Source organism: Planococcus donghaensis MPA1U2 (assembly GCF_000189395.1).
Taxonomy (GTDB): domain Bacteria; phylum Bacillota; class Bacilli; order Bacillales_A; family Planococcaceae; genus Planococcus; species Planococcus donghaensis_B.
Map to the genome: position 1 here is coordinate 115,025 of NZ_AEPB01000038.1, position 51,739 is coordinate 166,763.

The following is a 51,739-nucleotide window of genomic DNA, read 5'->3' on the forward strand; positions in this document are numbered from 1 at the left end:
CGGAATTTCAGCCTCCTTTTCTTATTAGAAAAGAGGAAATAAAATGGTAAAGGGATTGTATATCCACATTCCATTCTGTCACCAAATTTGTTTTTACTGTGATTTCAATAAAGTTTATTTTAAAGATCAACCTGTCGATGCGTATATCGACTCATTAGGCAAAGAGCTAGCACTTTGGAAACAACAAGGCGCACTGGATAAGCCGCTAGAAACGATTTTTTTAGGAGGCGGAACGCCGACATCGCTGACGCCGGCTCAATTAGAAAAGTTACTTGCCTATATTCATCGCTACGTGCCTATGGCCGAGAACTTGGAGTGGACATCTGAAGCCAATCCGGACGAACTAACCAAAGACAAAATGCAAGTTTTGTTTGATGGTGGAGTAAATCGGTTAAGTATGGGTGTTCAGTCTTTTGATGAAGACTTACTAAAACGACTCGGTCGAACGCATAGCAATTCAGATGTGAAACGAGCGGTAGATTCGGCGCGACAAGTCGGTTTTGAAAACTTGAGTTTTGACTTGATGTACGGCTTACCCGGTCAATCAATGCAGCAATGGGACGATACACTAGAGAGAGCATTTGCTTTTGATATGCCCCATTTCTCGGCATATTCATTGATCATTGAACCGAAAACGGTGTTTTATAATTTAATGACAAAAGGCAAGTTAAATACCGTGACAGAAGATTTAGAGGCAGATATGTATGAAAAGTTAATGAATGAGATGGATAAACGTGGGTTAAAGCAATACGAAATTTCTAATTTTGCACGTCCGGGACACGAATCTCATCACAATCTTTTGTATTGGGACAATGTTGAATATATTGGTGTTGGTGCCGGAGCACATGGTTATGTGGATGGCGTACGCTATTCAAATGCGGGACCGTTAAAAAAATACATGTCTCCATTAGATGAAGGAGAACGTCCGATTTTAAGCACACACATAGTGCCGCCACATGAAAAAATGGAAGAAGAAATGTTTTTAGGTCTTCGAAAAACGGCAGGTGTTTCTTTACATCACTTTCAAACTAAATTTCAAAAACCGATGCAAGATGTTTATGGCACAATTTTAGACAAAGAAATTGCGCAAGGAAATTTAGAGATTGCAAATGGGTTTCTTAAGTTAACAAGAAAAGGACGATTTGTAGGCAATGAGGTTTTTCAACAATTTTTATTAGCTTAAAGCTCTTGCGTTGACATTGTTGTTTTTATTTGTTAATTTAAATGTAGTCTTAGCACTCGAACACATAGAGTGCTAACAGAGGTGATGATCATGTTAACAGAACGGCAACTGCTCATTTTAAAAGTGACAGTAGATGATTATATTCAATCAGCTCAGCCGGTAGGATCGAACCAACTCTCCAAAAAGCTTGAAACTCCTTTTAGCCCCGCAACAATTCGTAACGAATTAGCGGAGTTAGAAAGACTGGGCTTTTTGGAAAAAACACATACGTCTTCCGGACGCATTCCTTCTGAAAAAGGATACCGTTATTACGTCGATCATTTGCTGACGCCAAGACCGTTGCCGAAAGAGGACATTGTGCAATTGCGCTCGATTTTCGAAGAAAAATTAACGGAAACGGAAGAAATCATCAAGCGATCTGCGATGATTCTTTCAGAACTGACCAATTACACGTCCATCTTACTCGGCCCTGATGTGCGCAGACATATCGTTAAGAATTTATCAATTGTTCCGTTAAGCCAAGATACAGCAGTAGCAATTATCGTTACCAATACCGGACATGTAGAAAATCGTGTCTTTTCAATTCCGCCAGGATTAAACCCATCGGACATTGAAAAAATGACGAATATTCTTAATGAACGGCTAGTAGGTGTGGCGCTAAACAACCTGCATCTGCGGTTGGAACAAGAAACGTTATCGATATTAAAGCAGCATGTTGAGCGTTACGGCGAGCTGTTCCATACGTTTAGACAAGCGGTTTTATTGCCTCATGAAGATGAAAACATCTATTATGGAGGAAAATTGAACATCTTGAAACAACCTGATTTTCACGATCTTCACAAAATCAGAAATTTGATGGATGTTATGGAAGAAGCTAAGCATATTCCGATGATTTTGCCGGTTGGAAGCCAAGGCCTCCACATACGCATTGGGTCGGAAAACACGCTTACAGCAATGGAAGATTGCAGTGTCATTACGGTATCGTATGATACTGGAAAAGAACAGACGGGTTCAATTGCAATAGTCGGCCCGAAACGAATGGATTATAAACGTATCGTTTCAATCTTAGATTTACTAAGTGGCGACTTATCGAAAGAACTAAACCGAATGTTTAAAGGAACGTGAACAAAGGAGGAACAAAATTGCCGAAAAAAAATGAGTCATTAAAAACAGAAGAACAGGTAACGGCTGAAGACGTCGATGTAAAAGCGACTGAAACAGAAGAACAGTCAGAAGTGGTGGACACAGAAACGCCAGAAACTGACCTTCCTGTTGAAGAAGAGGCAGAAACAGTAGACGAAGTTGAAGAGCTTCGGAAGCAACTAGAAGCAGAGCAAAACAAATATTTGCGCCTGTTAGCCGATTATGATAATTTCAAAAGGCGCACTCAAAAAGATAAAGAACTTGCCAATAAATTCCGTTCACAATCGTTGCTAGCAGACCTTTTACCGGTCTTAGACAACTTTGAACGTGCAATGTCAGCCACAACGAAAAGTGAAGAATCTGCTTCGTTGCTAAAAGGCATTGAAATGGTGCAAAAATCTTTACTTGAAGCGGTAAACCGTGAAGGCTTAGAAGAAATTAAATCGGTCGGCGAACAATTCGACCCGAATTTTCATCAAGCTGTTATGCAAGAAAAAGATGATTCTGCAGAGCCGGGAGTGGTTTTACAGGAATTGCAAAAAGGCTATATCCTGAAAGATCGAGTTCTACGTCCTGCAATGGTAAAAGTAAACGAATAAAATTAATGGAGGAATTCAAAAATGAGCAAAATTATCGGTATTGACTTAGGTACAACAAACTCAGCAGTCGCAGTATTAGAAGGCGGCGAACCAAAAATTATTCCAAATCCAGAAGGTAACCGTACAACTCCTTCTGTTGTAGCTTTCAAAAATGGCGAACGTCAAGTCGGCGAAGTAGCAAAACGCCAATCAATCACAAACCCAAACACAATTCAATCAATTAAACGTTTAATGGGTACACAAGAAAAAGTAACTGCAGAAGGCAAAGAGTATACAGCTCAAGAAGTTTCTGCAATGATCTTACAATACATTAAAGGTTACGCTGAAGAATATTTAGGCGAAAAAGTATCAAGAGCTGTTATTACGGTTCCTGCTTACTTTAACGATGCAGAACGTCAAGCAACAAAAGACGCTGGACGTATTGCAGGTCTTGAAGTAGAACGTATTATTAACGAGCCAACTGCAGCAGCTTTAGCTTATGGTCTTGATAAAACAGATACAGACGAAACAATTCTTGTTTATGACCTAGGTGGCGGTACGTTTGACGTATCAATCCTTGAACTTGGCGATGGCGTATTTGAAGTAAAATCAACTGCCGGCGATAACCGTCTTGGTGGCGATGACTTTGATAAAATCATCATCGATTATTTAGTACAAGAATTCAAAAAAGAAAATGGCGTAGACTTGTCTAAAGACAAAATGGCTACTCAGCGCTTGAAAGATGCTGCTGAAAAAGCGAAAAAAGACTTGTCAGGCGTTTCTTCAACACAAATTTCATTGCCATTTATCACAGCTGGAGCAGAAGGACCGCTTCACTTGGAAATTACAATGAGCCGTGCGAAATTTGACGAATTAACTTCTTCATTAGTAGAACGTACTATGGGACCTACTCGTCAAGCATTAAAAGATGCTGGAATTTCAGCTTCTGAACTTGACCGCGTAATCTTGGTTGGTGGATCTACTCGTATTCCAGCTGTACAAGAAGCCGTTAAAAAAGAAACTGGTAAAGATCCGCATAAAGGCGTTAACCCGGATGAAGTTGTAGCAATGGGTGCAGCTGTACAAGGTGGCGTTTTAACTGGAGACGTTAAAGACGTTGTTTTATTAGACGTAACTCCATTATCTCTTGGTATTGAAACAATGGGCGGTGTGTTTACGAAACTAATCGAGCGCAACACAACAATCCCAACTTCAAAATCACAAACATTCTCAACTGCTGCTGATAACCAGCCAGCTGTAGATATTCATGTATTACAAGGTGAGCGTCCGATGGCAGCAGCTAACAAAACGCTTGGTCGTTTCCAATTAGCTGATATTCCACCAGCACCACGTGGCGTTCCACAAATTGAAGTAAGCTTTGATATCGATAAAAACGGTATTGTAAGTGTTAAAGCGAAAGATCTTGGAACACAAAAAGAACAAACGATCACAATTCAATCAAATACATCATTATCTGATGATGAAATTGAACGCATGATCAAAGAAGCGGAAGAAAATGCTGAAGCAGATGCGAAAGTGAAAGAAGAAGTAGAACTTCGCAACGAAGCAGATCAAGCTGTCTTCCAAACTGATAAAACAATCACAGATCTTGGTGAAGTGGTTACTGAAGAAGAGAAAAAACAAGCGGAAGATGCACGCGATGAACTAAAAGCGGCATTAGAGTCGGATAACACTGAAGACATCCGTGAGAAAAAAGACAAATTACAAGAAATCTTGCAAGGTCTTTCTATGAAAGCTTACGAGCAAGCAGCAGCAGCTCAACAAGCTGGACAAGATGAAAATGCATCATCTGATAACGACGACGTTGTCGATGCAGAGTTTGAAGAAGTAAACGACGACAATAAGTAATACCTTGAAAAGTCAAAGCAAAGCAACATGCTTTGGCTTTTTCAATGTCTTTGCAACGAGGATTTAAACCGTGTACAATTACTAATGATTGCTAAGGGAGAGTGACTTATGAACAAGCGAGATTATTATGAAGTGCTGGGTGTATCCAAGTCTGCTTCCAAAGAAGAGATTAAAAAAGCATACCGGACTTTATCGAAAAAATTCCACCCAGATATTAATAAAGATGCAAATGCATCTGAGAAATTTCAAGAAGTAAAAGATGCCTATGAAGTATTAAGTGACGATCAAAAACGTGCACAATACGATCAATTTGGTCATCAAGATCCAAACCAAGGCTTTGGTGGCGGAGCAGAAGGGTTTGGTTTCGACGATATTTTCAGTACGTTCTTTGGTGGCGGTGCAAGACGTCGTGACCCGAATGCGCCTCGTAAAGGGGACGATTTGCAGTATTCGATGACGATTGATTTCATGGACGCTGTATTTGGTAAAGAAACTGAAGTTGAAATTCCTAAAGATGAAACATGTGGCACATGTGATGGTTCTGGAGCTAAACCGGGGACGAAGAAAAAGACGTGTCCATATTGCGAAGGTTCGGGTCAGATGAATGTCACACAAGATACACCTTTTGGTCGCATGGTCAATCGTCGTACTTGTCAGCATTGTGAAGGTTCAGGCCAAATTATCGAAGAGAAATGTACAACTTGCCGCGGCCAAGGAAAAGTCCGCAAAGTTAACAAAATCAAAGTCACGATTCCAGCGGGCGTTGACGATGGTCAACAACTACGTGTGACAGGTCAAGGTGGTCCAGGTGTTAACGGAGGACCGGCAGGAGACCTATATGTTGTCTTCCGCGTAAAACCGCATAAGGACTTCCAACGTGAAGGCGATGACATCTATTTAGAAATATCGGTCACGTATCCACAAGCAGCATTAGGTGATGAGATTGAAGTTCCTACAATTTCAGGGAAAGTAAAACTGAAAATTCCAGCCGGTACACAAAGTGGAGCACGTTTCCGTTTGAAGGGCAAAGGAGTTAAAAATGTCCACGGATATGGAACAGGGGATCAACATATTATTGTTCGCATAAAAACACAAACAAAACTTAGCGAGAAGCAAAAACAGCTATTACGTGAATTTGCTGAAATTAGCGGAGATATTCCGGAAGAACACAGCAGTTCTCTTTTTGCAAAAATCAAACGTACAATAAAAGGCGACTGATAAGAGCTGGATATGACAAAAGCTCTATTAATCATCGGCAGCTAAAGCAATTCAATTTTACAGACAGAAGACTCTTGCATTATGTGAGAGTCTTACTGACTGTAAAAGCGGAAAAGGAGCTGGGCACTATTGAAATGGTCAGAACTGTCGATTCATACGACAAATGAAGCAATTGAAGCAGTTTCCAATATCATGCACGAAGCAGGCGCAAGCGGTGTAGTCATCGAAGATTCGGATGATTTAACAAAAGAACGAGAAGATCGCTTTGGTGAAATTTATTCACTAGATCCTGAAGACTTCCCGGTAGATGGCGTTATTTTAAAAGCGTATCTTCCTGTTAATAGCTTTTTAGGAGAAACGGTAGAAGCGATTAAACTAGCGATAAATAATTTAGTGGCATTCGATATTAACTTGGGTAAAAACGAAGTAACCATTAGTGAAGTAAACGAAGAAGAATGGGCAACAGCGTGGAAGAAATATTATCACCCTGTGAAAATTTCTAAACGTTTTACAATTGTTCCAACATGGGAAACGTATAACCCGGTTTCAAGCGACGAGTTAATCATTGAATTAGATCCTGGAATGGCTTTTGGTACAGGAACTCACCCAACAACGGTGATGAGTCTCCAAGCATTAGAGAAAATGGTCAAACCAAATGATCGCGTTATTGATATCGGTACCGGTTCTGGAGTATTGGCAATTGGAGCAGCTTTATTATCCGCTAAAGAAGTGTATGCACTGGATTTAGATGAAGTTGCAGTGAGATCTGCGAACATCAACGTTAAACTCAATAAAGTTCAACATGTTGTGACGGTAGAAGAAGGCAATTTAACAGATAAAATAGACCAACCAGGTGACGTCGTAGTAGCCAATATTTTGGCTGAAGTTATTATGTCATTTACAGATGATGCATTTAAAATTGTGAAACCAGGCGGAGTTTATATTACGTCAGGTATTATTTCTGCGAAAAAGAATGATGTAAAAGCGGCTCTTGAAGCATCTGGCTTTGTGATTGAAGATGTTATGATGATGGAAGACTGGGTGACGATCATTTCAAAAAAACCGGAATAACGGGGTGCCACGATGCAACGATATTTTATAGAGGGTAAAGTTCCTGACAATCGAATAGTGGCAATAACTGGCGATGATGCAAAGCACATCGCCAAAGTTATGCGCCAAACTGTTGGGGATAACTTAATTGCTGTAATCGAAGAGCAAGCATACGATGCAGAAATTTTATCAACAGATTTTGATGTAGAAATTAAAATCGGAAACAAGATAGAAACGCTAGTAGAGCTTCCGAAAAAAGTGACAATTGCATGTGGATTACCTAAAGGTGACAAACTGGATTTGATTACTCAAAAGGCGACGGAACTGGGTATGTATGCGCTTTTACCGTTTTCTGCAGAACGTTCTATTGTTAAGTGGGACAATGCAAAAAGCGATAAAAAAATCGGCCGTCTACAAAAAATTGCGAAAGAAGCAGCTGAGCAATCGCATAGAACACACATACCTGAAGTTCATAACATCCATAGCTTCAAGCAATTAATAAGCAAAGCGGAAGCGTATGACGTAGTTATTGTGGCATATGAAGAAGAGGCGAGACAAGGCGACAGAACACGGTTTGCTGAAATTATAAAATCATTGTATGATAAAGATTCAGTGTTACTTGTTTTTGGTCCTGAAGGTGGGATTTCGGATGCCGAAGTACAGGCGTTAAAAAACTTTGGCGCCATTTTTACTTCTCTTGGGCCACGGATTCTGCGGACCGAAACAGCGCCTTTATATGCACTGTCAGCTATTTCCTACGAGTTCGAATAAGTTTCCAGTAGGAAATGAGTTGGGAAAACAAACGACTTCTATATAGAATGGGGATTTTTTAAAAATGACGAACATTGCATCTTATATCGACCATACGTTATTAAAGCCTGAATCAACTGAAAGCCAAGTAGTGCAGTTATGCAAAGAAGCAGCAGAATACAATTTCGCTTCTGTTTGTGTAAATCCAACTTGGGTCGAAAAAGCAGCTGCAGAATTAACAAATAGTGAAGTGAAAGTTTGTACAGTTATTGGGTTCCCGCTAGGAGCTTCAACACCTGAGACAAAAGCTTTTGAAACAACGGACGCTATTACTAAAGGCGCTGGAGAAATTGATATGGTGTTAAACATTGGCGCATTAAAAAGCGGCAATACAGATCACGTGAAAAAAGATATTGAAGCAGTTGTCAATGCAGCTAAAGGCAAAGCAATTGTCAAAGTAATTCTTGAGACGTGCTTGTTAACGGATGAAGAAAAAGTAACCGCTTCCCAATTATCTAAAGAAGCTGGAGCAGATTTTGTTAAAACTTCTACCGGCTTTTCAACAGGTGGAGCTACAGTAGATGATGTGAAACTAATGCGTCAAACAGTTGGTTCTGAAATGGGTGTTAAAGCTTCTGGTGGCGTACGTAGCTTAGAAGATGTAGAAGCAATGATTGAAGCTGGAGCTACGCGCATTGGCGCAAGTTCAGGCGTAAAAATCATGCAAGGACTTACTTCAGATTCTGATTATTAACTGTTGACCTTTCATTCAGAATACGATATAATTTTTGAGTATATAACACTTGTTGTTCTTCGCTTCAACGTGTGTTCGGAGGGAGGGAAAAAGAGATGACAAAAACTACAGTTCGTAAAAACGAATCGATTGAAGATGCTCTTCGCCGCTTCAAACGCACTGTTTCTAAATCTGGAACAATGCAAGAGGTAAGAAAGCGCGAGTACTATGATAAGCCGAGCGTGAAACGTAAACTAAAATCAGAAGCTGCGCGTAAACGTAAATTTTAATTGACTTTAAGAAGCATATAGACTTTTAAAAAATATGAACGACCAGCGAAAACCGCCAACACAAAATTGTGTTGGCGGTTTTTCTAATTGTCACATAAGTAAGCGCATTCTTTCGTTATTGCAGAAGATTTCCTCTATAATAGAAGTACAGTAAATTGAAACTTCTTCCCAGTTCAACCGTATATATGGTGCAGAAGAAATTTGAAATGCGAAAGGAGAGATCCTGTTGAGCAAAGTCAAAGTCTTTATGGGTTTTGGACTTTTGCTATTATCGTTTCTACTTGTGCTCCCAGCCATCCAGGCGGATACTTCGACGGTGTACGTTATCCCAATCGAAGATGAAGTTGAAAGAGGATTGCAAGCTTTTATCGAACGGGGGATTGAAGAAGCGGAAGATGCTGGAGCCGAAGCCATCATATTTGAAATAGATACACCGGGTGGATTTGTAAATGCAGCAGATGGTATTGCGCGTCTGTTAAACAAAACAGATATAGAAAAACTGGCTTTTATCAATCAAGACGCTTTGTCTGCTGGTGCGTTTCTTGCTTTGCATAATGACGAAATATACATGCATCCTAATGGGCGCATGGGAGCAGCACAAGTCATTGACCAAGCTGGCAATGCAGCAACGGATAAAGCCAATAGCGCTTGGTTGTCTTCTATGAAAAGCGCGGCACAAACAGCTGGTCGAGATCCACAGTATGCTTTAGCCATGGCCGATGCATCAATCGATCTTCCAGAAGTCGGCGCAGCTAAAGGGAAATTACTAACTTTAGATGCGAAAGAAGCAGAGCAAGTAGGATATTCAGAAGGAACCGTCAGTTCTTTAAGTGAACTTCTTGCATTAAAAGGTTTTGAGGACGCAACGATCGTGACAATTGACGAAACGTTTTCCGAAAGTCTAGCTCGCTTTTTAACAAATCCGTTTGTTGTACCAATTCTTTTATCATTTGCAGGACTCGGCTTGCTACTTGAGCTATTTACGCCAGGAGTCGGAGTTCCAGGGTTTATCGGAATGGTATTTTTACTGTTGTTTTTTTATGGTCACTTAGTGGCCGGCTTGGCAGGTTACGAATCCATCATTTTATTGGTAATTGGTTTCGGGCTTTTAGTAGCTGAGTTTATCATACCGGGTGGTGTAGCTGGATTTCTCGGGGTTGCGGCTATTCTCGGTAGTATTTTATTGGCGGGAGGAGACTTGAAGACCACCGCCATAGCAGTACTTATAGCAATGATAGTAGCAACAGTAGGGATGGTGATCGTAGTGAAGTTTTTTGGTAAGCGGCTAAGTTTGTTCAAACGCATAATTTTGACGGACGCCACCGATACAGCAAGTGGCTATGTATCGACAACTAATCGTCCAGAACTTGTCGGTAAAATTGCACGAACACTGACGGCACTTCGTCCATCGGGTACAATTCAGCTAGAGGACGAGCGAATTGATGCTGTCTCTGAAGGAAGATTTATAGACAGTGGTAAAAATGTTAAGATTATCAAGGTAGAAGGTTCACGTATTGTAGTTCGTGAGCTGGATAAACAAGAGGAGGAATAAGAGAATGGGACTTGAAACAATTGGACTAGGCGCAGCAATCATTGGTATCATTGTTATTTTGGCAATATTCTTTACATTTGTGCCGATTACGTTATGGATTTCGGCATTAGCTGCAGGCGTAAAAATCAGTATCTTTACATTAATCGGGATGAGATTACGTCGAGTTATTCCGTCGCGGATTGTTAACCCGTTGATTAAAGCTTCAAAAGCGGGATTAACCGTGACCATTAACCAATTAGAAAGCCATTACTTAGCTGGTGGTAACGTCGATCGTGTTGTTAACGCATTAATCGCGGCTCACCGTGCCAATATCGAATTGCCTTTTGAACGCGCAGCAGCGATTGACCTAGCAGGTCGTGACGTACTAGAAGCTGTTCAAATGTCGGTAAACCCGAAAGTAATTGAAACACCATTTATCGCTGGTGTGGCAATGGACGGGATTGAAGTAAAAGCAAAAGCACGTATTACTGTTCGTGCAAATATCGACCGTTTAGTCGGTGGTGCTGGTGAAGAAACAATTGTTGCCCGTGTTGGTGAAGGGATTGTTTCGACACTTGGTTCAAGCACAAGTCATAAAAAAGTTCTTGAAAACCCAGATCTAATTTCTCAAACAGTTTTATCAAAAGGTCTTGATTCAGGGACGGCGTTTGAAATTCTGTCCATCGATATTGCAGACGTTGATATCGGTAAAAACATTGGAGCAGAACTACAAACAGAACAAGCTGAAGCAGATAAGAAAATTGCGCAAGCAAAAGCTGAAGAGCGACGTGCAATGGCTGTTGCAAGCGAACAAGAAATGAAAGCAAAAGTTGTTGAAATGAGAGCGAAAGTTGTAGAAGCAGAAGCAGAAGTACCACTTGCAATGTCTGAAGCTCTTCGCAACGGGAATATTGGCGTAATGGATTACGTAAACTATAAAAATATCCAAGCTGATACAAGTATGCGTGATTCGATTTCAAAAACTAGCACGGATAAATCCGACAACAAATAATGGGCGTTAGCTATAAGGGAGGTTTGTCGTGTGGAAGCTCTCATATTTGGACTTGTCATCATGGCGGTAAGTGCTTTTTTTAATAAAAACAAAAAAGATGCTACTAAAAGAGACGCACCGGTAAAACCCTTTTCGACCACTACATCAACTACGAGAGAAAGTCGTTCTGGGCAAACCCGGTTTAAACGAGTAGAAGATTATGCAAAGGAACTTTATGGTGAACTGCAAAATCAAAAAACTCAAGGATCTGATCGTTTAGAAGAGGCAAAGCAAAAAGCGGCAGAAGTTGTGGATCGTACGCCTCTTCGCGAAGCGCGTCAAGAAGTAGAGCGTCGCATTACATCTAGTCATACACAAAGCCGTGCATCACTAAGCGAATCCAGATCAATCCGCAATCAACCCGTAGTTCCTAAAGTAGAGAAAGCTTCTGATGAGTTATTGCCACTAAGCAATGAGGATGTTAGAAGAGGGATTATTATGGCGGAAATTTTAATGCCGCCAAAGTCAAAACGTTAACGAGAAATCAGTCAGTGAAAACTGGCTGATTTTTGTTATCCATATTTTTATTATGTAAACTCAAAGGTTCTAAAGTTTTTTCTAACTATTAAAATTAGAATTATTAGGATGTTTCGATAAAAGGTAAAAATTTCACCTTAAAGGTGTGCAGAACAAATATTTTACAAGTGATTATCTTTAATGATAGAGTGAAATTAGCAGTAAATACTCGATCCTAAGGAGCGTCCACATGACAGAAAATAACTTACTAGAATTACATGTGAAAGACCCAAATGAAGCGGTACAGCTGCTCGGGATATCGGATAGCCATTTAACGCTAATCGAAGAAGCTTTTAACATTCAAATTATTACCCGTGGAGAAGTGATTAAATTAGCTGGTGCTGAGGAAGACAAACTAACGGGGAAATTATTAATAGAACAATTGTTGCGGGTTATTCGCAAAAACATCAATATTGATCAACGCGATATTGTCTCAGCAATTGAGATGGCCAAAAATGGCACAATTGAATATTTCGCAGACCTTTATGATGAAGAAGTTGCACGTAATGCCAATGGTAAAACGATTCGGGCAAAAACCATCGGACAAAGACATTATATTCATGCGATCCGCAATAAGGATTTAGTTTTTGGAATTGGTCCTGCGGGTACCGGTAAAACTTATCTTGCCGTGGTTTTAGCTGTCCAAGCACTTAAAAACGGTCATGTGAAGAAAATCATCTTAACAAGGCCGGCTGTTGAAGCGGGTGAAAGTCTTGGGTTTTTACCAGGAGATTTAAAAGAGAAAGTTGACCCTTATTTACGCCCGCTATATGATGCGTTGCATGATGTGTTAGGACTTGAACAAACCAATCGTTTTATCGAGCGTGGGACCATCGAAATTGCACCTCTAGCGTATATGAGAGGACGCACATTAGATGAAGCTTTTGTTATTCTAGATGAGGCGCAAAACACGACAAAAGCGCAGATGAAAATGTTTTTAACACGTCTTGGTTTTGGATCTAAAATGGTGATAACAGGTGATAAAACTCAAATTGACTTGCCGCGTGGTGCTGAATCTGGATTAATTGCCGCTGAAACAATTTTATCAAGTGTGCGAAACATCCACTTTCAATACCTTGAAAGTGGAGATGTGGTCCGTCACCCCCTTGTGGCAAAAATTATTGATGCTTATGAAAATCAACCAACTTAAAGCGTATAAAGTAAGGTGCAGGGAAAGTAACCCCTGCACCTTTTTCTATTATAAAAATGCGAGAAATATTTTTCTGCTCGTATATAGGGACATAATTTCAAATTATTAGAAAAAAACACGGTGAAATCTGTTTCTTTAGTTGTTATGATGGAACTAGGAAATGTGGGGTGGAGTAAGATGCGGCAAAAAGCGCGAGATCTTTTTGAGAAACTAGGTTATCGAAAAATTATGATGGCTGGCATGTTGTTAACGGGCATCATCTTATACGGCTTTTTAATGGACTCTGTTCAAAGTGATACATACGATATACAATTGTTCCAATTATCATCCGAAACAATACGTTCTGAAAAAACCGTTGAAGATCCAGTAAAAACTGAATTGGAAAGGCAGCGGCTTACTGAAGAAGTGGCACCAAGCTACCAGTTTATGAGTGAAATAGTAGACAATCAAACGGCTTTGGTCGCATCGATATTTGGTTATATTATGGACGTTAAAGCGCCTCCAGAACAACAAGAAGACCGTTTAACTCAAGAAGAAATGATTGCGAAGTTGAGAGAAGATTTAAGACTGTTAGAAACAAGCGATAACGGATTGCGTTTAACAGACGATATGTTACGTTCGTTAGTGTCTCTTTCAGAAGCTCGGTTACTTAGCGTACAAAAAGAATTAAACAACTTATTGCAGTCGTCTTTGAACGAATCGATTCGTGTAGAAGAAGTGGCGCGTTATCGCACGGAGATCGAACAAGAAATTCGTCGCAATGAAACAATTCCGAACGATATTATTCAAGCGGCAGTAACCATCGGGCGTTTTGGTATAATTGCAAACGAGGTAGTCAACGAAGAATTAACAGCAAAGCAAGTAGAACAAATTCGAAATAGTGTTGAACCAACACGCATTTTACAAGGGCAAGTTCTTGTTCAAGAAGGCCAAGTGATTGACCGGGAAGTGTACCGTCAGTTAGAGCTAGCTGGAATGACTGAAGAGCGGCTGAATTATAAACCGTTACTTGGCTTGTTCATATTTGTCATTATTGCAGTAGGGCTACTATTCATCGTTATTTCTCGGTCAAAAAAAGACGATAAAAACAAAGTTACCGAGATGCTGGTGGTTATGGTAACAGCTTCTATTTCATTAATATTGATGAAGTTACTTTCTGTTATTAGCGGCAATTTTGATTTGGTTATTTCATTTTTCTTCCCCACAGCATTAGCAGGTATGCTGGTGTGCTTGCTTGTCAATGAACGGGCAGCTGTATATGTCACCATTTTCGTCAGTGCAGCAGCAGGTTTAATGTTGCCAAGTGGCTATTCAGCTACGTTACAGGTAGACGTTGCTTTTTATATTCTTTTCGGGGGATTAACCGCGATTTATTTGATCGATCGAGTAGGCGGACGTGGGCGTTTACTCCATATCAGTTTAGCAGTAGCGTTAGCTAACGCATTGTTTGTTGCTTTTTATTTATTGCTTGGCCAAACACAATATAATTGGTCAGAAGTCGGCTTTTATTTTTCAGCTGCGATAGTCTCGGGTCTATTATCTGGCGCGTTAGCAATTGGATTTTTGCCATTTTTTGAATCGGCATTTGGTATGCTATCAACAATGCGCTTACTCGAATTATCAAATCCGAATCATCCGCTACTGAAGAAAATTTTAATGGAAACACCAGGTACTTATCACCACAGTTTAATGGTGGCCAATTTAGCTGATGCTTCTTGTGAAGCGATTGGAGCAAATGGACTATTAGCGCGAGTTGGGTGTTATTATCATGATATTGGCAAAACAAAATACCCGCAGTTTTTTATCGAGAACCAAGTGAATATTGAAAACCCGCATGATCGTTTGCCACCTGAGAAAAGTCGGGATATTATTTTGGCTCATGGCATACAAGGTGCGCAGTTGTTGAAAAAGCATAAAATGCCAAAAGAAATTATTGATGTAGCTGCGCAACATCACGGGACGAGTCTTTTGAAGTTTTTCTATTACAAAGCAAAAGAAACCAATCCAGATGTTGATGAAAACACATATCGCTACCAAGGTCCAAAGCCGCAAACAAAGGAAATTGCGGTTATATCCATAGCGGATAGCCTAGAAGCAGCAGTTCGGTCCATGAAAGAGCCAACATCAGAAAAGATAAAAAAATTGGTAGATTCAATTGTAGAAGATAAACTAAAAGATGGGCAGTTTGAAGAATGCGATATTTCTTTAAAAGAACTAAAAAAAGTTAAAGAAGTAATGTGTGATACATTGAATGGAATATTCCATTCGCGTATTGAGTATCCGAAAGAAACCAATTGACAGGAGGAACTGTTATGATAGCTATTGATTTTATGGATGAAACAGAAAGTTTAGATCAAAAAGAGCTAGATTTTGTCAAAAAAATATTAGAGCATGCTGCAAAGCAAGAAAAAGTCACGGATTCTGAAGTATCCGTGACTTTTGTCACCAATGAAATGATTCGTGATATTAACCGGGAATACCGTGGGAAAGACCAGCCGACGGATGTCATCTCGTTTGCTATGGAAGAACTGGGAGAAGGAGAAACAGCAATTATCGGCTCACAGGAACCGCGCATGTTGGGTGACATCATTATTTCTTTGGACCGGACAAAAGAGCAGGCTGAAGATTTTGGTCATTCTTTTGAAAGAGAACTAGGCTTTCTAGCGATTCATGGCTTTTTGCATCTGTTAGGCTATGATCACATGACAGAAGAAGATGAAAAAAAGATGTTTTCTCGCCAAGAGGAGATTTTAGTCTCTCTCGGCATCACGCGTGATAATCATGACGGCGCGTAGGTTTTTCCGTTCTTTTTGGTTTGCAACTCAAGGAATTGGAACTGCTTTAAAACGTGAACAAAATATCCGGTTTCACCTTTTAGCTGCGATTATTGTAGTAATTGCAGGGTGGTTCACGGTTTTGTCTTACACAGAATGGCTCGTGGTCATTTTATTAATTGCGGGCATGATCGCATTAGAGATGGTCAATTCAGCTATTGAACGGGTCGTCGACTTGGTGACGGCTGAACTTCATCCGCTTGCTAAACAAGCAAAAGATATGGCGGCAGGTGCGGTTTTGGTATTTGCAGCGGCAAGTGCTATAATTGGATTAATAATATTTTTACCCAAATGGTTTTAAATTCGTAGAGGTGATTAAAAATGGAAAAAGAACAATTGATGAAGCAATCGATAGAAGCACGAAACAATGCGTATGTGCCCTATTCAAAATTCCCTGTTGGGGCAGCATTACTGACAGCTGATGGAAAAGTCTACTTAGGCTGTAACATTGAAAACGCAGGTTACTCACTAACAAATTGTGCAGAGCGCACAGCGGTATTTAAAGCGGTGTCAGAAGGCGATAACAAATTCGTGGCTTTGGCTGTATCAGCAGACACAGCAGGTCCTGTATCTCCTTGTGGTGCATGCAGACAAGTGTTAGCAGAGTTTTGCCCACCCAATATGCCTGTTTACTTAACAAACTTAAAAGGTGACGTTCAGGAAACGACAATCAGTGAATTGCTTCCTGGCGCATTTTCAACGGAGGATTTAAAATATGCAGCTAGAGAATAACGGATTTAAATCAGGTTTCATTTCAATCATTGGTCGTCCGAACGTCGGCAAATCGACGTTTCTTAATCGTGTCGTGGGCCAAAAAATTGCCATTATGAGTGACAAGCCCCAAACAACACGAAACAAAGTGCAAGGCGTTGTGACAACAAATGATAGCCAAATGATTTTTATCGATACACCAGGCATTAATGAACCCCGTCATAAATTAGGCGACTTTATGTTAAAAGTTGCAAAAAATACGTTCCGCGAAGTTGATGTCTTGTTATTCGTAGCAAGTGGAGTGGACCGCGTAGGGAAAGAAGATCGTTATGTGCTAGAAATGCTTAAAGGAATTGACGTACCGGTATTTTTAGTAATCAATAAAATCGATCAAGTTCACCCAGATAATTTACCGAAAATTATTGAGTCGTACCGTAATGAATTTGATTTTGCAGAAGCAATTCCGATTTCAGCGTTAGAAGGGAATAACGTTGAAACTTTACTAGCAAAAATTAATGAGCGTCTTCCTGAAGGACCTCAATACTATCCAGCTGATCAAATTACTGATCACCCAGAACGATTCATCATTTCTGAATTGATTCGTGAAAAAGCATTGCATTTGACGCGCGAAGAAATTCCGCATTCGATTGCTGTTGTTATTGAAAAAATTGCGCCAGATTCCGAGAACAAAGACATGATTCGAGTTCAAGCAACAATTATGGTCGAGCGTGATTCTCAAAAAGGTATTGTGATCGGCAAAAAAGGCGTGTTGCTTAAACAAATCGGTACACGCGCCCGTAAAGACATTGAAAACTTGCTTGGATCAAAAGTGTATTTAGAATTATGGGTGAAAGTTCAAAAGGATTGGCGCAATAAAGCGATGCATTTACGCGATTTCGGCTTCAGAGAAGACGAATACTAAGGAGTCCTTTCCATGCAAAATCAAGTAGAAGGTATTGTCATTCGCACAATGCCTTATGGCGAAACCAATAAAATCGTCACCTTGTTTACGAAAGAAGCGGGGAAAATCACTTGTATGGCAAGAGGTGCGAAAAAACCGGCTAGTCGTTTGGCGGCCATTACCCAAGTGTTTACTCATGGAAGTTTTTCTATCTATAAAGGAAAAGGCATGGGGACTATACAGGCAGGGGATCCGCTAGAATCACTCCGACATATTCGTGAAGACATTATGTCTACTGCTTATGCAAGTTATGTTACGGAATTAATTGATCGTTTAACTGAACAAGATGAACCCCAACCAGCCATTTTTGATATGTTGTATCAAGCGCTTCATGCGATTGATGACGGGTATGATCCAGAAGCGATCACCTTGTTTGTCGAATGGAAAATGCTTCAAACAGCAGGCTTAACGCCAACGCTTCATCAATGTGCTAATTGTGGGTCGACTGAAGGGGAATTTGCTTTTTCGTTTCAAGAACTTGGATTTCTTTGTCACCGTTGTTTTCATATCGATTCGTACATTATTCGGTTGAGTCCAGCGTTAGTAAAGCTTATCCGTACGTTCTATTTTGTGCCTATTGAACGCGTAGGATCTTTAACTTTGAAAAAAGAATCGAAGAGCTTGCTCAAACAAATTGTCCGCACAATTTATGAAGAAAAAGCAGGGATTCGCTTAAAGTCACGGAAGTTTCTCGAACAATTAGAACGAACTCCCGAATTTTTACCGAAAAAAGAAGAGTTGCCAAAAGACGAATAGTCTTTTGGCAACTCTTTTTTTAGGAGTGATACTATCATAAAGTAATGAACAGGATAGCAAATCACACGCCGATTATGAGAGGGAATAAAAAAGTGGTGGAATAGATTTATTCCACCACTTTTTTGTAACCCGCTTTTCTAACTTAAAATTGAATATGCTTTTCGATATATGCTTGTACTTCAGCGATCGGCATACGTGTTTGTTCCATTGAATCACGGTGACGTACTGTTACTTGACCATCTTCAACTGAATCAAAGTCATATGTGATACAGAAAGGTGTACCGATTTCATCTTGGCGACGGTAGCGTTTACCGATCGATTGAGACTCATCGTAATCCACCATGAAATGCTTAGCTAAATCAGCGAATACGCCTGTAGCGCCTTCTGCTAATTTTTTAGATAATGGAAGAACTGCTGCTTTGTAAGGAGCTAAAGCAGGGTGGAACTTCAACACTGTGCGTTTGTCGTCATTTTCAAGTGCTTCTTCGTGGTAAGCATCTACTAAGAAAGCAAGTGTTACACGGTCAGCTCCAAGTGAAGGCTCGATGCAATAAGGTACAAATCGCTCGTTTGTTACAGGATCGATGTAGTTAAAATCTTCTCCTGAATATTCCATATGGCGTTTCAAGTCGAAATCGGTACGATCTGCAATACCCCAAAGCTCGCCCCAGCCAAATGGGAATTTGTATTCAATATCCACAGTTGCGTTTGAGTAATGAGATAATTCGTCTTCGTCGTGTTCGCGAAGGCGCATATTGTCTTCATTCATATTCAAGTTCAACAACCAGTTTTTACTGAAATCGCGCCAGTAAGCGTACCATTCTAAATCTTCGCCAGGCTTGCAGAAAAATTCAAGTTCCATTTGTTCGAATTCACGAGTACGGAATGTAAAGTTACCAGGTGTAATTTCGTTACGGAAACTTTTACCGATTTGAGCAATACCAAAAGGCATTTTCTTACGCATTGAACGTTGAACGTTTTTATAGTTAACGAAAATCCCTTGAGCTGTTTCTGGACGCAAGAAAATTTCATTTGTTGAAGCTTCAGTTACGCCTTGGAAAGTTTTGAACATCAAGTTGAACTGGCGAATTTCTGTGAAGTCTTGTGCGCCACATGTTGGGCATTTTACATCGTGTTCTTGGATCAATTCTGCCATGCGGTCAAATGACAAACCATCAACAATCAGTTCAATGCCTTTCGCATCTAATGCATCTTCGATTAACTTGTCTGCACGATGACGTGTTTTACAGCTCTTGCAATCGATCATTGGGTCATTAAAGTTGCCGACATGTCCAGAAGCTACCCAAGTTTTCGGGTTCATCAAAATGGCCGCATCCAGTCCTACGTTATAAGGAGACTCTTGAACGAATTTTTTCCACCATGCTTTTTTAATATTGTTTTTTAGTTCGACACCTAATGGGCCATAATCCCATGTGTTTGCCAAACCGCCGTAAATTTCAGAGCCCGGGAAAACAAAGCCTCTGTGTTTTGCTAATGCTACTACATCTTCCATTGACATAAAAATTACCTCCATAAAATAAAAAATCGTACTCGTCCTCGGACATGATTACATGCCCGAGGACGAGTACGTTAAGACCCGCGGTTCCACCTCGATTGACTACAATGTGTAGTCCACTTTAAAATAAAAATAGCTCAGGATCGCCGTTTCCTGTAGGTGTAGGCTTTCACTATCCCTACTCGCTAAAGTTACAGTACTCATTTATCCGTCATTGCCTGTATGAAGTTCGTTTTTAATTGTATCATGACAATGTTTTCTTCGCAATATTACGTGCATTAGTATATAATAATTGATATTGAGTATAACATATATCTATTTTTGAGGCGGTGAGTCCAATCGAACTCAATAAACGACAAGAAGAAATATTGCAAATTGTTAAAGGCAATGGTCCAATTACTGGCGAACAGATTGCGGATCGCTTAAACTTAACAAGATCAACGCTACGACCGGACTTAGCCATTTTAACGATGGCAGGTTTTTTAGATGCCCGTCCCCGCGTTGGTTATTTTTATTCGGGGAAAAAACCTGGGCAAGATGTTACCGATACGATGAACAATATGAAGGTGAAAGATTTTCAGTCGATTCCGGTTGTAGTCCGGGAAGATGTTAGTGTGTACGACGCCATCAGTCAAATGTTTTTAGATGATGTCGGAACACTTTTTGTCGTGGATAAAAAATCGCATCTTGCAGGAGTGTTATCGAGAAAAGATTTGTTGCGAGCCAGTTTAGGTAGCCAAAACTTATCGAGTATTCCCGTACATATTATAATGACGCGTATGCCGAACATTACATATTGCGCTAAAAACGAATCGCTTATCCAAGCAGCACATCGCTTGATCAATCAGCAAATCGATGCGCTGCCTGTAGTAGAAGAACAACCAGATGGCTTTAAAGTTGTCGGTAGGTTAACTAAAACGAATATTACTCGTGCGTTTTTATCGTTATCTGAAAACCACGATTTGTGAGGTGTCAATTATGAAGTCACTGCGATTGTTTATCGTATCCGATTCAGTTGGTGAAACAGGCGAACTAGTCGCAAAAGCAGCAATTAGCCAATACTTGAGTGCAGATCAAAATGCAGTTTTAAAACGATTTCCTTATATCGATTCAATTGATCACCTACAAGAAATCGTCAAATTAGCTGTCGCTCAAAAAGCTTTTATCGTTTATACATTGGTGTCACAAGAACTACGCGATTATATGCAGGCTGAAACCGCGAAATTTCGTGTAACTGCAGTAGATTTAATGGGACCATTATTAGATGCCTTAGAAAATGAGCTAAATGCGTCTCCACTGCAAGAAGCAGGGTTAGTCCGTAAATTGGATGATGACTATTTTAAAAAAGTAGAAGCCATTGAGTTTGCGGTTAAATATGATGATGGACGAGACCCCCGGGGTATTTTAATGGCGGATATTGTCTTGGTTGGGATTTCTCGAACGTCTAAAACACCGCTATCTCAGTATTTAGCACATAAACGCCTAAAAGTGGCCAATGTCCCGCTTGTGCCGGAAGTAGACCCGCCCGAAGAATTATATCAAGTAGACCCGAAAAAATGTTTTGGTTTAGTTATTTCGCCGGACAAGCTCAATTTTATCCGGAAAGAAAGACTAATCGCTCTAGGATTAAACGATGATGCAAATTATGCAAAAATCGATCGCATCCACGAAGAAATTAAACATTTTCACAAAGTCGTCGATCGCATCGGTTGCGAAATCGTTGACGTGACAAATCGAGCTGTAGAAGAAACAGCGAATTTGATACTCGGCAAACTCCAAAAATAATTTTGGGAAAACCACCTTTAGAGGCGGTTTTTCTTTCTTTTTGGTGGATTTTTTCATAAAGAAGTTTTATAATGAAGAATTGTGGCTAAAGCTTACTAACGGATAAATAGTTTGCTTTATCTTTTTGTCGAAAAATGAAGGATTTTGTCTTTGTATCACGAATTACTTAAGTTAAGCAAACAAAGATGGTGAAAAAAATGTCCAATAGAGTTCCTGAAGAAGTGATTGAAAAAATTCGGTCCAGCACCGATATCGTTGATGTCGTTGGTGAATACGTCCAGTTAACAAAAAGAGGTCGCAATTGGTTTGGACTATGTCCTTTCCATGGAGAAAGTACACCATCTTTTTCAGTAACCGCTGATAAGCAGATTTTTCATTGCTTTGGTTGTGGAGCTGGTGGCAATGTCATCACTTTTCTGATGGATATTGAAAACTTAACTTTCCAAGATGCCTTGTCAAGATTAGGAAGTCGCGCTGGCATAGATGTCGATATACAAGCCCCTGCCGATTCCGGTCCGGTGCAATCAAAAGAAGATCAACAATTGATTTTGATGCACGAGTTTGCTGCGGACATGTACCACCATATTCTATTGAATACGGAAGAAGGCCAAGAGGCATTGGACTATTTGGAAAATAGGGGCTTTACTCGAGAAATCATCGAGAAAAACAGAATCGGTTGGTCGCTTCCAGAGTGGAATTATATGGCTTCTTCGTTAAAACGAAAAGGTTTTTCAGAAGAAGAGTTAGAAACGAGCGGGTTAGCGATTGCGCGTGAGCAATCAAGCGGCTATTTTGACCGATTTCGTGGTAGAATCATGTTTCCAATTATGAATGAAACAGGCAAAGTAATCGCCTTTTCTGGAAGAGTTCTTGAGCACACAAAACAAGAAGCTAAATATATGAACAGCCCTGAATCTCCGATTTTCCAAAAAAGCCAAGTGCTTTATAATGTACATCATGCCAGAAGCGCTATACGCAAAAACAGAAAAATCATTTTGTTTGAAGGGTTTATGGATGTCATTGCAGCGGGTAAAGCAGGTGTTGATAATGCTTTAGCAACTATGGGGACATCACTCACGGCTCAGCATATTCGACAAATGAAGCGTTTTGCCCAAGAAGTCGTCATTTGTTTTGATGGAGATGATGCAGGTTGGGAAGCTGCGAAAAGAGCCGCCATTTCTTTGAATGAAGAAAATTTCAAAGTGGAAGTGGCAGTGTTGCCAGGGAAAATGGATCCAGATGATTATGTTCGTGACAACGGCGCTGAGGCTTTTAAAGATCAAATTATCGGTAAACCACATGCATTTCTTGCATTTGCAATGATGCACGCCCGAAGACATAAAAACTTTCAGTATGAAAACGACCTGTTGCAATATATACAGGAAGTGTTGCAACTTTTAGCTGGTAGATCCTCGCCTTTAGAGCGAGATTTATATATAAAGCAATTATCAGTGGAAACTGGATTGTCTCAAGAAGCTATCCTGCAGCATTATAGGAAATTAGAAAACAAGACAATCGAACGGAACCGTCCTGAACCAGCGATTATAAAGACACCTAAAAAAGAACCGAAACGGATTACTTCATTGCATAGAGCCGAGCGAATGCTTTTGTCTCATGCACTGGCCGATCCGTCGGTTATGAATAAGTTAGTGGTCGAAGACAATGGCATTCCATTTGTCAGTGAAGAATTCCAGGCGCTGTACGTTCAATTGCTCGGTTTCTATGAGGAATGGGATAAAGCAGATTTTCATAAGTTTTTGGAGACATTGCAAGATGCTGAGCTCCGCAAACTCGTTATGGAAACCGCATTATCCGAACGCGATCCGGAACATGCGGATGAAGAAATTGCCGATTGTTTAAAGCATTTGCAAAAACATCGGATCGAGCAGCAAATCAATTTAAAAATCCAGCAATCAAAAGAAGCGGAAAAACAGCATGACTTAAAGCGCGCTTTACTTCTTGCACAAGAAGTGATTGCTTTACGAAAATCATTGTAAGTTAATTCCGGTTTTTTTAAAGGAGGAAGTCACATGGCCGAGAAATCTGAACGCCAAACTGAAGTTGAAGCAAGCAATGTACCATTGACTACTGAAGGTCCGGAAGCGACTGTAGAAGAAGCGAAAAAACAGCTAATTGAAGCAGGTAAAAAAACCGGAGAACTTAACTACGAACAAATTGCTGACAAATTAGCGATTTTCGAAATGGAATCCGATGCAGTTGAAGAGTTTATCGATCAATTAGAAGGGCACGGCATCGAATTGGAACGTAAATCCGACGATGAAGAGCATTTAGACCGTCTCATGAAACCGACCGAAGATAAATTTGACTTAAATGATTTAAGTGTACCGCCAGGCGTTAAAATTAATGATCCTGTCCGTATGTACTTGAAAGAAATTGGACGCGTGGATTTATTAAAAGCCGAAGAAGAAGTGCGTTTAGCAAAATTGATTGAACAAGGCGATGAAGAAGCGAAAAAACGCCTTGCTGAAGCCAATTTGCGTCTAGTAGTTAGTATTGCAAAACGTTATGTTGGTCGTGGCATGTTGTTCTTGGATTTAATCCAAGAAGGGAACATGGGCTTGATCAAAGCGGTTGAGAAATTTGATTACTCTAAAGGATTCAAGTTTAGTACGTATGCAACTTGGTGGATTCGCCAAGCCATTACTCGTGCTATCGCTGACCAAGCACGTACCATCCGTATTCCAGTGCATATGGTTGAAACGATCAACAAACTGATTCGCGTACAGCGTCAACTATTGCAAGATCTTGGCCGTGATCCTTCTCCGGAAGAAATCGGTGAAGAAATGGATTTACTTCCAGAAAAAGTTCGTGAAATCTTGAAAATTGCTCAAGAGCCTGTATCACTTGAAACGCCAATCGGCGAAGAAGATGATTCGCACTTAGGTGATTTTATCGAAGATTCCGATGCGCAATCACCTTCTGATCACGCTGCTTATGAATTGTTGAAAGAACAATTAGAAGATGTGTTAGATACGTTAACTGACCGCGAAGAAAACGTATTGCGTTTACGTTTTGGTTTAGATGATGGGCGTACACGGACATTAGAAGAAGTAGGCAAAGTATTTGGCGTCACACGTGAGCGGATTCGTCAAATCGAAGCAAAAGCATTACGCAAGCTGCGCCATCCATCACGCAGCAAACGCCTAAAAGATTTTCTTGAATAATAAAATAAACAAGAGCCGCATTGGGTTGTACCTAGATGCGGCTCTTTTCTATAGAACGAAAAAAAGGAATTCGAGTTAAAGCTTGAATTCGTCTTAATTTTCCCTATATAATGAAAGTTGTAAGCGTATTCATAATAAAGGGGATGTAAAACAAATGAATTTCGATTTGACACAAGAACAACAAATGATCAAAAAAACCATCAAAGAATTTTCTGATAAGGTGGTGGCACCAGGTGCCATCGATCGTGATCGTTCAAAAGCGTTTCCGACTGAAATTTTCAAACAGCTGTCTGACATGGGGATGATGGGCTTGCCGTTTGATGAAAAATATGGTGGATCGGGAGCGGATACAACCAGTTTTGCTATTGTGACAGAAGAATTGAGCCGCGTTTGTGCCTCTACAGGAATTACTTATTCTGCGCATATTTCACTTGGCGGAGCTCCGCTAAACTTATTTGGAACAGAAGAACAAAAAGAAAAATACTTAACGCCGATTTGTACAGGTGAATCATTTGGTGCGTTTGGATTAACAGAACCCAACGCTGGATCAGATGCGGGGGGAACAGAAACTCGTGCAATCGAAGATGGTGACGATTGGGTGATCAACGGTTCGAAAGTATATATTACAAATGCAAGCCATGCGAAACATTTAGCCATTACAGCAATTACCGGAATGGAAAATGGCAAAAAAGAAATTAGTGCCATTATTGTACCAACTGATGCAGAAGGCTTTACGATTATTGATAACTACGAAAAAATGGGGCTGCATTCTTCAAACACAACAGAGTTAGTGTTAGAAAATGTTCGTGTGCCGAAAGAGAACTTGTTAGGCAAGCGTGGAGACGGCTTTAAGCAGTTCTTAGTGACATTGGATGGCGGACGTATTGGAATCGCTGCGATGGCTGTAGGGATCGCACAAGGCGCGTTTAACAAAGCCCTTGCTTATTCTAAAGAACGTAAACAATTTGGCAAAACTTTGTCTGAGTTCCAAGTAACGCAATTCAAGCTTGCAGATATGGCGATGAAAATAGAATTGGCTCGTAATATGGTTTACAAAGCCGCTTGGTTAAAAGATCAAGGCCGACCGTTTACAAAAGAAGCTTCCATGGCAAAGTTATATGCTTCTGAAATTTCAATGGAAGTTGCAGATGAAGCGATTCAAATTCATGGTGGCTATGGCTACATGAAAGAATACGAAGTAGAACGTTACATGCGTGATGCCAAATTACTGGAAATCGGTGAAGGAACATCTGAAATTCAGCGTATGGTTATCGCACGTCAAATCGGTTGCTATTAAAAAAATGAAGCCCTGCAAAACGCAGGGCTTCGTTCGTTTAAAAATGATATGTAGATAATAAAACAAACGAACACGAGAGAAAGTCGTATTAGCTGAAATTAAATTACTGTTTTTGTCACAAACAAGGAAAAGTTATCTGTTAAGACTTTTCGTTTCAATGATAATACAGTACAATAATGAATGATACGAATAATATCATCAAGCAGAACTTAGTAGAGGGAGGGGTAACGGATGCAAAAAAATGCAATTGTACCTTATATCTTAATCATGGCGTTCGGTATTGGGTTAATTTTCTTCTTATCAGTACAAGGAGTTAGTAACGAAGCTGAAATCGCTGAAGAACATGCAACAGAAGAAGAAGGTGGCGGAGAAGCTGCAGAAGGCGAAGGCGAAGCTTCAGGAGATTTCGATCCAGAAGCAACTGCTCAAGCAAGCTGTATTTCTTGTCACGGTTCAAGTTATGAAGGCGGAGTAGGTCCATCATTAGTAGCTACAGAACTTCCACAAGAAGAAATCGAAGATATCGTGGTTAACGGTAAAGGCGGTATGCCAGGCGGACTTGTTGAAGAAGCAAACGCAGCGGCAATGGCTGAGTGGATTTTAACACTCGAATAGTATTTAAAAATACCCTTAGTTCTTCTAGAACTAAGGGTTTTTCTGTTAAATTAGGAGGATCTGAATGAATGCTCAACAATTATCACATCGGCTAACAAGAGTTGCTCATCATGTACCTAAAGGCGCAGTCGTAGCAGACATCGGCAGCGATCATGCTTATTTGCCTTGTTTTTTAGTAATAAACGGCGTAATTGAAAAAGCTATAGCTGGAGAAGTCGTGAAAGGTCCATTTGAATCGGCACAAAAGCAAGTTCAACAAGAATTATTGACAGAGAAAATTGAAGTTCGTTTGGCAAGTGGACTTGATGCAATTTCACCTGAAGACGGTATTACAGCTGTAACAATTGCGGGTATGGGTGGTCCTTTGATATGCTCGATATTAGAACATGGTAGTGAAAAATTAGCAGATGTAGAAAGATTAATCTTACAGCCGAATGTTCATGCCAAAGCAATTCGTGACTGGGCAGTTTCGAACGACTGGAATATCGTAGAAGAAGAAATTTTAAAGGAAAACGAAAAGATCTATGAAATTTTAGTGCTTGAAAAAGCGCAGTCTCCTGTTACATGGTCTCCTCAACAATTATTAATGGGACCAGAGTTGCTAAAGCATAAAACTGCTATTTTCCAAGAAAAATGGGAGCGTGAAAGCGCACAATGGAAAAAGATTGTAGCGTCTATGGAAGCAACTACACAAACCATCGAAATTGTAGAGAAAAAGCAAGAACTCGTTAAAAAAATACAATTAGTAGAAGAGGTGTTGCAACGTGAAAATTCCTAATGGACACCAAATCATTGAGGAATTCGAAAAGTGGTCACCGAAATATTTAGCCATGGAAGGCGATCCTATCGGCTTGCATGTAGGAACATTAAACAAGAAAATCGACCGTGTATTAGTAACATTAGATGTTAATGAGGAAGTTGTTGACGAAGCTATTGCGAAAGGTGCAGGGTTAATCATTGCTCATCACCCACCAATTTTCCGTCCTTTGAAAAACTTACAGACGGATTTTCCGCAAGGTCGCTTAATGGGAAAGTTGATTAAATCGGATATTGCGGTATACGCAGCACACACTAATTTAGATGTTGCAGCAGGCGGTGTCAATGATTTATTGGCAACAGCACTTGGCTTACAAAATACGAAAGTATTAGTTCCAACTTACGAAGCTGAATTGGTAAAAATTGCGGTGTTCGTTCCTGAAACTCATGAAGAAACAGTTCGTGAAGCGTTAGCTAAAGCTGGAGCTGGAGCAATTGGGGATTATGAATCGTGCAGTTATACGCTGTCTGGAACAGGACGTTTCCGTCCGACAAATGACGCGGATCCTTATATTGGAGAAGCTGGTAAAATGGAAGTGACTGCGGAGTCGAAAGTTGAAGTAGTCGTTCGCAAAAACGAAAAAGATCGTGTGATCAAAGCAATGATTTCTGCTCATCCTTATGAAGAAGTGGCTTATGATGTCTTTACGTTAGAAAACAAGGAAATTGCAATGGGGCTTGGACGTGTAGGCACGCTTGAAACACCAATGACGTTAGCCGAATTTGCCGAGTGGACCAAACAACAATTAGGTGTTCCTGCTCTTCGCGTAGTAGGAGCACCTGACACGGTGATCAAAAAAGTAGCTGTACTTGGTGGCGATGGCAATAAATACATTCAACAAGCAAAACGTTCAGGGGCAGATGTATACGTAACAGGTGATTTGTATTTCCATGTAGCGCAAGATGCACAAGACATTGGGTTAAACGTTGTCGATCCTGGTCATCATGTTGAAAAAGTGATAATTCAAGGTGTCGTGGACCATATGTCTAAGCAACAACCAACTTGGCAATGTGAATTTTTACCGTCAGAAACAGATACAGAACCTTTTCGGTTTATGTGAGAAGAAGCTGAGGCTTCTTCTTTTTTTATTGGCAATTTTAATTTTGCTATTCGTATCAATACGTTTAAAATCCTGAATTCAAAAAATACGGGTAAAAAGAATAGAAGTGGTAACATACAGATTAAAAGTAAAATTTAAGTGGAACACAAGTGGTTTTACTAAGAAGAGAAATTCAGATTTTCTCGTACACCTTCAAATCATCTATTACATTTATAAAAGATGGGAGAGAGATACTTGACTATTCATTACAGAAAATTAGACGTTCATTCAAATAAGCAGTTAGTAGAAAAGGTTATTCAACTGCACAATAGAATTTTTAACGACTCAAGTAATTGGAGTACCCAGTTGGGTAGCAAGCCATCACTTGTGATGTTTGTCGCATTTCATGACTCAAAAGTGGTTGGTTATAAAATTGGGTATGCTCTTAACGAAAAAACGTTTTACAGTTGGCTAGGAGGAGTGGATACAAAATATAGAAACCATGGAATAGCACGTATGTTGATGGAGAAGCAGCATGAATATTTAAAGAAAAATGGCTATAAAAAAAGTTCAAACAAAAACAAAGAATAAGTGGCGGGATATGCTGATTCTAAATATAAAAAATGGGTTTGATATCATAGGAACTTACACAGACGACAGTGGAGAACCTAAAATCATACTCGAAAAGAAACTAACATAGACTAGTTAAATTGAAAAGGCTAGGAGAAATATAATGAAACATGTTGGGAATAGAGTTGAATTCATACTTTACAATCGATAGGTCGTATGGGAAATGACTAATAAGATTTTCAATTGTGGAAAAATGACGGACAGTAGTATAAAAGTTAGCTCCATCTCTGTCATACCATATCTCAATAACGGTTGAAGCTCCGTTCAGATTAAAGTAGGCCGCATCGACCTCTTTTTACGTCCAAACCAGCTCTTGCCTATCAAAGTTTTATACATCAAAAGTTAGCTTCGTCATTATTTTTTCCAAATAAATGAAACGATTCTCAGCCATTTTCGTATAGGAAGAAGGATGGTTTATTGAATTTAAACAAAAGGGGGAGTTTGTTTTGAAACAATTTTTGTATTATTTCATGTGGACGTTAGTCATTGGATTAATCTTGTACTTAGGAATGTATCTACAGTCACAGGTAGCTGAGAAATCTCAAATGACATTTAACCTTTTTCCAATTCAACTGTACATTGCTTTATTTCCAGTAGTGATAGGTGCTCTGCTTCGTACGCCAAAATTCATACTTCAACGGATTAATAGCGGAGATTGGACTTACAACTGGATCAAATTTGCAGCAATTGGATTGCCTTCGCTTTATATTGTATTGATGACATTCGTCCCGTTTGCACCTATAGCAGAAGGGTTGTTACCTATCCCAAATATACTCTTTTTTGGGGGAACAACTGTCCCTACAGTGGCTGGCTTGGTTTTCGGGTACACCGTATTAGCGAGCGTTAAATTTTCTGGGGATGCAAAATCTGAAATACTCGAAACTTAACACTTCTTATAAAACAAGAATTTTGTAGGGAAGTTCTTCCAACAGATCGTACGTAAATATGTAGCTGCGGTAAATCTATAGTTATTGCAGGAGTGGGAATGATCTTGCTAGCATTCTTACGATTGTGTACTTGTTTTACTGAGAGTCGGTGCAAGTAGAAAGAAGCTAATAGAGAGGTGTTAAATGGAACTATTTATTGCTGCACTTTGCTGTATTTGGGTAACATTTCTGTTATATTTGCTTATTGAAAAAAAGGTGACGAAACGAGACAAACCGCTGCTATACTTCAGTATCGCAGGTCTTCTTTTTGTTATAAGTATGTCATCGCCTTATTAAATCCACAATAAAATAAAAAAACAGTCGCAAAAGTTAAGTTTTAACTTTTGCGACTGTTTTTAATTATTCACCTACTGGATAGGGCTCAATGCGATCCGAGGGTTTCGGGTGCTTGATTTTTGGTAAAATTTTATTGAGTGGTACAGAACGAGTTAACTGATGCGTGCTTGAGTCTGCTGGGTCGTAAAGATCCAAGAACTTCATCACTTCTTTAACGATTGGTGTTGGGGTAGAGGCACCTGCTGTAATGCCTACAGTTTCAACGCCTTCTAACCATTCCAACTTCAACTCAGACAAATCAGAAATCCGATATGCAGGAGTACCGGCGATGTCTTGAGACACTTGTGCTAAACGGTTTGAGTTATTGCTCATCGGGTCTCCAATAACTAACAATAAATCAGTATCGCCTGCTTGTTGTGCCACCGCTTCTTGACGAACTTGCGTAGCTAAACAAATTTCTTTATGAACTTCGGATTGCGGGAATTTTTCTTTCAAGCGTTCCATCATGTCCACGACGTCCCATTGACTCATAGTCGTTTGGTTCGTCACAATAATTTTTTCGGAATCTAATTGTAATTGATTAACGTCTTCAACGCTTTCTACTAAATGGACCATATCAGGTGCGACCCCAATTGCGCCTTCTGGTTCAGGGTGTCCACTTTTTCCGATATAGACGATTTGGTAGCCATCTGCCGTTTTCTCGCGGATCAAGTCATGAGTAACGGTAACGTCAGGACATGTTGCATCAATCGATACTAATCCTTTGCGTCTAGCTAGCTCACGAACTTGTGGAGAAACACCGTGTGCGGTAAAGATAACGGTACCCGTTTCTACTTTTTCCAAAATTTCAAGACGGTTTGGACCATCCAATGTAATAATGCCGTCTTCTTCAAAAGCATCCGTTACGTGTTTATTATGGACAATCATTCCTAGTATATAAATGGGGCGTGGTAAACTTTCGTCCATTGCAGCATTTTTTGCGATAACCATCGCATCGACCACTCCGTAACAATATCCTCTTGGCGATATTTTCATAACTTTCATCCAGTACCGCGCTCCTTTCAATTTCACAATCATATATTCATTATAACGGAGACGGCACCGCTTTACAAAAGTTGCATCGCGTAAAGCAGTGATTTTATGCTATAATGTCTAAAGCGTAAGGAGGGAATTTAATCCCATGACAAAATTCAACGAATACCCATTCAAACCGTTTCTATTAGAAGCGGTAGAAAAACTTGGTTTTACGGAACCAACACAGATCCAAAAGGAAATGATGCCCCATATATTGAAAGGCACAAGTGCAATTGGACAATCCCATACAGGGACTGGAAAAACGCATAGTTTCATTATTCCCATTGTAGAACGTATTGACGTCAGCAAACAGGAAGTGCAGGCGGTAATTTCAGCACCGACACGTGAACTTGGAACGCAGATCTTCAATGAGTTGCAAAAACTAGTTGTAGGATCGGGCATTGAAGTAAAATCGTTTATCGGTGGTACGGACAAACAACGTTCGATTAACAAGTTAAAAACACAGCCCCATATCGTCGTTGGAACACCTGGTCGTTTAAGAGACTTAGTTAAAGAAAACGCTTTGTTGGTTCACACAGGTAAAATTCTTATAGTGGATGAAGCGGATTTGGCTTTTGATCTTGGTTTTATCGAAGAAATTGACCAAGTAGCTGGAAAAATGAAAGATGACTTAGAAATGTATGTCTTTTCAGCGACAATTCCTGAAAAACTAAAACCATTCCTTAAAAAATACATGGAGTCACCAATTCATGTGAAAATTGGCGACAAACGTCCAACTGCAGATGGTTTAGACTTTTACTTAGTGCCGGTCCGCAGTAAAAAGAAAATGGATCGCTTACAAGATGTGATGAAAGTGATCAACCCTTATTTAGCGATTATTTTCGTTAACACACGTACAAATGCGGATTATGTTGCAGATCAATTAGCAAAAGAAGGCATTCGAGTTGGACGTGTACATGGCGATTTAGCGCCTCGCGAACGTGTTAAAATGATGCGTCAAATTCGCGATTTGGAATATCAATATATCGTCGCAACAGATCTTGCAGCTCGTGGAATTGATATTCAAGGCGTTAGCCATGTCATTAACTACGAATTGCCAGAAGACCTGGAATTCTTTATTCACCGTGTGGGCCGTACAGCTCGCGCAGGAATGAAAGGATTAGCGATTACGCTATTCAAGCCAGAAGAAGACGATGCAATTGTTCGTATTGAGAAAATGGGCATTCCGTTCCAACAAAAAGATATTGTGAAAGGCGAATTTGTCGACTTGAAAGAGCGTCATAGCCGGACAACCCGTACAAGAAAAGTGAACGAAGCCGACGCGAAAGCGAAAACAATGGTTCACAAACCGAAAAAAGTAAGACCGATGTACAAGAAGAAAATGAAGTGGAAAATGGACGAAATCAAGAAAATGGAACGACGCAAAAATCGTAAAAAATAAGGAGATAGGTCAATGTTATTAGGATCTCACGTATCAATGAGCGGCAAAAAGATGCTGCTTGCAGCAAGCGAAGAAGCCGCTTCTTACGGAGCGTCGACTTTCATGATCTATACCGGTGCACCTCAAAACACGCGCCGCAAACCGATCGAAGATTTAAATATCGATGCTGGTCTCGCTCATATGGCAGCTAACAATTTAACGAATATTGTGGTCCATGCACCGTATATTATCAACTTAGGAAACACGCAAAAACCTGAAACTTTTCAGCACGGTGTTGAATTTCTACAAAAAGAAATTGAACGTACTGCAGCACTTGGTGCAAAACAAATTGTTTTACATCCAGGTGCGCATGTAGGGGCTGGGGCTGATGCAGGGATCGCAAAAATTATCGAAGGATTAAATGAAGTTTTGACGCAAGATTATCCTGTCAATATCGCACTTGAGACAATGGCAGGAAAAGGTACAGAATGTGGACGCAGTTTTGAGGAAATCGCCGCAATTATTAATGGCGTGACTCATAATGAACGTTTATCTGTATGCTTTGACACCTGTCACACACATGATTCAGGGTACAATATTAAAGAAGATTTTAATGGCGTATTAGAAGAGTTCGACCGGATTGTCGGGATTGATCGTCTTCAAGTATTGCACATCAATGACAGTAAAAATATTCGCGGAGCAGCTAAAGACCGCCACGAAAATATTGGCTTTGGTGAAATCGGCTTTGATGCGTTAAACGGTATTGTTCATCATCCGGATTTAATGCATGTACCAAAAATTCTTGAAACGCCATATGTCGGAGCAGATGCAAAAAACAAAAAACCGCCATATTCATTTGAAATTGAAATGTTTAAAGCGGGCGTCTTTTCACCAGGAGTTATCGAAGAATTAAAATCTTCTTTATAAATGCAAATATCTAAAGCTGAAAACAGTCCCTTAGTTGGGTACCTGTCTTCAGCTTTTTTGTTTTAGAAAAAACTTTTACCCAAATAAAATTAAGAAAATACTAATTACAATTGATCTAAGCAAAATCTATTTACATTGGCGTAGAACTCCACTATACTTTTCTAGTGTAAATCGTAATCATTATTAATTAGAAAAGAGGCGAAACAATGGTTGCGCCATTAATCGACATTCAAGACATCAGCTTTGAATATGAAGAAACCAAAGCGTTAGATCATATTTCCATGAAAGTGGAAGAAGGTGATTTTCTAGCCATATTAGGTCCGAACGGATCAGGGAAATCGACGTTATTGAAAATCATGTTAGGACTTATCAAGCCAAGCAAAGGAAAAATTGAGCTTTTTGGTGTAGACTCCAAAAATTTTAAAAACCGTGAATGGATTGGTTATGTTTCTCAAAAATCTAATTCATTTAATTCAGGTTTTCCAGCGACTGTTAAAGAAGTAGTAGCAGGTGGTTTAGCAAAAAAAACAGGTTTGTTTCATCGGTTGCCTAAAACAACGCATCAACAAGTAGTTGAGGCGCTAGAAGCGGTCAGTATGGAACCATTTATCGATAGAAGCATTAGTGAACTTTCCGGTGGTCAGCAACAACGTATTTTTATTGCACGAGCATTAATTGCAAAACCAAAAGTGTTAATACTGGATGAACCGACAGTTGGGATTGACCATGAAAATGTTCAAGCATTTTATGACATGTTGGCCAGGCTAAACCAGGACAAAAATATCACAATGGTCCTCGTGACGCATGATGTGGATACGGTAACAGACCGAATCACTCATGTGGCGTGTTTGAACCAAACGATTCATTTCCATGGCTATAAAGAACAGCTTCATACGATGAGTGATGAAAAGCGCGAAGCGTGGTATGGCCATTCTGTCCGGAAAATTCACCATATCGGGGGAAGCCACACATGATAGAAGCTATTTTTTCTTATGAATTTTTACAAAATGCTTTTGCGGCAGGATTAATTATTGGGGTCATTGCACCGTTACTTGGCGTGTTTATTGTTGTTCGCCGTCTATCATTAATTGCGGATGCATTAAGTCATGTGACGTTAGCAGGCATTGCAGGAAGTTTATACTTAAGTCAAAGTGTGGCTTCTTTAGCGCTTTTAAACCCGTTATTTCTTGGGATTGCAGCTTCAGTAGGTGGTTCTATGTTGATCGAACGTTTAAGAAGCTTGTATAAGCATTATCAAGAATTAGCGATTCCAATTATATTGTCTGCAGGTATTGGATTTGGTGCGATATTTATTTCGTTAGCTGAAGGTTTTTCAAGTGACTTATTTGGTTATTTATTTGGCTCAGTATCAGCGGTAAGTAGAGAAGACTTATTTATTGTTGTTGGTGTGGCGGTCATAGTGCTAGCTTTTGTCTTTATCTTCTTTAAAGAATTATTTGTTTTGTCATTTGACGACGAATACGCGAGAGCTTCGGGCTTGCCGGCTAAATGGATTCACTTTATGTTTATGATCGTAACAGCGCTTGTAATTGCAGGCTCTATGCGCATTGTTGGTATACTTCTTGTATCATCACTTATGACCATTCCTGTTGCAACAGCAATGCGTGTCACAAAAAGTTTTAAACAAACGATCTTTCTATCCATCGTTTTTGGTGAAATTTCGGTTATTACCGGATTAGTATCTGCTTTTTACTTAGACTTAGCTCCGGGTGGAACAATTGTTGTGACATCGATTTTCCTATTATTGCTAGTCCTTGCGTATAAAAAAATAAAGGTTTCGCGTAAAAAAGGAGCGATTGCATGAATTTAACAAATGCATGGAAAATTCTAAAAGACAATGGTTTTAAGGAAACATCGAAACGCAATCAAATTTTAGAGTTGTTTACGAATGATGAAAGGTATTTGACAGCGAGAGATTTGTTGGATGTTATGCAAAAAGACTATCCAAGTATGAGCTACGACACGGTATATCGGAATTTAGCGACTTTTGTATCGCTTGGCATATTAGAAGAAACCGAATTATCAGGTGAACGTCATTTTCGCATGCAATGCGAAAGCGATCATCACCATCACCATTTTATTTGCATGGATTGTGGCAAAATAAAAGAAATCCCGATTTGTCCGATGGATATGTTAGGTGCAGCGTTACCCGCATACGAAATTGCCAATCACAAGTTTGAAATATACGGGAAATGTCCCGAATGCAAATAAAAAGCGAGAGTGGGGAAATCCACTCTCGCTTTTTTCATTATTTAAGGCTTAACGTTTCGTGCAAACTAAATTCGTTTTTAACCCATTTTTCTGCTTCGAGCCAGTCATAAACGCGTATAACATTCGATGGAATGACCTCACGGTTATAAGGGGTATCAAAAAGAATAACGGGAATATCAAGCTCTTCAGCTATTTCTACAGCATTGTCGTGTTTGTCTTCGAAAAATAAATCCACATTGTGACGTTTTGCTGTTTCGATTTTTTTGTGAGAACCAATCAGTTCAATATGATCATACGCTATCGCATGTTCTTTAAACCAATTTAGCGTGATATCACGAACATTGTCCCCACGAGCGGAAATATAATACAGTTCGTATTGGTCTTTCCAGTTGTTTAAAATTTGTTTTGCATGATCAGATACAGGAGAAGCCGCATAAATACGCGGCTCGGAATCCCGGAACCAAGAATAAAATTCGCCTTGCGTCAAATGAGGGAGAGCTGCAGTCAAATCATATTCTTTAATATCATCCAAGGTTAATTCACTGTTAAACTGTTCATTTATGTGAGGAATCAGTGACGTTGGAGAAGTCACGGTTCCATCAATATCTATTCCGAAACGGTATCTCATTACTTCACAACCTTATACTTGTTGTTCTAATTCTTTTTTCGCTTTTTCAGTTGCTTGTTTTTCGAAATAAGCTTCAGCTAATTTGTCGATTTCGATTTTCAGTTCTTCGACCATTGTTTCTTCAGGAACTTTACGGACGGTTTTACCGTGCATAAACAGTAATCCTTCGCCGCGAGCACCGGCAATTCCGATATCAGCTTCACGCGCTTCACCTGGACCGTTAACCGCACAGCCTAGAACTGCTACTTTTAATGGAGCTTTAATGTGTGAAATATATTCTTCCACTTCGTTCGCAATTGATATCAAATCAATTTCAATACGTCCACATGTCGGGCATGAAATTAGCGTTGCGGCGTTTGAAGAAAGGCCGAAAATTTTCAGCATTTCACGCGCTACTTTTACTTCTTCGACTGGGTCTGCACTTAACGATACGCGAAGTGTGTTACCAATGCCTTTGGCAAACAATGCGCCAAGACCTGCAGCACTCTTCACTGTACCAGAGAACAATGTTCCAGATTCAGTAATACCTAAGTGTAATGGATAGTCAAAAGCTTTTGAAGCGAGTTCATATGCTTCAACCGCTAAGCTGACATCTGAAGCTTTTAATGAAACGATAATATCGTGGAAATCCAAGTCTTCTAAAATTTTAATGTGGTGAAGTGCACTTTCGACCATACCTTCAGCCGTTGGATAGCCGTATTTTTCTAAAATTTTACGTTCTAATGATCCAGCGTTAACCCCGATACGAATAGGAATGCCTTTTGCTTTAGCCGCATTTACCACAGCTTCTACTTTTTCGCGTCGTCCAATGTTACCTGGGTTAATGCGGATTTTGTCTGCACCTTGTTCAATTGCAATTAAAGCTAATTTATAATCAAAATGAATATCTACTACTAAAGGAATGTTAATGCGTGCTTTAATCGCGCCAATTGCATAAGCTGCACGTTCGTCAGGGCATGCTACGCGAACTACTTGGCATCCAGCTTCTTCTAATCGCAAAATTTCAGCGACTGTTGCTTCAACATCATGCGTTTTAGTCGTAGCCATACTTTGTATAAATAATTCATTACTGCCGCCAATCGTCAAATCTCCGACTCTTACGGGGCGTGTTTTTGAACGGTGTGTCATTTCGCTCATGAAAAAATCTCTCCTTTTTAATGGTGGCCTGTTGTACCGGCTCACATATCTTTGTCCTACATACGAGGAATAAACAAGCATGCAGGCTCTCTTCTATTGCCTATAGCCATTTTAGCAGTGTCGTGCGCAAAAAGACAAGAAAGACGGCTGATTAACACCATAAATCAATCTTACGCTTGTTTCTTTGAAACGGGTGGTTTTTTTGGGTAATAGCCAATTGCTACATATAAATAGAAGATGGTCAATAAACTAGTAGCGATAGAAACTTTAAAACCAACGTCAAAGAAACTTAACACAAATGCTAGTAATGTTGGGATGGTTACACTTAATGCGGTAGTGCGCCATAAATGACGGTATTCACCACGACGTTTTCTGCTATTCAAAATCAGCAAAGCGATCAAAGCGAACAAGCTGATTTTGATAAAATGATAGATTGTAGTTGAAACAAATAGGAAAACAAAAGCAAACGGGTAAAGGAGCCAATCAATTTCTTCGACAAATTCGATGAGTCCCTCTATACTGCTAGAGGCATTACCCAACCCAGTGCTCCATTCAATAAAAGATGCTATTGTTAACAATGATATAAAAACAAAGATAAACTGCATTATTTTCCCAATGCTCATTATTCGGACGGCTGCTTGTTTTTTAGGTTCCATTAAACTCGCTTTAAATAATTGGTATAGGTTCAAATTCATCTTCCTCTCATCTATACCAATAATCGTACCACGTAGATTGTAAAAAAAAATGTCGCTTTGTTACGGGAATGTAAATTTTGCAGAAAGGTGTTTACAAATTCTTAGTAAACTACGCATAATAGGTTAGGTGTGAATATGAAATTTAGGAGTTGAATATGTATCGTGGAAATGAACTGGCAAGAAATCTTCTTTTCCTTTTTTGGTGGATTAGGGATTTTCCTATTTTCAATTAAGTTTATGGGTGATGCTTTACAAAAAGCAGCAGGTGATAAACTACGAGACATCTTGGATCGTTTTACAACAAATCCGTTCATGGGTGTTTTAGTTGGTATTATCGTAACCATCTTAATTCAATCGAGTTCAGGTACTACTGTAATCGTAGTTGGTTTAGTTAGTGCCGGGTTTATGACATTGAGACAGGCAATCGGTGTTATTATGGGGGCTAATATTGGGACTACTGTAACAGCCTTCATTATCGGTTTAGATGTTGGAGAGTACGCTTTGCCAATTATGGCAGTCGGAGCGGCAATGATTTTCTTTATTAAGAAAAACAAAATCCAAAACATCGGACAAGTCATTTTTGGTTTTGGTGGCTTATTCTACGGTATGGAATTAATGAGTGGCGGTATGAAACCACTACGCGAATTACCAGCCTTTATCGACATGACGGTTAATTTAAGTGAATTCCCGATCTTAGGAGTGTTTGTCGGAACAGTCTTTACGTTAATTGTACAGAGCTCAAGTGGTACTGTCGCAATTCTCCAAGGACTTTACGCTGAAAACATCCTTACGCTTGGTGCATCTCTGCCAGTTCTATTCGGTGACAATATCGGAACAACCATTACAGCGGTACTAGCAGCACTTGGTACTTCAATCGCAGCACGCCGCGCAGCAGCAGTACATGTACTGTTTAATATCGTTGGTTCGGTTATCTTCTTGATCTTATTAATTCCTTTTACAGCTTATGTAGAATGGATTTCAGGGGTCTTGGCATTAGAACCGAAAATGCAAATCGCATTTGCTCACGGTTCATTTAACGTAGTAAACACTATTATTCAATTTCCATTAATAGGTGCATGGGCTTACCTAGTGACGAAAGTTATTCCAGGTGAAGAAGTGTTGGTTGAATTTAAACCAAAACATTTGGATATTCACTTTATCGAACAATCTCCTTCCATTGCACTTGGCCAAGCAAAAGAAGAAATTTTGCGCATGGGTCAATATTCAGTGCAAGGTTTAGAAGAAACGTATAAATATTTAATGACAAAGAGCAAGAAAAATGCAGAAATGGGTTATCAGTTAGAAGATGCCATTAACAATCTTGATAGCAAAATCACAGATTACTTGGTACTGATTTCAGCAGAGTCTATTTCAGCAGCTGATTCAACTCGCCACACGATGTTAATGGAAACAGTTCGTGACATTGAACGAATTGGTGACCATTTTGAAAACATTATCGAGCTAGTAGATTACCAAGAAAACAACAAAGTGAAAATCACGGAAAGTGCAATGGAAGATTTAACAGAAATGTTTACATTGACGATTGCAACAGTTCAAAAAGCGCTTAACGCATTAGATACCACTAGCCATGAATTGGCTCGTGAAGTAGCTGAACAAGAAGACTTGATCGACAAAATGGAACGTAAATTCCGCAAAAAACACATTTTACGCTTAAACGAAGGTGTATGTACGGGACAAGCAGGTATTGTCTTTGTCGACATCGTAAGTAATCTAGAGCGAATTGGTGACCACTCAGTTAATATTGCAGAAGCAATTTTAGGAAACCGCGCTTAAGTAGAAAAGCATATGTGCGTGTTCTGCGCTAGGTATAAGCAGACCGATAAAAAAATCAAAAAGCTCTCTTTCATCAAACTTTACATTTATTAAAATGTAGAGCACGATAGAAGAGAGCTTTTTTATAGGAGGAATGCAGATGGAAATCATCGGCTGGATTGTAATCTTGCTATTTTTTGTTATTGGCTTTATCGGTTTGGTTTACCCAATTATACCGGCTGTTTTGTTTATTTTCGGCGGCTTTGTTGTATATGGCTTATTTTTTAGTTTTAGTGATTTGCCTTGGTGGTTCTGGGCAATTCAAAGTTTGTTTGTAATTTTGTTGTTCGGAGCAGATGCTATTGCAAATGCTTTTGGCGTGAAAAAGTTTGGAGGCTCTAAAGCGGGACTTTGGGGTAGTACCATTGGATTGATTGTAGGTCCTTTTGTTATACCCATTGTTGGTATTTTAATTGGTCCATTTATCGGAGCAATTGTTGCAGAGATCATATTTAACAAATCATCATTGAAAAAATCATTTCTTTCAGGTGTAGGATCTGTTGTCGGATTTATCACCTCTGTCTTTACGAAAGGCATTATCCAGACAGTTATGATCGCGCTTTTCTTTATCACTATTAATTTCAGTGATAAATAAAGGAATATACGTTTAATCATAGGTGAATTCGGGCAAAAGACTGAATAACGCCATTAGACGTGCATTTTGTTTGTAACAGTCTAGAAATTTTGATAGGCTAAGAAGGTAGACCAATAGACTCAAGGAGGAATTTAATTATGGCTTATGAATTACCTGAATTACCTTACGCGTATGACGCACTTGAACCACATATTGACAAAGAAACGATGAACATTCATCACACGAAACACCACAACACGTACATCACAAACGTAAATGCGGCTTTAGAAGGCCACGAAGACCTTGCTTCAAAATCTGTAGAAGAGTTAATTGCTGATTTAGATGCAGTACCAGAATCAATTCGCACAGCTGTCCGTAACAACGGCGGTGGACATGCGAATCACTCATTATTCTGGAAACTATTGTCTCCAAGCGGTGGCGGTAACCCTACAGGCGCTTTAGGCGAAGCAATCAACAGCAAGTTCGGAAGCTTTGACGAATTTAAAGAAAAATTCGCTGCTGCTGGAAAAACTCGCTTTGGATCAGGATGGGCTTGGCTTGTTCTTTCTAACGGCGAACTTGAAGTAGTATCAACACCTAACCAAGACTCTCCATTAATGGAAGGCAAAACGCCATTACTTGGTCTTGATGTATGGGAGCACGCTTACTACTTGAAATACCAAAACAAACGTCCAGACTACATCAATGCATTCTGGAACGTAGTAAACTGGGAAGAAGTTTCAAACCGTTACGAAACAGCAAAATAAGACGTCACAATTGAAACTTTGCACACACTTTTTCGTCAGAAAAAGTGTGTGTTTTTTTTATAGGATGATATACTGATAACTGGATATTTTTTTGCGAAAGGAGCAAATTGCTCATGAAACCGCCTCAAAAAAGACGGATTTCACTTGCGAGGGTGAAATTACAGTCGAATACAGTCTTTCGAATGAATGTCCTGTTTTTCACAATCTTTTTATTGTTTTCTTTGTTGATTTTACGCCTAGGCTTTCTTCAAATCGTTAAAGGGGAAGATTATGCACGTGCAATCGCAAGAACAGAGGAAGTCCCAGTCAATACGAGTGTTCCAAGAGGACGCATTTTTGATAGCGAAGGACGGATTCAAGTTGGCAATAAACCGGTCAATGCCATTACGTACACAGCGATGCAAACGACCAAAAGAGAAGAAATGATGACGGTGGCACGAGAGTTAGCAAAGCTGATTGAAAAAGACGTTAACAAAGTGACGCTCCGGGACAAACAGGATTTTTATATACAATTAAATACAGAAAGCGCCACAAAAAAAGTGACGGATGAAGAAAGAGCAGCAATTGCTGCTGAAGATATTACCGAAACAGAAAAACAGCGCAAGCTCGATGCGTTAGTAAGAGAAAAAATCACAGAAGAAGAACTAGCAAGTTTATCGGGAGAAGACCTTGAAGTGCTCGCAATCTATCGTGAAATGACTTCAGGATATGCATTAACTCCACAAATGATCAAAAATGAAGACGTAACGGATGAAGAGTTTGCTCGTGTTTCGGAACGCTTGACGGACCCGCAATTAAAAGGCGTTAATACCGTAACCGATTGGAAACGGATCAAATCGAGTGACTTAACCATTCTAGGGAGTACGACTACACCGGAAACCGGAATTCCCGCTACAAAATTGGAATACTACTTAGCTCGAGATTATTCTCGTAACGATCGTATTGGGATCAGTTTCTTAGAACAACAATACGAAGAAGTGTTACAAGGTCAAAAATCGGTTGTTAAAAATGTAACCGATGGCCGGGGAAGTGTCATTGAAACAGTTCCTGTGGATGAAGGAGAAGCTGGAAAAGACATTGTGTTATCCGTCGATAGCGAATTGCAAAGTGAACTTGAAAAAATTGTAGAAGATAAATTATTGGAGTTAAAAAAACGTCCAAATTCAGAATTAGTTAAAGACGCTTACTTAGTCATGATGAACCCGCAAACGGGAGAAGTTTTATCAATGGTAGGCAAACGAATTGGCGAAGATAAAGACGGCAAACAAGTGATTTATGACTATGCATTTGGGACATTTACAGCAGCTCACGAAATGGGTTCAACTGTTAAAGGTGCAACGTTATTAACGGGTTACGCTAAAGACGCAGTGGAACTCAATGAAGTTCAAATTGATGAGCCGCTTAAGTTTGCCGGAACCGCGTTAAAAAAATCCATTTTTAATACAGAGCCATTTAACCGGATTCCAATGACCGACTTGATGGCCATCGAACGATCTTCAAACGTTTATATGTTTAAAATAGCGATGAAAATTGCAGGAGTCGAATATCAATACAATCGCGGATTGTATGTAGCTCCTGAAACGTTTGCTGAAATGCGCAATTCATATGCCCAATTTGGTTTAGGGGTTAAAACTGGCATTGATTTGCCGAACGAAGGAACTGGATATATGGGTGGAACTTCTCCGGGGGCAAAACTACTCGATTTGGCAATTGGTCAGTTTGATACGTATACACCGATGCAGTTAGCACAGTATATTTCAACAATTGCTAATGACGGTTACCGAATGGAACCGCATGTAGTTAAAGAAATTCGCAGTGCTTCTACAGACGGAGTGTCACTAGGTCCAATTGAAACGATTATTGAGCCTAAAATTTTAAATCGTATTAACAATACACAAGAAGAGATTGAGCAAGTTCAAACCGGTATGCGCAATGTATATATTGGAAGTTCAGGTTCAGCGCGTGCGCAATTCAGCGATGCTCCTTATACCGCTGCTGGGAAAACCGGTACAGCCGAAGTATATTTTTACGAAAAAGACCATGAACTAAACGGGAAATATGCGATCAATATTGCGCATGTTGGATATGCTCCTTTTGAAAATCCGGAAATTGCTTATGCAGTCGTCATTCCGTACGTTACGACGGATCCTAAAAATGTCCCAAGAGCGAACAATGAAATTGCGCGAGCAGCAGCCGATAAGTATTTTGAGTTAAAAAGTAAAGAAGTAGTAGAAGAAAGCAATCTAATAAAACCACCTTATAGTAAAACAGTCCAAGTTGAAGGTGAATAAACGAAAGCCCCAAGAAAATTCTCGTATTGAGAAATTTTCTTGGGGCTTTTTCTGTAAACAAAGCCATTTACAATTTCTTAACATTGCCTTTATATGTCCTCAACAATCCCTCTATATAGTAGAGAATGTAAACAAACATAATTAATAGGGGGAAACAACATAATGAGAAACTGGAAATTTGCGATGGCGTCAACAATTCTTGGTTCAGCTTTAATTCTAGGTGCATGCGGCAGTACGGATACACAAGAAACGAGTTCAGAAACAGCAGGAGAAGCAGTTGTTGAAGGAACTGTATCTGGTGATGGATCTTCTACTGTAGCACCAATTATGGAAGGCATTGTTGAAGAATATGCTGGAGCACAGCCGGATGTTCAAGTTACAGTCGGTACATCAGGTACTGGTGGCGGATTTGAAAAATTTATCCAAGGTGAAACGGATTTCTCAAATGCTTCTCGCCCTATAAAAGAAGAAGAAGCAGCTAGCCTTGAAGAAGCAGGCATTGAATATACAGAATTCCAATTGGCTTATGATGGATTATCAGTAGTTGTCAGTCAAGAAAATGACTGGGTAGAAGATTTAACAGTAGAAGATTTGAAAAAGCTTTGGGTAGAAGATGGATCAACAAAAAAATGGTCTGATATCAATCCAGAGTGGCCAGATGAAGAAGTTGTATTTTATGCTCCAGGAACAGATTCAGGAACTTTCGATTATTTTAACGAAGTAATCTTAGAAGATGAAGATTTAGTAAGTTCAGCAACATTGTCTGAAGACGACAATACATTGGTTCAAGGAATACAAGCAGATCCAAATGCAATCGGATTTTTCGGCTATGCGTATTACGTTGCGAACCAAGACACATTAAAAGTTGTATCAATTGATGGAGTCGAACCTAACAATGAAACAATTGAGTCAGGTGAGTATGCACCACTATCACGTCCATTGTTCACATATGCTAATAATGCATCACTTACGGATAACGAAGCAGCATACGATTTCATGACTTATGCGATTGAAAATGCAGGAGCTATGGCTGAGGCTGTTGGTTATGTCGCTTTGCCACAAGAAGATTATGACAAAGATTTAGCAGATTTAGAAACGCTTAAATAATAACAAAGACCAGTCTAGTATAGTCTGAGGGTGAGCAGCCGCTGCTCACCTTTTGCGGTTGAAAGGGGATTCGATATGCGACCATCTGTACAAGAAATGATCGCACGATCAAATGGTAAGAAAAACAAAAAAGTAATCGAAAAAATCATGCCGGTTCTTTTGTTTTTGATTGCTTCAGTTTCGGTTTTAACATCTGTTGGGATCGTTGTAACATTAATCGTGGAAACCATCACGTTTTTCACGCGCGTACCATTTTTTGATTTTATTTTTGGCACCACGTGGTTGCCATTTTCAAATAAAGATGCCCAATTTGGCATTTTGCCGCTCATCGTCGGTACATTAAAAGTCACGTTAATTGCAACGGTTGTCGCGGTACCCATCGGGATTTCAGCAGCCATTTATTTAAGTGAGTATGCCAGCGAAAATGTTCGACGCATTTTAAAGCCGATTCTTGAAGTATTAGCAGGTGTTCCAACAATTGTTTACGGATTTTTTGCGCTAACATTTGTCACACCGGTTCTTCAATCGGTATTTCCAGAAATCAAAATTTTTAACGCGATTTCACCCGGAATTGTTGTAGGAATCATGATTATTCCAATGATCGCTTCTTTGTCAGAAGATGCCATGTCTTCTGTGCCAAAAAGTATACGAGAAGGCGCATTAGCAATGGGTTCAACAAAATTTGAAGTGGCTTGGAAAATAACTCTACCAGCCGCGTTATCAGGAATCATTGCATCGGTGGTGCTAGCTGTATCGAGAGCAATCGGAGAAACCATGATTGTCTCGCTTGCAGCCGGCTCCACACCAAGATTTGATGGGGACTTTACCGGTTCAATCCAAACGATGACTGCTTATATCGTACAAGTATCAAAAGGGGATGCTGGATACGGAACAACAATTTATTATTCCATCTACGCAGTCGGGTTCACGCTGTTTGTCTTTACAATGCTTATGAATATCCTTGCTGGCTACGTCTCAAAACGTTTCAGGGAGGAATATTAATATGAGATATATTGAACAACAAGCAGTTGTCAAACGGATGAATGGCAGATTAATCGCCAACAGCATCTTTAAATATCTATTTTTAGCCGCTACATTAGTCGCATTAGTAGCATTGGTTATTTTACTTTACCGGATTGTTTCTCAAGGAATGGGACATTTATCCATTGAATTTTTAACGAACTTTGCTTCGCGGTTTCCAGAAAAGGCAGGGATTAAAGCAGCACTTGTTGGTTCGCTATGGTTGATGCTGGTTGTGGCACCGACTTCAATTATTTTGGGTGTAGGTTCAGCCATTTACCTGGAGGAATATGCCAAGCAAAACCGCATCACCACATTTATCCGCATGAACATTTCCAATTTAGCAGGAGTGCCTTCGGTCGTATTTGGTTTACTTGGGTTAACCATATTCGTTCGTGCACTCGCATTAGGCAATAGTGTACTCGCAGCCGGATTTACAATGAGTTTATTGATCTTACCGGTTATTGTGGTTTCTTCACAAGAAGCGATTCGTTCCGTTCCGCGTGAATTGCGAGATGCATCTTTTGGTATGGGTGCCACCAAATGGCAAACAATCATCAAAATTATTTTGCCAGCAGCAATACCTGGTATTTTAACAGGAAGTATTTTAGCCCTATCACGAGCTATCGGAGAAACAGCACCGTTAATCGTTATTGGTGTTCCGGTTATTATTCAGTTTTTACCGGCCGGAGTTATGGATACATTTACTGCACTGCCGATGCAAATTTATGATTGGTCCAGCCGTCCGCAACAAGAATTTCAAACGGTAGCAGCAGCTGGAATTATGGTGTTAATGGCTGTTCTATTGTTTATGAATTCTATTGCAGTAATTATTCGAAACAAATTTGATAAACGCTATTAACGCTAATTATGTGGAAGGGGTTCTACAAATGACGACTATTATTACAGAAAAACCAAGAATTGATACACCAACTCAAAAGTCTGTTAAAAAAGCAGTTTACGAAACAAATCAACTAAATCTTTGGTACGGAACAAATCATGCGTTAAAAAATATCGACTTAGAAATTAAAGAAAATGAAGTAACCGCAATAATCGGACCTTCAGGATGCGGCAAGTCAACTTATTTAAAGACATTAAATCGCATGGTTGAATTGGTGCCATCTGTTAAAACGTCTGGAGAAATTCTTTACCGCGGACGCAATATTTTCGATCACGATTATGGCGTCGAAGAATTACGCACACGTGTAGGCATGGTTTTTCAAAAGCCCAATCCATTCCCAAAATCGATTTATGATAATATTGCTTACGGCCCACGAATTCACGGCATCAAAAACAAGAAAATTCTTGATGAAATTGTTGAAAAAAGTTTACGTGGAGCGGCTATTTGGGACGAAGTAAAAGATCGCTTAAACGAAAATGCTTATAGCGTTTCAGGCGGTCAACAGCAACGGATTTGTATCGCACGCGCACTTGCAATCGAACCTGATGTGATTTTGATGGATGAGCCAACTTCGGCACTTGATCCCATTTCGACATTAAAAGTTGAAGAATTGGTTCAGGAATTGAAAAAAGACTATAGCATCATCATTGTGACACACAATATGCAACAAGCTGCTCGTATTTCAGATAAAACGGCGTTTTTCTTGAATGGCGAGGTTATCGAATTTAATCAAACAGATACGATATTTTCAAACCCTGCAGACAAACGTACGGAAGATTATATTTCAGGTAGATTCGGTTAATGGGAGGCGAAAAGTTTGTCAGTACGCGAAAAATTTGAATTTGAACTAAATACAGCACAAGAAGAATTAATCACGTTAAGCACCATGGCAGTAAGTGCGTTAAATAAGTCTATGGAAGCATTAATAGGGCAAGATGTAGATGCTGCATTAGAAGTGATTGAAGATGATAAAGACATCAATCAATTAGAAGAGTTTATCAATGACCGAGTGATTTTACTGATAGCGAAGCAGTCGCCGGTAGCTACTGATTTAAGACGTTTAATCGTAACAATAAAAGTAGCATCAGATATGGAACGGGTGGGTGATTATGCAGTTAATATTGCAAAAGAAACCATTCGAATCGGCAATCAGGAGTTATTGCCGCAAATCGGGCAGATTCAGCAAATGCAAAAATTGGCTGTTGCCATGCTGCATCAAGTAATTGATGCTTTTGTAGAAGAAGATATTGTCAAAGCAAAAGAAATTGCAGAACTCGACGATCAAGTCGACGATTTATACGGCGATGTAATTCGTAAACTAATCCAAGCAGGTGGCGAAAACCCGGACAAGCTTGGTCAAATTACGCAATTAGCATTTATCAGTCGCTATATGGAACGATCGGCTGATCACGCGACAAATATTGCGGAACAATTGTTTTTCCTTGTGCGCGGTCGTCACTACGATTTAAACAAATAATGAGAGTCCCCATTCAACAAAAATAAGTTGCCGGAAGCGAAAAGCTACCGGTCTTCTTTTTTATTTAGAAAGGTTCAAGATTATTGAAGTTTTACAGTAGACTTTATGTTGAAATATGCTATAATAATTAAGTCGTATAGATCACGCTTATTTACAAATGATCTTTGAAAGAATTAGGAGGGATACCGATGCGTGTTAACATCACTTTAGCTTGTACAGAATGTAGCGAACGTAACTACAGCACTGTTAAAAATAAGCGCAACAACCCTGAGCGTCTTGAAATGAAAAAATATTGCTCACGTGAAAAGAAAATGACAGTACACCGTGAAACGAAGTAATTCATTGATTGCCAAAACCTCATACAGGTTTTGGCTTTTTTCTTTTTAAAGGAGAAGATTTGGATATGAATAAAAAAACTCAACGCAATCAAGTGCTAGAAATGCTTCGTCAAATGACAGCTGAACAATATAGCGCTAAATCGCAAGCAATTATAAATCACTTAATGAAAGATCCCGCTTTTTTATCAGCAACAACAATTGGGCTAACAATATCTGCATTTCCTGAAGTAGATACATTTGCTTTAATAGAAGCATGCTGGGCGACGGGTAAACAAGTAGCTGTTCCAAAATGCTATTCAGCAAACCGGACGATGGACTTTCGAATTATTGAGCATTTCGATCAACTAGAAACAGTTTACATGAAACTAAAAGAACCGATTGTCACAACGACAACTTACATAACCCCTGACCAAATCGACTTATTAATCGTACCGGGTGTAGTTTTTTCAAAACAAGGCTTTAGAATTGGATTTGGTGGAGGCTATTATGATCGCTTTTTAGCAAACTATCCAGGCGAGACTCGTTCGTTAGCATTTGATTGTCAAATTGCTGAAGAGATTCCCGTTGAAGCACATGATTTGCCGGTTAGCGGCATTTATACAGAAAGTGGTTTTATCGATTTAAAGGCGGTGGACAAATGAAAAACCTATATGATGTTATGCAATTGCTAAAGCGTTATGGCACCGTTATTTATACAGCTGATTACAGTGCAGATATTGGATTAATGGAAGAAGAAATTAAAGAACTGTATCGACTGCAATTTATTACATCGAAAGAATTTGCAACAGCGATGCTCATTTTGCGCCAAAAAAAATCCGAATACGATAAAAAATAAATTCGTTTTGCGAAACTTTTAGTTGTTTCATTCGTCTTTAATAAGGGTAATTACTTCAATTGACTGCAACAATGTTTTATACTGAACTATTATGGTAACCGTGAAAAACAAATAGAATAGGAGGATGTCTAGGAATGTTAAAAAAAGAATGGCCAAAGCATACAGTCCTGGCAATTGCCATCATCGCCACTTGGCTAAAAACATATATTGTTTACAAAACAAGTTTTTCAATTACCATTGATAACTTGTTGCAAGAGTTTATCTTGTTTATTAATCCGTTAAGCATGCTGTTGTTTATTTACGGAGTCTCGTTGTTCTTTAAAAGTGACAAAGTTAAAAATATTTATTTACTATCGGTAGCAGGTGTAACCTCGATCGTTCTTTACGGAAACGTTGCATTTTACCGATTTTTCAATGACTTTATCACCTTGCCTGTATTGTTCCAAACCGATAATTTTGGCGATTTAGGATCTAGTGCAGCTGCAAGTGTGTTTTGGACAGATCTTTTTTACTTTGCAGATGTTCTCGTTATTCTACTAGCTATTAAATTTATTAAACTAAAACCAAGCAAAGCAAAATCTCAATCGGTACAACGCAAAGCTTATTATATTTTGGCGTTGGCAGTGCTATTTTTCAATTTAGGACTGGCAGAAGCTGAACGTCCACAATTATTAACACGTAGCTTTGACCGTGAGATGTTAGTGAAAAACTTAGGGATGTACAATTATCATTTGTATGATATTTACATTCAGTCAAAATCACAAGCACAACGTGCATTAGCAGACGGATCTGAGTTGGTAGAAGCGAACAGTTACGTACGTGCTAACCAAATTGAACCTTCTGCAGAAATGAAGGGAATTGCTGAAGGACGTAACTTAATTGTTGTGACTTTAGAATCGTTGCAGAGTTTTGTGATTAACGAAGAAATGAACGGACAAACCATTACACCGTTTATCAATTCGTTGACAGAAGATGAAGACACCATTTATTTTGAAAATTTCTATCACCAAACAGGGTTGGGCAAAACTTCGGATTCGGAATTTTTGCTTGAAAACTCACTTTACCCGTTAAGTGGCGGGGCAGTATTTTTTACGCATAGCGGAAACACGTTTAACTCAATGGCTGAAAGCCTTGGCAGTGAAGGCTATGCAACAAACGTTCAACATGCTAACACAAAGAGCTTTTGGAATCGCGACATCATGTATGAATCGTTGAATATTGACGAATTTTATGATGTGGAAAGCTTTGAAGTAGAAGATGGTCAAGCGGTAAACTGGGGCATGAAGGACGTACCATTTATGGAACAGTCTGTTGAACATATGACTGAAATGCCACAACCATTTTATAGTCGTTTGTTAACTTTAACAAATCATCATCCATTTACACTGGATGAAGAAGACAAATTAATCGGTGAATACGACTCGAATTCAGGAACGTTAAATCGATATTTCCAAACATCGCGTTATTTAGATGAAGCGGTAAAAACTCTTTTTGACGAGTTAAAAGAACAAGGCTTATACGAAAACTCAATTATTGTGATGTACGGTGACCATTACGGTATATCTGAAAATCATAATGAGGCCATGTCTCAATATCTTGGTGAAGAAGTAACGCCATTTACGTCTGCTGAATTGCAGAAAGTTCCGTTCTTCGTTCATATTCCAGGGTATGGCCAAGGTTATGTTGAGGATGAAGTAGGTGGACAAATCGATATGCGTCCAACAATCATGAACTTACTGAACATTGATACGTCGAAAGATATTCAATTTGGTGGGGATTTGTTCTCAGAAGAACACGAAGAGTTAGCGATTTACCGTGACGGGCGTTTTGTCACAGACGAATTGGTTTATGCAGAAAATGTTTGCTACGACAAAGAAACGGGTGAACCAACCGAGCAAGAATTATGTGCACCATTTATCGAGCAGGCATTTACAGAACTCGAATATTCCGAGTCGATTATTAACGGCGATTTATTGCGCTTCTACGACGAAGAAGATGGGCAGTTAACAACGATTCCAGATGCGGAATTAAAACAATAAATATATAGGAGAGTGCTTTGGTGCACTCTCCTATTTTCATGCAATAAAAAAA

At 39.5% G+C, this 51,739-nt stretch carries 52 protein-coding genes; 47 read left to right on the forward strand and 5 right to left on the reverse strand.

Annotated elements, in window-relative coordinates:
• Positions 1-43: 43 nt before the first annotated feature.
• From hemW to recO, 19 genes are all read left to right on the forward strand, one after another.
• The gene (gene hemW, locus GPDM_RS11600) at positions 44-1,183 is read left to right on the forward strand and encodes a radical SAM family heme chaperone HemW (protein ID WP_008431592.1); all 1,140 of its coding nucleotides are present in this window, start codon (positions 44-46) and stop codon (positions 1,181-1,183) included.
• A 90-nt stretch (positions 1,184-1,273) separates the two neighbouring features.
• A complete protein-coding gene (gene hrcA, locus GPDM_RS11605; RefSeq protein WP_008431595.1) occupies positions 1,274-2,308 on the forward strand; it encodes a heat-inducible transcriptional repressor HrcA in 1,035 nt (344 codons plus the stop codon).
• A gap of 17 nt (positions 2,309-2,325) precedes the next feature.
• On the forward strand, positions 2,326-2,925 hold the full coding sequence (gene grpE, locus GPDM_RS11610) for a nucleotide exchange factor GrpE (RefSeq protein WP_008431596.1): 600 nt from the start codon (positions 2,326-2,328) through the stop codon (positions 2,923-2,925).
• A 21-nt stretch (positions 2,926-2,946) separates the two neighbouring features.
• Entirely contained in the window at positions 2,947-4,773 is a 1,827-nt protein-coding gene (gene dnaK, locus GPDM_RS11615; protein ID WP_008431598.1) for a molecular chaperone DnaK, read from the forward strand.
• 108 nt (positions 4,774-4,881) lie between these two features.
• Positions 4,882-5,991, forward strand: a complete 1,110-nt coding sequence (dnaJ, locus tag GPDM_RS11620; protein ID WP_008431599.1) for a molecular chaperone DnaJ — start codon at positions 4,882-4,884, stop codon at positions 5,989-5,991.
• 129 nt (positions 5,992-6,120) lie between these two features.
• Complete coding sequence (gene prmA, locus GPDM_RS11625) at positions 6,121-7,062, forward strand: 50S ribosomal protein L11 methyltransferase (protein ID WP_008431600.1); 942 nt, start codon at positions 6,121-6,123, stop codon at positions 7,060-7,062.
• Positions 7,063-7,074: 12 nt separating this feature from the next.
• The gene (locus tag GPDM_RS11630) at positions 7,075-7,812 is read left to right on the forward strand and encodes a 16S rRNA (uracil(1498)-N(3))-methyltransferase (protein WP_008431602.1); all 738 of its coding nucleotides are present in this window, start codon (positions 7,075-7,077) and stop codon (positions 7,810-7,812) included.
• A gap of 64 nt (positions 7,813-7,876) precedes the next feature.
• Complete coding sequence (gene deoC, locus GPDM_RS11635) at positions 7,877-8,545, forward strand: deoxyribose-phosphate aldolase (RefSeq protein WP_008431604.1); 669 nt, start codon at positions 7,877-7,879, stop codon at positions 8,543-8,545.
• A gap of 95 nt (positions 8,546-8,640) precedes the next feature.
• A complete protein-coding gene (rpsU, locus tag GPDM_RS11640; protein ID WP_008431605.1) occupies positions 8,641-8,814 on the forward strand; it encodes a 30S ribosomal protein S21 in 174 nt (57 codons plus the stop codon).
• A gap of 226 nt (positions 8,815-9,040) precedes the next feature.
• Entirely contained in the window at positions 9,041-10,366 is a 1,326-nt protein-coding gene (locus GPDM_RS11645; protein WP_008431607.1) for an NfeD family protein, read from the forward strand.
• A gap of 4 nt (positions 10,367-10,370) precedes the next feature.
• Positions 10,371-11,357 carry a flotillin-like protein FloA gene (gene floA / locus GPDM_RS11650; protein ID WP_008431609.1) on the forward strand — a complete coding sequence of 329 codons (987 nt, stop codon included), beginning with the start codon at positions 10,371-10,373 and terminating at the stop codon, positions 11,355-11,357.
• A gap of 30 nt (positions 11,358-11,387) precedes the next feature.
• Positions 11,388-11,873 (forward strand): hypothetical protein, encoded by a 486-nt coding sequence (locus GPDM_RS11655; RefSeq protein ID WP_008431611.1) that lies wholly within the window; start codon positions 11,388-11,390, stop codon positions 11,871-11,873.
• Between the two features lie 229 nt (positions 11,874-12,102).
• Positions 12,103-13,062, forward strand: a complete 960-nt coding sequence (locus tag GPDM_RS11660; RefSeq protein WP_008431613.1) for a PhoH family protein — start codon at positions 12,103-12,105, stop codon at positions 13,060-13,062.
• A 177-nt stretch (positions 13,063-13,239) separates the two neighbouring features.
• A complete protein-coding gene (locus GPDM_RS11665) occupies positions 13,240-15,360 on the forward strand; it encodes an HD family phosphohydrolase (RefSeq protein WP_008431615.1) in 2,121 nt (706 codons plus the stop codon).
• A 14-nt stretch (positions 15,361-15,374) separates the two neighbouring features.
• On the forward strand, positions 15,375-15,857 hold the full coding sequence (ybeY, locus tag GPDM_RS11670; RefSeq protein ID WP_008431616.1) for an rRNA maturation RNase YbeY: 483 nt from the start codon (positions 15,375-15,377) through the stop codon (positions 15,855-15,857).
• Positions 15,844-16,197, forward strand: a complete 354-nt coding sequence (locus GPDM_RS11675) for a diacylglycerol kinase family protein (protein ID WP_008431618.1) — start codon at positions 15,844-15,846, stop codon at positions 16,195-16,197. Before ybeY ends, GPDM_RS11675 begins: the two co-directional genes overlap by 14 nt.
• A 20-nt stretch (positions 16,198-16,217) precedes the next feature.
• Positions 16,218-16,628 (forward strand): cytidine deaminase, encoded by a 411-nt coding sequence (locus GPDM_RS11680; protein WP_008431620.1) that lies wholly within the window; start codon positions 16,218-16,220, stop codon positions 16,626-16,628.
• Complete coding sequence (gene era / locus GPDM_RS11685) at positions 16,612-17,529, forward strand: GTPase Era (protein WP_008431621.1); 918 nt, start codon at positions 16,612-16,614, stop codon at positions 17,527-17,529. The genes GPDM_RS11680 and era overlap by 17 nt, the downstream gene beginning before the upstream one ends.
• Positions 17,530-17,541: 12 nt before the next feature.
• Complete coding sequence (gene recO / locus GPDM_RS11690) at positions 17,542-18,324, forward strand: DNA repair protein RecO (RefSeq protein WP_008431623.1); 783 nt, start codon at positions 17,542-17,544, stop codon at positions 18,322-18,324.
• Positions 18,325-18,466: 142 nt separating this feature from the next.
• Here recO and GPDM_RS11695 read toward each other — a convergent pair whose 3' ends face one another.
• On the reverse strand, positions 18,467-19,843 hold the full coding sequence (locus tag GPDM_RS11695; RefSeq protein WP_008431625.1) for a glycine--tRNA ligase: 1,377 nt from the start codon (positions 19,841-19,843) through the stop codon (positions 18,467-18,469).
• A 326-nt stretch (positions 19,844-20,169) separates the two neighbouring features.
• On the opposite strand from GPDM_RS11695, the gene ccpN reads away from it, so the two are divergent.
• The 10 genes from ccpN to GPDM_RS11745 all read left to right on the forward strand — a co-directional run bounded on the left by ccpN (position 20,170) and on the right by GPDM_RS11745 (position 30,095).
• Complete coding sequence (gene ccpN / locus GPDM_RS11700) at positions 20,170-20,808, forward strand: transcriptional regulator CcpN (RefSeq protein ID WP_008431627.1); 639 nt, start codon at positions 20,170-20,172, stop codon at positions 20,806-20,808.
• Between the two features lie 10 nt (positions 20,809-20,818).
• Entirely contained in the window at positions 20,819-21,625 is an 807-nt protein-coding gene (locus GPDM_RS11705) for a pyruvate, water dikinase regulatory protein (RefSeq protein ID WP_008431628.1), read from the forward strand.
• 197 nt (positions 21,626-21,822) lie between these two features.
• Positions 21,823-23,622 (forward strand): DNA primase, encoded by a 1,800-nt coding sequence (gene dnaG / locus GPDM_RS11710; RefSeq protein WP_008431630.1) that lies wholly within the window; start codon positions 21,823-21,825, stop codon positions 23,620-23,622.
• A gap of 33 nt (positions 23,623-23,655) precedes the next feature.
• A complete protein-coding gene (gene rpoD, locus GPDM_RS11715; protein WP_008431632.1) occupies positions 23,656-24,810 on the forward strand; it encodes an RNA polymerase sigma factor RpoD in 1,155 nt (384 codons plus the stop codon).
• A gap of 154 nt (positions 24,811-24,964) precedes the next feature.
• Positions 24,965-26,107: an acyl-CoA dehydrogenase gene (locus tag GPDM_RS11720; RefSeq protein ID WP_008431634.1), complete on the forward strand. Its 1,143-nt coding sequence runs from the start codon at positions 24,965-24,967 to the stop codon at positions 26,105-26,107.
• 231 nt (positions 26,108-26,338) lie between these two features.
• Positions 26,339-26,722, forward strand: a complete 384-nt coding sequence (gene cccA / locus GPDM_RS11725) for a cytochrome c550 (protein WP_008431636.1) — start codon at positions 26,339-26,341, stop codon at positions 26,720-26,722.
• A 64-nt stretch (positions 26,723-26,786) separates the two neighbouring features.
• Positions 26,787-27,500 (forward strand): tRNA (adenine(22)-N(1))-methyltransferase, encoded by a 714-nt coding sequence (locus GPDM_RS11730; RefSeq protein WP_008431638.1) that lies wholly within the window; start codon positions 26,787-26,789, stop codon positions 27,498-27,500.
• Positions 27,487-28,599 (forward strand): Nif3-like dinuclear metal center hexameric protein, encoded by a 1,113-nt coding sequence (locus GPDM_RS11735; protein ID WP_008431640.1) that lies wholly within the window; start codon positions 27,487-27,489, stop codon positions 28,597-28,599. Before GPDM_RS11730 ends, GPDM_RS11735 begins: the two co-directional genes overlap by 14 nt.
• Positions 28,600-28,833: 234 nt before the next feature.
• Positions 28,834-29,169 carry a GNAT family N-acetyltransferase gene (locus tag GPDM_RS11740; protein ID WP_008431642.1) on the forward strand — a complete coding sequence of 112 codons (336 nt, stop codon included), beginning with the start codon at positions 28,834-28,836 and terminating at the stop codon, positions 29,167-29,169.
• Positions 29,170-29,654: 485 nt separating this feature from the next.
• On the forward strand, positions 29,655-30,095 hold the full coding sequence (locus tag GPDM_RS11745; RefSeq protein WP_008431644.1) for a hypothetical protein: 441 nt from the start codon (positions 29,655-29,657) through the stop codon (positions 30,093-30,095).
• Positions 30,096-30,494: 399 nt separating this feature from the next.
• Here GPDM_RS11745 and GPDM_RS11750 read toward each other — a convergent pair whose 3' ends face one another.
• A complete protein-coding gene (locus tag GPDM_RS11750) occupies positions 30,495-31,475 on the reverse strand; it encodes a 4-hydroxy-3-methylbut-2-enyl diphosphate reductase (protein ID WP_008431645.1) in 981 nt (326 codons plus the stop codon).
• A gap of 136 nt (positions 31,476-31,611) precedes the next feature.
• Here GPDM_RS11750 and GPDM_RS11755 point away from each other — a divergent pair, with 136 nt between their 5' ends.
• From GPDM_RS11755 to GPDM_RS11775, 5 genes are all read left to right on the forward strand, one after another.
• On the forward strand, positions 31,612-32,907 hold the full coding sequence (locus GPDM_RS11755) for a DEAD/DEAH box helicase (protein WP_008431646.1): 1,296 nt from the start codon (positions 31,612-31,614) through the stop codon (positions 32,905-32,907).
• A gap of 12 nt (positions 32,908-32,919) precedes the next feature.
• Positions 32,920-33,813: a deoxyribonuclease IV gene (locus GPDM_RS11760; protein WP_008431647.1), complete on the forward strand. Its 894-nt coding sequence runs from the start codon at positions 32,920-32,922 to the stop codon at positions 33,811-33,813.
• Between the two features lie 206 nt (positions 33,814-34,019).
• Entirely contained in the window at positions 34,020-34,787 is a 768-nt protein-coding gene (locus GPDM_RS11765; protein ID WP_008431648.1) for a metal ABC transporter ATP-binding protein, read from the forward strand.
• Complete coding sequence (locus tag GPDM_RS11770; protein WP_008431649.1) at positions 34,784-35,638, forward strand: metal ABC transporter permease; 855 nt, start codon at positions 34,784-34,786, stop codon at positions 35,636-35,638. The genes GPDM_RS11765 and GPDM_RS11770 overlap by 4 nt, the downstream gene beginning before the upstream one ends.
• The gene (locus GPDM_RS11775; protein ID WP_008431650.1) at positions 35,635-36,045 is read left to right on the forward strand and encodes a Fur family transcriptional regulator; all 411 of its coding nucleotides are present in this window, start codon (positions 35,635-35,637) and stop codon (positions 36,043-36,045) included. Before GPDM_RS11770 ends, GPDM_RS11775 begins: the two co-directional genes overlap by 4 nt.
• Before the next feature lie 37 nt (positions 36,046-36,082).
• On the opposite strand, the gene GPDM_RS11780 is transcribed toward GPDM_RS11775, so the two are convergent.
• From GPDM_RS11780 to GPDM_RS11790, 3 genes are all read right to left on the reverse strand, one after another.
• Positions 36,083-36,673 (reverse strand): nucleotidase, encoded by a 591-nt coding sequence (locus GPDM_RS11780; RefSeq protein WP_008431651.1) that lies wholly within the window; start codon positions 36,671-36,673, stop codon positions 36,083-36,085.
• A gap of 12 nt (positions 36,674-36,685) precedes the next feature.
• Complete coding sequence (gene ispG / locus GPDM_RS11785; protein ID WP_008431652.1) at positions 36,686-37,810, reverse strand: flavodoxin-dependent (E)-4-hydroxy-3-methylbut-2-enyl-diphosphate synthase; 1,125 nt, start codon at positions 37,808-37,810, stop codon at positions 36,686-36,688.
• Positions 37,811-37,980: 170 nt separating this feature from the next.
• Entirely contained in the window at positions 37,981-38,505 is a 525-nt protein-coding gene (locus GPDM_RS11790; protein ID WP_039863368.1) for a DUF1189 family protein, read from the reverse strand.
• Between the two features lie 162 nt (positions 38,506-38,667).
• Here GPDM_RS11790 and GPDM_RS11795 point away from each other — a divergent pair, with 162 nt between their 5' ends.
• From GPDM_RS11795 to GPDM_RS11855, 13 genes are all read left to right on the forward strand, one after another.
• Positions 38,668-40,299: a Na/Pi cotransporter family protein gene (locus GPDM_RS11795; RefSeq protein ID WP_008431654.1), complete on the forward strand. Its 1,632-nt coding sequence runs from the start codon at positions 38,668-38,670 to the stop codon at positions 40,297-40,299.
• Positions 40,300-40,438: 139 nt separating this feature from the next.
• Positions 40,439-40,933: a DUF456 domain-containing protein gene (locus tag GPDM_RS11800; protein ID WP_008431656.1), complete on the forward strand. Its 495-nt coding sequence runs from the start codon at positions 40,439-40,441 to the stop codon at positions 40,931-40,933.
• Between the two features lie 137 nt (positions 40,934-41,070).
• Positions 41,071-41,679 (forward strand): superoxide dismutase SodA, encoded by a 609-nt coding sequence (gene sodA / locus GPDM_RS11805; RefSeq protein ID WP_008431659.1) that lies wholly within the window; start codon positions 41,071-41,073, stop codon positions 41,677-41,679.
• 113 nt (positions 41,680-41,792) lie between these two features.
• Positions 41,793-43,970, forward strand: coding sequence for a penicillin-binding transpeptidase domain-containing protein (locus GPDM_RS11810; RefSeq protein ID WP_008431661.1), 2,178 nt, complete (start codon positions 41,793-41,795; stop codon positions 43,968-43,970).
• Between the two features lie 162 nt (positions 43,971-44,132).
• Positions 44,133-45,077, forward strand: a complete 945-nt coding sequence (locus GPDM_RS11815) for a PstS family phosphate ABC transporter substrate-binding protein (RefSeq protein WP_008431662.1) — start codon at positions 44,133-44,135, stop codon at positions 45,075-45,077.
• 75 nt (positions 45,078-45,152) lie between these two features.
• Positions 45,153-46,079 (forward strand): phosphate ABC transporter permease subunit PstC, encoded by a 927-nt coding sequence (gene pstC, locus GPDM_RS11820; protein ID WP_008431664.1) that lies wholly within the window; start codon positions 45,153-45,155, stop codon positions 46,077-46,079.
• A gap of 1 nt (position 46,080) precedes the next feature.
• The gene (pstA, locus tag GPDM_RS11825; protein WP_008431665.1) at positions 46,081-46,959 is read left to right on the forward strand and encodes a phosphate ABC transporter permease PstA; all 879 of its coding nucleotides are present in this window, start codon (positions 46,081-46,083) and stop codon (positions 46,957-46,959) included.
• A gap of 28 nt (positions 46,960-46,987) precedes the next feature.
• Positions 46,988-47,800: a phosphate ABC transporter ATP-binding protein PstB gene (pstB, locus tag GPDM_RS11830; protein WP_008431667.1), complete on the forward strand. Its 813-nt coding sequence runs from the start codon at positions 46,988-46,990 to the stop codon at positions 47,798-47,800.
• A 15-nt stretch (positions 47,801-47,815) separates the two neighbouring features.
• Complete coding sequence (phoU, locus tag GPDM_RS11835) at positions 47,816-48,475, forward strand: phosphate signaling complex protein PhoU (RefSeq protein WP_008431668.1); 660 nt, start codon at positions 47,816-47,818, stop codon at positions 48,473-48,475.
• Between the two features lie 188 nt (positions 48,476-48,663).
• Positions 48,664-48,813: a 50S ribosomal protein L33 gene (gene rpmG, locus GPDM_RS11840; protein ID WP_006830468.1), complete on the forward strand. Its 150-nt coding sequence runs from the start codon at positions 48,664-48,666 to the stop codon at positions 48,811-48,813.
• A 65-nt stretch (positions 48,814-48,878) separates the two neighbouring features.
• Positions 48,879-49,454 carry a 5-formyltetrahydrofolate cyclo-ligase gene (locus GPDM_RS11845; protein WP_008431670.1) on the forward strand — a complete coding sequence of 192 codons (576 nt, stop codon included), beginning with the start codon at positions 48,879-48,881 and terminating at the stop codon, positions 49,452-49,454.
• The gene (locus GPDM_RS11850) at positions 49,451-49,648 is read left to right on the forward strand and encodes a YqgQ family protein (RefSeq protein ID WP_008431671.1); all 198 of its coding nucleotides are present in this window, start codon (positions 49,451-49,453) and stop codon (positions 49,646-49,648) included. Before GPDM_RS11845 ends, GPDM_RS11850 begins: the two co-directional genes overlap by 4 nt.
• 134 nt (positions 49,649-49,782) lie before the next feature.
• Complete coding sequence (locus tag GPDM_RS11855; protein WP_008431672.1) at positions 49,783-51,687, forward strand: LTA synthase family protein; 1,905 nt, start codon at positions 49,783-49,785, stop codon at positions 51,685-51,687.
• Positions 51,688-51,739: the final 52 nt, after the last annotated feature.

Coding starts and splice junctions, on each gene's coding strand:
- GPDM_RS11780 (WP_008431651.1), bottom strand. CDS start 36,673: ATGAGATACCGTTTCGGAATAGATATTGATGGAACCGTGACTTCTCCA.
- GPDM_RS11850 (WP_008431671.1), top strand. CDS start 49,451: ATGAAAAACCTATATGATGTTATGCAATTGCTAAAGCGTTATGGCACC.
- era (WP_008431621.1), top strand. CDS start 16,612: ATGCAGCTAGAGAATAACGGATTTAAATCAGGTTTCATTTCAATCATT.
- GPDM_RS11845 (WP_008431670.1), top strand. CDS start 48,879: ATGAATAAAAAAACTCAACGCAATCAAGTGCTAGAAATGCTTCGTCAA.
- GPDM_RS11720 (WP_008431634.1), top strand. CDS start 24,965: ATGAATTTCGATTTGACACAAGAACAACAAATGATCAAAAAAACCATC.
- cccA (WP_008431636.1), top strand. CDS start 26,339: ATGCAAAAAAATGCAATTGTACCTTATATCTTAATCATGGCGTTCGGT.
- GPDM_RS11705 (WP_008431628.1), top strand. CDS start 20,819: ATGAAGTCACTGCGATTGTTTATCGTATCCGATTCAGTTGGTGAAACA.
- dnaK (WP_008431598.1), top strand. CDS start 2,947: ATGAGCAAAATTATCGGTATTGACTTAGGTACAACAAACTCAGCAGTC.
- pstA (WP_008431665.1), top strand. CDS start 46,081: ATGAGATATATTGAACAACAAGCAGTTGTCAAACGGATGAATGGCAGA.
- floA (WP_008431609.1), top strand. CDS start 10,371: ATGGGACTTGAAACAATTGGACTAGGCGCAGCAATCATTGGTATCATT.
- GPDM_RS11800 (WP_008431656.1), top strand. CDS start 40,439: ATGGAAATCATCGGCTGGATTGTAATCTTGCTATTTTTTGTTATTGGC.
- ispG (WP_008431652.1), bottom strand. CDS start 37,810: ATGAGCGAAATGACACACCGTTCAAAAACACGCCCCGTAAGAGTCGGA.
- rpoD (WP_008431632.1), top strand. CDS start 23,656: ATGGCCGAGAAATCTGAACGCCAAACTGAAGTTGAAGCAAGCAATGTA.
- GPDM_RS11855 (WP_008431672.1), top strand. CDS start 49,783: ATGTTAAAAAAAGAATGGCCAAAGCATACAGTCCTGGCAATTGCCATC.
- pstC (WP_008431664.1), top strand. CDS start 45,153: ATGCGACCATCTGTACAAGAAATGATCGCACGATCAAATGGTAAGAAA.
- GPDM_RS11770 (WP_008431649.1), top strand. CDS start 34,784: ATGATAGAAGCTATTTTTTCTTATGAATTTTTACAAAATGCTTTTGCG.
- ybeY (WP_008431616.1), top strand. CDS start 15,375: ATGATAGCTATTGATTTTATGGATGAAACAGAAAGTTTAGATCAAAAA.
- GPDM_RS11730 (WP_008431638.1), top strand. CDS start 26,787: ATGAATGCTCAACAATTATCACATCGGCTAACAAGAGTTGCTCATCAT.
- GPDM_RS11660 (WP_008431613.1), top strand. CDS start 12,103: ATGACAGAAAATAACTTACTAGAATTACATGTGAAAGACCCAAATGAA.
- hrcA (WP_008431595.1), top strand. CDS start 1,274: ATGTTAACAGAACGGCAACTGCTCATTTTAAAAGTGACAGTAGATGAT.
- GPDM_RS11755 (WP_008431646.1), top strand. CDS start 31,612: ATGACAAAATTCAACGAATACCCATTCAAACCGTTTCTATTAGAAGCG.
- GPDM_RS11790 (WP_039863368.1), bottom strand. CDS start 38,505: ATGAATTTGAACCTATACCAATTATTTAAAGCGAGTTTAATGGAACCT.
- GPDM_RS11775 (WP_008431650.1), top strand. CDS start 35,635: ATGAATTTAACAAATGCATGGAAAATTCTAAAAGACAATGGTTTTAAG.
- GPDM_RS11630 (WP_008431602.1), top strand. CDS start 7,075: ATGCAACGATATTTTATAGAGGGTAAAGTTCCTGACAATCGAATAGTG.
- GPDM_RS11675 (WP_008431618.1), top strand. CDS start 15,844: ATGACGGCGCGTAGGTTTTTCCGTTCTTTTTGGTTTGCAACTCAAGGA.
- rpsU (WP_008431605.1), top strand. CDS start 8,641: ATGACAAAAACTACAGTTCGTAAAAACGAATCGATTGAAGATGCTCTT.
- pstB (WP_008431667.1), top strand. CDS start 46,988: ATGACGACTATTATTACAGAAAAACCAAGAATTGATACACCAACTCAA.
- deoC (WP_008431604.1), top strand. CDS start 7,877: ATGACGAACATTGCATCTTATATCGACCATACGTTATTAAAGCCTGAA.
- rpmG (WP_006830468.1), top strand. CDS start 48,664: ATGCGTGTTAACATCACTTTAGCTTGTACAGAATGTAGCGAACGTAAC.
- dnaJ (WP_008431599.1), top strand. CDS start 4,882: ATGAACAAGCGAGATTATTATGAAGTGCTGGGTGTATCCAAGTCTGCT.
- GPDM_RS11665 (WP_008431615.1), top strand. CDS start 13,240: ATGCGGCAAAAAGCGCGAGATCTTTTTGAGAAACTAGGTTATCGAAAA.
- GPDM_RS11695 (WP_008431625.1), bottom strand. CDS start 19,843: ATGTCAATGGAAGATGTAGTAGCATTAGCAAAACACAGAGGCTTTGTT.
- GPDM_RS11760 (WP_008431647.1), top strand. CDS start 32,920: ATGTTATTAGGATCTCACGTATCAATGAGCGGCAAAAAGATGCTGCTT.
- GPDM_RS11750 (WP_008431645.1), bottom strand. CDS start 31,475: ATGAAAGTTATGAAAATATCGCCAAGAGGATATTGTTACGGAGTGGTC.
- GPDM_RS11765 (WP_008431648.1), top strand. CDS start 34,020: ATGGTTGCGCCATTAATCGACATTCAAGACATCAGCTTTGAATATGAA.
- hemW (WP_008431592.1), top strand. CDS start 44: ATGGTAAAGGGATTGTATATCCACATTCCATTCTGTCACCAAATTTGT.
- dnaG (WP_008431630.1), top strand. CDS start 21,823: ATGTCCAATAGAGTTCCTGAAGAAGTGATTGAAAAAATTCGGTCCAGC.
- GPDM_RS11815 (WP_008431662.1), top strand. CDS start 44,133: ATGAGAAACTGGAAATTTGCGATGGCGTCAACAATTCTTGGTTCAGCT.
- recO (WP_008431623.1), top strand. CDS start 17,542: ATGCAAAATCAAGTAGAAGGTATTGTCATTCGCACAATGCCTTATGGC.
- GPDM_RS11810 (WP_008431661.1), top strand. CDS start 41,793: ATGAAACCGCCTCAAAAAAGACGGATTTCACTTGCGAGGGTGAAATTA.
- sodA (WP_008431659.1), top strand. CDS start 41,071: ATGGCTTATGAATTACCTGAATTACCTTACGCGTATGACGCACTTGAA.
- GPDM_RS11680 (WP_008431620.1), top strand. CDS start 16,218: ATGGAAAAAGAACAATTGATGAAGCAATCGATAGAAGCACGAAACAAT.